Origin of the sequence: Cryobacterium sp. Y62 (genome assembly GCF_002929785.1) — a bacterium.
Lineage (GTDB): Bacteria > Actinomycetota > Actinomycetes > Actinomycetales > Microbacteriaceae > Cryobacterium.
This window is the reverse complement of record NZ_PJJK01000094.1, coordinates 1-53,896: the sequence shown is the minus strand read 5'-3', so window position 1 is coordinate 53,896 and position 53,896 is coordinate 1. Positions and strand designations below refer to the sequence as shown.

The 53,896-nt window shown below is 62.5% G+C and carries 52 protein-coding genes and 3 pseudogenes; 26 read left to right on the top strand and 29 right to left on the bottom strand.

Going from position 1 to position 53,896, the window contains the following annotated elements; genetic code table 11:
- Nucleotides 1-133: 133 nt before the first annotated feature.
- Nucleotides 134-658, top strand: coding sequence for an AAA family ATPase (locus CXY71_RS06280; protein ID WP_104134806.1), 525 nt, complete (start codon nucleotides 134-136; stop codon nucleotides 656-658).
- 39 nt (nucleotides 659-697) lie between these two features.
- On the opposite strand, the gene CXY71_RS06275 is transcribed toward CXY71_RS06280, so the two are convergent.
- On the bottom strand, nucleotides 698-1,222 hold the full coding sequence (locus tag CXY71_RS06275) for a GNAT family N-acetyltransferase (protein WP_158252998.1): 525 nt from the start codon (nucleotides 1,220-1,222) through the stop codon (nucleotides 698-700).
- Between the two features lie 173 nt (nucleotides 1,223-1,395).
- Between CXY71_RS06275 and CXY71_RS06270 the strand changes: the two genes are divergently transcribed.
- Entirely contained in the window at nucleotides 1,396-1,866 is a 471-nt protein-coding gene (locus CXY71_RS06270; protein ID WP_104134804.1) for a GNAT family N-acetyltransferase, read from the top strand.
- 127 nt (nucleotides 1,867-1,993) lie between these two features.
- Complete coding sequence (locus tag CXY71_RS06265; RefSeq protein WP_104134803.1) at nucleotides 1,994-2,458, top strand: GNAT family N-acetyltransferase; 465 nt, start codon at nucleotides 1,994-1,996, stop codon at nucleotides 2,456-2,458.
- A gap of 90 nt (nucleotides 2,459-2,548) precedes the next feature.
- On the opposite strand, the gene CXY71_RS06260 is transcribed toward CXY71_RS06265, so the two are convergent.
- The 3 genes from CXY71_RS06260 to CXY71_RS20625 all read right to left on the bottom strand — a co-directional run bounded on the left by CXY71_RS06260 (nucleotide 2,549) and on the right by CXY71_RS20625 (nucleotide 4,876).
- Nucleotides 2,549-3,124, bottom strand: coding sequence for a recombinase family protein (locus tag CXY71_RS06260; RefSeq protein WP_104134802.1), 576 nt, complete (start codon nucleotides 3,122-3,124; stop codon nucleotides 2,549-2,551).
- A gap of 627 nt (nucleotides 3,125-3,751) precedes the next feature.
- Nucleotides 3,752-4,174: a hypothetical protein gene (locus CXY71_RS06255; protein ID WP_104134801.1), complete on the bottom strand. Its 423-nt coding sequence runs from the start codon at nucleotides 4,172-4,174 to the stop codon at nucleotides 3,752-3,754.
- A 288-nt stretch (nucleotides 4,175-4,462) separates the two neighbouring features.
- The gene (locus CXY71_RS20625; protein WP_146071538.1) at nucleotides 4,463-4,876 is read right to left on the bottom strand and encodes a hypothetical protein; all 414 of its coding nucleotides are present in this window, start codon (nucleotides 4,874-4,876) and stop codon (nucleotides 4,463-4,465) included.
- A gap of 375 nt (nucleotides 4,877-5,251) precedes the next feature.
- On the opposite strand from CXY71_RS20625, the gene CXY71_RS06245 reads away from it, so the two are divergent.
- Nucleotides 5,252-5,851 carry a hypothetical protein gene (locus CXY71_RS06245; protein WP_104134799.1) on the top strand — a complete coding sequence of 200 codons (600 nt, stop codon included), beginning with the start codon at nucleotides 5,252-5,254 and terminating at the stop codon, nucleotides 5,849-5,851.
- Nucleotides 5,852-5,987: 136 nt separating this feature from the next.
- On the opposite strand, the gene CXY71_RS06240 is transcribed toward CXY71_RS06245, so the two are convergent.
- Complete coding sequence (locus CXY71_RS06240; RefSeq protein WP_104134798.1) at nucleotides 5,988-7,184, bottom strand: Fic family protein; 1,197 nt, start codon at nucleotides 7,182-7,184, stop codon at nucleotides 5,988-5,990.
- Between the two features lie 897 nt (nucleotides 7,185-8,081).
- A complete protein-coding gene (locus CXY71_RS20620) occupies nucleotides 8,082-8,489 on the bottom strand; it encodes a hypothetical protein (protein WP_146071568.1) in 408 nt (135 codons plus the stop codon).
- Nucleotides 8,490-8,796: 307 nt separating this feature from the next.
- Between CXY71_RS20620 and CXY71_RS06225 the strand changes: the two genes are divergently transcribed.
- Nucleotides 8,797-9,450, top strand: coding sequence for an EamA family transporter (locus tag CXY71_RS06225; RefSeq protein ID WP_368665866.1), 654 nt, complete (start codon nucleotides 8,797-8,799; stop codon nucleotides 9,448-9,450).
- Nucleotides 9,451-9,453: 3 nt separating this feature from the next.
- Here the strand turns inward: CXY71_RS06225 and CXY71_RS06220 are convergent, their stop codons facing one another.
- From CXY71_RS06220 to CXY71_RS06200, 5 genes are all read right to left on the bottom strand, one after another.
- Entirely contained in the window at nucleotides 9,454-12,087 is a 2,634-nt protein-coding gene (locus tag CXY71_RS06220; RefSeq protein WP_233204498.1) for a multicopper oxidase domain-containing protein, read from the bottom strand.
- Between the two features lie 33 nt (nucleotides 12,088-12,120).
- Nucleotides 12,121-12,453 (bottom strand): DUF2249 domain-containing protein, encoded by a 333-nt coding sequence (locus CXY71_RS06215; protein WP_104134793.1) that lies wholly within the window; start codon nucleotides 12,451-12,453, stop codon nucleotides 12,121-12,123.
- A 127-nt stretch (nucleotides 12,454-12,580) separates the two neighbouring features.
- On the bottom strand, nucleotides 12,581-14,197 hold the full coding sequence (locus tag CXY71_RS06210; RefSeq protein WP_104134792.1) for an isocitrate lyase: 1,617 nt from the start codon (nucleotides 14,195-14,197) through the stop codon (nucleotides 12,581-12,583).
- 322 nt (nucleotides 14,198-14,519) lie between these two features.
- On the bottom strand, nucleotides 14,520-15,662 hold the full coding sequence (locus tag CXY71_RS06205; protein WP_104134791.1) for a threonine synthase: 1,143 nt from the start codon (nucleotides 15,660-15,662) through the stop codon (nucleotides 14,520-14,522).
- Between the two features lie 9 nt (nucleotides 15,663-15,671).
- Nucleotides 15,672-15,896, bottom strand: a complete 225-nt coding sequence (locus CXY71_RS06200; RefSeq protein ID WP_146072755.1) for a hypothetical protein — start codon at nucleotides 15,894-15,896, stop codon at nucleotides 15,672-15,674.
- Nucleotides 15,897-16,000: 104 nt separating this feature from the next.
- Here CXY71_RS06200 and CXY71_RS06195 point away from each other — a divergent pair, with 104 nt between their 5' ends.
- Genes CXY71_RS06195 through CXY71_RS06185 form a run of 3 tightly spaced genes read left to right on the top strand, consistent with a single transcriptional unit; the run spans nucleotide 16,001 to nucleotide 18,146 of the window.
- Nucleotides 16,001-17,098: a type I restriction endonuclease gene (locus tag CXY71_RS06195; RefSeq protein WP_368665865.1), complete on the top strand. Its 1,098-nt coding sequence runs from the start codon at nucleotides 16,001-16,003 to the stop codon at nucleotides 17,096-17,098.
- Nucleotides 17,099-17,143: 45 nt separating this feature from the next.
- On the top strand, nucleotides 17,144-17,671 hold the full coding sequence (locus CXY71_RS06190) for a hypothetical protein (RefSeq protein WP_104134788.1): 528 nt from the start codon (nucleotides 17,144-17,146) through the stop codon (nucleotides 17,669-17,671).
- A gap of 37 nt (nucleotides 17,672-17,708) precedes the next feature.
- Nucleotides 17,709-18,146, top strand: coding sequence for a hypothetical protein (locus CXY71_RS06185; protein WP_104134787.1), 438 nt, complete (start codon nucleotides 17,709-17,711; stop codon nucleotides 18,144-18,146).
- Here CXY71_RS06185 and CXY71_RS06180 read toward each other — a convergent pair.
- Both CXY71_RS06180 and CXY71_RS06175 read right to left on the bottom strand, forming a co-directional pair.
- A complete protein-coding gene (locus tag CXY71_RS06180; protein ID WP_104134786.1) occupies nucleotides 18,143-18,415 on the bottom strand; it encodes a DUF2277 domain-containing protein in 273 nt (90 codons plus the stop codon). The two genes, CXY71_RS06185 and CXY71_RS06180, sit on opposite strands and share 4 nt — an antisense overlap.
- A 457-nt stretch (nucleotides 18,416-18,872) precedes the next feature.
- Nucleotides 18,873-20,378, bottom strand: a complete 1,506-nt coding sequence (locus tag CXY71_RS06175; protein WP_199185271.1) for an aromatic amino acid ammonia-lyase — start codon at nucleotides 20,376-20,378, stop codon at nucleotides 18,873-18,875.
- Nucleotides 20,379-20,426: 48 nt separating this feature from the next.
- Between CXY71_RS06175 and CXY71_RS06170 the strand changes: the two genes are divergently transcribed.
- The 11 genes from CXY71_RS06170 to CXY71_RS06120 are packed head-to-tail and all read left to right on the top strand — an operon-like array spanning nucleotide 20,427 to nucleotide 34,765.
- A complete protein-coding gene (locus CXY71_RS06170) occupies nucleotides 20,427-21,107 on the top strand; it encodes an IclR family transcriptional regulator (RefSeq protein WP_104134785.1) in 681 nt (226 codons plus the stop codon).
- Complete coding sequence (locus CXY71_RS06165) at nucleotides 21,104-22,210, top strand: ABC transporter ATP-binding protein (RefSeq protein WP_104134784.1); 1,107 nt, start codon at nucleotides 21,104-21,106, stop codon at nucleotides 22,208-22,210. Before CXY71_RS06170 ends, CXY71_RS06165 begins: the two co-directional genes overlap by 4 nt.
- Nucleotides 22,207-22,857, top strand: coding sequence for an ABC transporter permease (locus CXY71_RS06160; RefSeq protein WP_104134783.1), 651 nt, complete (start codon nucleotides 22,207-22,209; stop codon nucleotides 22,855-22,857). The genes CXY71_RS06165 and CXY71_RS06160 overlap by 4 nt, the downstream gene beginning before the upstream one ends.
- Nucleotides 22,854-23,582: an ABC transporter permease gene (locus CXY71_RS06155; protein ID WP_104134782.1), complete on the top strand. Its 729-nt coding sequence runs from the start codon at nucleotides 22,854-22,856 to the stop codon at nucleotides 23,580-23,582. Before CXY71_RS06160 ends, CXY71_RS06155 begins: the two co-directional genes overlap by 4 nt.
- A 44-nt stretch (nucleotides 23,583-23,626) precedes the next feature.
- On the top strand, nucleotides 23,627-24,538 hold the full coding sequence (locus tag CXY71_RS06150) for an ABC transporter substrate-binding protein (protein ID WP_104134781.1): 912 nt from the start codon (nucleotides 23,627-23,629) through the stop codon (nucleotides 24,536-24,538).
- Nucleotides 24,539-24,576: 38 nt separating this feature from the next.
- The gene (hutU, locus tag CXY71_RS06145) at nucleotides 24,577-26,232 is read left to right on the top strand and encodes a urocanate hydratase (RefSeq protein WP_104134780.1); all 1,656 of its coding nucleotides are present in this window, start codon (nucleotides 24,577-24,579) and stop codon (nucleotides 26,230-26,232) included.
- Between the two features lie 2 nt (nucleotides 26,233-26,234).
- Complete coding sequence (locus tag CXY71_RS06140; RefSeq protein ID WP_104134779.1) at nucleotides 26,235-27,440, top strand: allantoate amidohydrolase; 1,206 nt, start codon at nucleotides 26,235-26,237, stop codon at nucleotides 27,438-27,440.
- A complete protein-coding gene (locus tag CXY71_RS06135) occupies nucleotides 27,437-28,756 on the top strand; it encodes a formimidoylglutamate deiminase (RefSeq protein ID WP_104134778.1) in 1,320 nt (439 codons plus the stop codon). Before CXY71_RS06140 ends, CXY71_RS06135 begins: the two co-directional genes overlap by 4 nt.
- A complete protein-coding gene (gene hutI / locus CXY71_RS06130) occupies nucleotides 28,753-29,919 on the top strand; it encodes an imidazolonepropionase (RefSeq protein ID WP_104134777.1) in 1,167 nt (388 codons plus the stop codon). Before CXY71_RS06135 ends, hutI begins: the two co-directional genes overlap by 4 nt.
- 39 nt (nucleotides 29,920-29,958) lie before the next feature.
- The gene (locus CXY71_RS06125) at nucleotides 29,959-32,079 is read left to right on the top strand and encodes a S9 family peptidase (protein ID WP_104134776.1); all 2,121 of its coding nucleotides are present in this window, start codon (nucleotides 29,959-29,961) and stop codon (nucleotides 32,077-32,079) included.
- 4 nt (nucleotides 32,080-32,083) lie between these two features.
- The gene (locus CXY71_RS06120; RefSeq protein WP_104134775.1) at nucleotides 32,084-34,765 is read left to right on the top strand and encodes a DEAD/DEAH box helicase; all 2,682 of its coding nucleotides are present in this window, start codon (nucleotides 32,084-32,086) and stop codon (nucleotides 34,763-34,765) included.
- 168 nt (nucleotides 34,766-34,933) lie between these two features.
- Here the strand turns inward: CXY71_RS06120 and mgrA are convergent, their stop codons facing one another.
- From mgrA to CXY71_RS06100, 4 genes are all read right to left on the bottom strand, one after another.
- The gene (gene mgrA, locus CXY71_RS06115; protein WP_104134774.1) at nucleotides 34,934-35,959 is read right to left on the bottom strand and encodes an L-glyceraldehyde 3-phosphate reductase; all 1,026 of its coding nucleotides are present in this window, start codon (nucleotides 35,957-35,959) and stop codon (nucleotides 34,934-34,936) included.
- A gap of 83 nt (nucleotides 35,960-36,042) precedes the next feature.
- Entirely contained in the window at nucleotides 36,043-36,273 is a 231-nt protein-coding gene (locus CXY71_RS06110; RefSeq protein WP_104134773.1) for a hypothetical protein, read from the bottom strand.
- 108 nt (nucleotides 36,274-36,381) lie between these two features.
- Nucleotides 36,382-36,876: a Dps family protein gene (locus tag CXY71_RS06105; RefSeq protein WP_104134772.1), complete on the bottom strand. Its 495-nt coding sequence runs from the start codon at nucleotides 36,874-36,876 to the stop codon at nucleotides 36,382-36,384.
- A gap of 141 nt (nucleotides 36,877-37,017) precedes the next feature.
- Nucleotides 37,018-37,302 (bottom strand): hypothetical protein, encoded by a 285-nt coding sequence (locus CXY71_RS06100; RefSeq protein WP_104134771.1) that lies wholly within the window; start codon nucleotides 37,300-37,302, stop codon nucleotides 37,018-37,020.
- A gap of 139 nt (nucleotides 37,303-37,441) precedes the next feature.
- Between CXY71_RS06100 and CXY71_RS06095 the strand changes: the two genes are divergently transcribed.
- The gene (locus tag CXY71_RS06095) at nucleotides 37,442-37,999 is read left to right on the top strand and encodes an MOSC domain-containing protein (protein ID WP_104134770.1); all 558 of its coding nucleotides are present in this window, start codon (nucleotides 37,442-37,444) and stop codon (nucleotides 37,997-37,999) included.
- A 125-nt stretch (nucleotides 38,000-38,124) separates the two neighbouring features.
- Here CXY71_RS06095 and CXY71_RS06090 read toward each other — a convergent pair whose 3' ends face one another.
- The gene (locus tag CXY71_RS06090) at nucleotides 38,125-38,964 is read right to left on the bottom strand and encodes a DarT ssDNA thymidine ADP-ribosyltransferase family protein (protein WP_146072754.1); all 840 of its coding nucleotides are present in this window, start codon (nucleotides 38,962-38,964) and stop codon (nucleotides 38,125-38,127) included.
- Between the two features lie 187 nt (nucleotides 38,965-39,151).
- On the bottom strand, nucleotides 39,152-39,832 hold the full coding sequence (locus CXY71_RS06085; RefSeq protein ID WP_104134768.1) for an HAD-IA family hydrolase: 681 nt from the start codon (nucleotides 39,830-39,832) through the stop codon (nucleotides 39,152-39,154).
- Between the two features lie 139 nt (nucleotides 39,833-39,971).
- On the opposite strand from CXY71_RS06085, the gene CXY71_RS06080 reads away from it, so the two are divergent.
- Entirely contained in the window at nucleotides 39,972-40,715 is a 744-nt protein-coding gene (locus CXY71_RS06080) for a sulfite exporter TauE/SafE family protein (protein ID WP_104134767.1), read from the top strand.
- A 20-nt stretch (nucleotides 40,716-40,735) separates the two neighbouring features.
- Here the strand turns inward: CXY71_RS06080 and CXY71_RS06075 are convergent, their stop codons facing one another.
- Together CXY71_RS06075 and CXY71_RS06070 are read right to left on the bottom strand one after the other, a co-directional pair.
- Nucleotides 40,736-41,497 (bottom strand): endonuclease/exonuclease/phosphatase family protein, encoded by a 762-nt coding sequence (locus tag CXY71_RS06075; RefSeq protein WP_233204486.1) that lies wholly within the window; start codon nucleotides 41,495-41,497, stop codon nucleotides 40,736-40,738.
- Nucleotides 41,498-41,613: 116 nt separating this feature from the next.
- Nucleotides 41,614-42,933, bottom strand: coding sequence for a short-chain fatty acid transporter (locus tag CXY71_RS06070; protein WP_104134766.1), 1,320 nt, complete (start codon nucleotides 42,931-42,933; stop codon nucleotides 41,614-41,616).
- A 207-nt stretch (nucleotides 42,934-43,140) separates the two neighbouring features.
- On the opposite strand from CXY71_RS06070, the gene CXY71_RS06065 reads away from it, so the two are divergent.
- Both CXY71_RS06065 and CXY71_RS21020 read left to right on the top strand, forming a co-directional pair.
- Nucleotides 43,141-43,740: a histidine phosphatase family protein gene (locus CXY71_RS06065; RefSeq protein ID WP_104134765.1), complete on the top strand. Its 600-nt coding sequence runs from the start codon at nucleotides 43,141-43,143 to the stop codon at nucleotides 43,738-43,740.
- A gap of 45 nt (nucleotides 43,741-43,785) precedes the next feature.
- Entirely contained in the window at nucleotides 43,786-43,929 is a 144-nt protein-coding gene (locus tag CXY71_RS21020) for a hypothetical protein (protein WP_158252997.1), read from the top strand.
- Between the two features lie 39 nt (nucleotides 43,930-43,968).
- Here the strand turns inward: CXY71_RS21020 and CXY71_RS06060 are convergent, their stop codons facing one another.
- Nucleotides 43,969-44,259, bottom strand: a complete 291-nt coding sequence (locus tag CXY71_RS06060) for a hypothetical protein (RefSeq protein ID WP_104134764.1) — start codon at nucleotides 44,257-44,259, stop codon at nucleotides 43,969-43,971.
- A 67-nt stretch (nucleotides 44,260-44,326) separates the two neighbouring features.
- On the opposite strand from CXY71_RS06060, the gene CXY71_RS06055 reads away from it, so the two are divergent.
- Together CXY71_RS06055 and CXY71_RS06050 are read left to right on the top strand one after the other, a co-directional pair.
- Nucleotides 44,327-44,599 carry a glutaredoxin domain-containing protein gene (locus CXY71_RS06055; RefSeq protein ID WP_104134763.1) on the top strand — a complete coding sequence of 91 codons (273 nt, stop codon included), beginning with the start codon at nucleotides 44,327-44,329 and terminating at the stop codon, nucleotides 44,597-44,599.
- A 150-nt stretch (nucleotides 44,600-44,749) separates the two neighbouring features.
- The gene (locus CXY71_RS06050; protein ID WP_104134762.1) at nucleotides 44,750-45,022 is read left to right on the top strand and encodes a hypothetical protein; all 273 of its coding nucleotides are present in this window, start codon (nucleotides 44,750-44,752) and stop codon (nucleotides 45,020-45,022) included.
- 107 nt (nucleotides 45,023-45,129) lie between these two features.
- Here CXY71_RS06050 and CXY71_RS21880 read toward each other — a convergent pair.
- The 7 genes and pseudogenes from CXY71_RS21880 to CXY71_RS06020 all read right to left on the bottom strand — a co-directional run.
- A pseudogene (locus CXY71_RS21880) lies at nucleotides 45,130-45,285 on the bottom strand (LLM class flavin-dependent oxidoreductase); the annotation flags it as partial.
- Nucleotides 45,286-45,299: 14 nt separating this feature from the next.
- Nucleotides 45,300-50,156: an NAD-glutamate dehydrogenase gene (locus CXY71_RS06040; RefSeq protein ID WP_104134761.1), complete on the bottom strand. Its 4,857-nt coding sequence runs from the start codon at nucleotides 50,154-50,156 to the stop codon at nucleotides 45,300-45,302.
- 209 nt (nucleotides 50,157-50,365) lie between these two features.
- Nucleotides 50,366-51,154, bottom strand: coding sequence for a hypothetical protein (locus tag CXY71_RS06035; protein ID WP_104134760.1), 789 nt, complete (start codon nucleotides 51,152-51,154; stop codon nucleotides 50,366-50,368).
- 284 nt (nucleotides 51,155-51,438) lie between these two features.
- Nucleotides 51,439-51,984, bottom strand: a complete 546-nt coding sequence (locus tag CXY71_RS06030) for a Wadjet anti-phage system protein JetD domain-containing protein (protein WP_368665867.1) — start codon at nucleotides 51,982-51,984, stop codon at nucleotides 51,439-51,441.
- Nucleotides 51,962-52,009 (bottom strand): annotated as a pseudogene (locus CXY71_RS22595) (hypothetical protein); the annotation flags it as partial. The pseudogene CXY71_RS22595 and the gene CXY71_RS06030, both read right to left, overlap by 23 nt.
- A gap of 70 nt (nucleotides 52,010-52,079) precedes the next feature.
- Nucleotides 52,080-52,502, bottom strand: a complete 423-nt coding sequence (locus CXY71_RS06025; RefSeq protein WP_104134758.1) for a type II toxin-antitoxin system VapC family toxin — start codon at nucleotides 52,500-52,502, stop codon at nucleotides 52,080-52,082.
- Nucleotides 52,499-52,726, bottom strand: a complete 228-nt coding sequence (locus tag CXY71_RS06020) for a plasmid stabilization protein (protein ID WP_104134757.1) — start codon at nucleotides 52,724-52,726, stop codon at nucleotides 52,499-52,501. Before CXY71_RS06020 ends, CXY71_RS06025 begins: the two co-directional genes overlap by 4 nt.
- Nucleotides 52,727-52,835: 109 nt before the next feature.
- Between CXY71_RS06020 and CXY71_RS06015 the strand changes: the two are divergent.
- Nucleotides 52,836-53,732, top strand: a pseudogene (locus tag CXY71_RS06015) (M20/M25/M40 family metallo-hydrolase).
- Nucleotides 53,733-53,896 lie beyond the last annotated feature (164 nt).

Below are 53,896 nucleotides of genomic sequence, written 5' to 3'. Positions count from 1 at the left end.
GCTGCGGTCATGCTGATCTCGACTTTCAGTGATCCCTCATTTTAAGAGGGCCCACTGTCCGAGATATCCGCGGCAGGTCAGGGCGTAGAGGCCTTTCATGATCGTCGGTTGGGTATTTCGTTAGCATGGGCGTGTGATCATATGGCTGAATGGCACTCACGGCGTTGGGAAAACGACCACGGCCAAGCTCGTGCAGCAGCTCATTCCAGAATCGCGCGTGTTCGATGCCGAGAAAGTCGGTGAGACGTTGATGGACGTCCACCCTGGGCTGCCCGAGACAGACAACTTTCAGCACTGGCCTCCGTGGCGCCCTCTTGTGGTCGAGACGGCCCGCCACATTCTCGATTACACGGGCGGCACTCTGATAATGCCGATGACGGTCTTGGTTGAGGCATACTGGCGCGAGATCAGCGACGGATTCGCCGCCTACGACATTCCAGTTCGACACTTCCTGCTCCACACCGACACGAAGATACTTCGTGAGCGCATCATGGGAGACACGGTCATGGGTCCGTCCGGGTTCCGTCTGGCCTACCTAGTCCCGTACGACAAGGCGTTCCGTGGATGGCTAGGCGCCGAAGCCGACGTGATCGATACCACCGCATTGACGCCTTCCGAGGCGGGAACGGCCATCGCCGATGCGATCGGAGTTCCATAATCGCGCTCGCGCACACACGCCCGGCCGCTGAAGGGGCCCCTAGCGGGCGGCCAAGTTGACGGACTGGCGCCAGTCAGCGGCCATTATTTCGAACTGAACGTATCGAGAAGTTTGCCCTAAGAAGTCTTCCTCGTGTCCGAATCCAATCTCTCGCATTCCGAGGCGGCGAAGCACTTTGACTGATGCGGCGTTCGCTTCAATAGCTTCGGCCCAAATCCGGGTGAGCCCAAGGCCCTCGAAACCAAAAGCAACTCCGGCGCGCGCAGCAGCTGTTCCCAGACCATGACCCCACGATGCGGACGGGCCAACTAAATATCCGAGCTCGCGTTCCACTCGACTACTCCCATGCAAATCGACGTAGCCGACTGGGCGCTGGGTATCCAACGCGAGCAATCGGATGAGGTGCGGGTCAGGATGAGAAATCTGGTTGCGCCACCATTCGACCGACTGCTGTTGGGACTCCCGCCTTTTCCAGCCCGCGTGCGCACAGAACAGCGCGTCAGTTTGCCATCTGGCAAGCGTCTCAGCATCTGCCGTGGTCAGTTCACGAAGAGTAAGGTCCACCTCGCAATTATGTGTCCTGCCCGTAAGGGACCCTTTCCGGGTGCGAAGGCGGATGCAGCGGCACTGTTCGGTGTGACGATGAATGCTATTTTGGACGGTTCGAGCGCCGGTTGCGCCGTGGTACACAAACGCCACTGAATGGCTCATCTGCGCTCTTCTGGAAGAATCATGAAATGACCGTCACCCTTCAGCGAATCCTCACCAGCGAATTTCCATCATGGCTGGACCGCAGCTGCACCGAGTACATCGACGACTTGGTTGTCCAGGGCGCATCGCCAGAACAAGCTCGGCTCATGGCGGTCGAGAGCACGCTTCGCTCATTTCCGGACGGTGCTCCGAGTCCTGGCAATGAGATCTTTCACGTCATGAGTGAGGCGGGTGAGCCTGTCGGGTATCTCTGGATCGGCCAGGATGTCAGCGCCGACCCGAGTGCGTGGTGGGTCTGGGACATTGTCATCAATGCCGACCAACGTGGCCAGGGTTTCGGGAGGGCCGCGATGCTCCTCGGCCAAGAGTATGCCCGCACACAAGGCGCGCATACCCTCGGCCTGAGCGTCTTCGCATTCAACACTGGCGCCCGCGGTCTCTACGAATCACTCGGCTACGAAACAACTTCGTTGAAGATGCTCAAGAACCTCGGCTGAGCCTTCCGAAAGCGCAACCTTCTACGGGCTTCCCGTACCACTGCACCCGCCGACGGTGCAAGCGTGGCCAGAAGAGCCCGAATGGGAACGAGGGCGGGAACGGAGTGCGCGCAGATACTCTGGGACGATGATTACAAACGATTCGGTCTCTATCCGCACGGTCCGAACCTCAGACTTGTCCCAGTGGGCTGAGCTCTATCGGGGCTATCGGGACTTCTACGAGCTGTCTCCCGATGACAGCATCGTTGAGCGTGTCTGGACCTGGATCAATGACGACTCAAATGAAGTCAATGCCTTCGTTGCCACCTCCGGGGATCGACTCGTGGGGCTCGCGCACTATCGACGATTTTCTCGTCCCTCAACGGGAAGCGTGGGTATCTACCTCGACGATCTGTTCACGGACTCGACCGCTCGGGGAGCCGGCGTCGGGCGGGCGCTACTGAGCGAACTCTCCGCGCTGGCCGAACGCGAAGGACGCTCAGTCGTTCGCTGGATCACGGCAGAGGACAATACTCGGGCCCGCCGTCTCTATGATTTGACCGCCACGTCTACCAAGTGGGTTACGTATGATTTGACGCCAGGGGCACTATGACCGCGCGATAGTGCCATCGCTGTCCACTGGCTTTTCCGTACTCCTCTGCACAAAACACCCGTTACCCGTACTCCTCTGCACGACGCACGTTCAGCCGGCGGTGTCCCCGGCTCGTTGGATTGCCCGGCAGACCGTGGACCTGGCGACGCTGAACAGTTCTGCGATCTGCGCGGTGGTGTGCTCGCCCCGCTGGTACACCTCGACCAGGTGCTTCTCCTGCGCCGGCAACAGTTTGGGCTGCTTGCCGCGCAGCCGGCCAGCCGCTTTGGCGACTTGCATCCCTCCGCGAGTTCTGGCGCGGATCAGGTCGGCCTCGAATTCAGCGACCATCGCGAGCACATTAAAAAGGAGCCTGCCAACTGGGTCGGTAGGGTCGTGAACGGAGCCGCCGAGGCTGAGCTTCACTTCACGAAGAGTGAGATCATCAACGATATCTTTGGCATCGCGAAGCGAGCGTGCTAGTCGGTCGAGCTTGGTCACGACGAGGGTGTCGCCGGCTCGGCATGCGGCTAACGCTTCGCGAAGACCTGGCCGGGCCCGGATTGTTCCGGTGAGGCCCTGATCGGTGAACGTCTTTTGGAGTGAGACACCGAGGGCGGCGAGGGCGTTCTTTTGGGCCGTGAGGTCTTGGCCGTTGGTGGATACGCGAACGGGGCAGATAGGCATCCTGGTCGTACTTTTTCAGTGTCCCGTTTATCCCTCGCGGGATTCTATTGATCGAAGCAACACCTATTTTTAGGTGGTTTGAAAGGCTTCATCGTTCTTCGTTAGCAGCAGGTGTCCGGCTTGCGGGAACTTCGCAGTTGCACCGGCTGAGCGGCTCCGCTTATGCCGGCTGGGCGAAGAAGCCTAAGAACATTGGCCACGCGTAGAGCAGCCCACCGAGGGCGAGCAGCCCCAAGCCTGTCGAGAGGACCCATCTCACCACAATTAGAGGCACCGACTCAAAGTAGTTGGATAGAACCCACCCAATGCACTCCCGACCGCTCCAACGACGAGCACAGCGATAGCGGCCGGCAGAAGGATGTGATTCATTCCCTCATACTGTCAGATCGGATCCGCTCGATCATCTGCCTTAAGGCATTGCTCCTTCCCCTTGCGAATCCACCCTTACGAATCCACGAACAAAGCGTAGGTAAGAAGGAACTGCAATAGAGTTCGCTGTGAATCGCAGCGGCAAATGGTGGCCTTTTGCAGCCATAGCGCGCAGCATCGTGAGTCTCGACAATTTCCTGCGGTCACACCTTGAGAAAGTGTTGGCTGGTTGCAGGCACGGCCGTGCGCGATCGATGCTTACCGCAGAACCGGCAGCTGAGAGCTGGACGCGTCGCCGGACGTGAAGTTTATCGTGATGAACGTCGGCAAATTCTCGGTTGATGGCACGTCGAACTCGAACGTCGTGGGGGCCAAATCGTCTGTGCACGGGCCTTCCGCATCGACCGAGAATCCGAACGTCATCGTCGCCAGATCCGCTGAGTCCGCGTGCGGCGGACAACTCGAGCTGCCGGACAGGACAATCGCCAGCCGCCCGTCGACGACTGTTGCGTAGCCCGCAAAAGGGTCGACCAGACCACTCGGCAGAGGTGTCGGCGCGCCAGGATATGCGGTTGTTGCAGCGCCTGCCGGAGTTGCTTTCGACGGCTCAGTCGTGCACCCACACATGCCGACTGCTACGGCAATCGCGATCGCGATCAGCGCCGGTCGATTCGGACTCATGGTCACATTCTATGGGCGAAGACTAGCCCCACATGGAGTCGGTAGGCGATCGTTACGGGGGCTCGCCCCGCAGATGGTTCCCCGACGGGCGCTCTTTCGACTCTCGCTCCGTTGGGGCTGCAAGCTATTCGGCGAAGCATGGTCCGAGCTGTTCGACGTCGGAGTTCGGCACCAATCCGCCATCACGGATGGCGCGCCGCGTGGCGCGGGGAATCGGCAGGGCACCTGCACTATGCCGTTGCGGATAGAGGGCTCACCAGCCTAGTCCCGGCTTGGAAGCGTAGCTGCTCAAGTCTCGCGTCGAAGAGCAATGATTCCCACATATGCGAGCAGTGCCGTCCCGATCGTTCCGAGGAGACCCGCGAGGAATGCAGCATCAACGCTGAACCCGCCGCTGAAGCTGATGACGACGTACCCGACAACCGCTAGCAGCACGAGGGCGACATAGGACAGTCGAACGAGCCAGCCCACCGGTGAGCGAACGACGGACATGAGAATCACAGCCGCCAACGGTGCAAGCATCATCCCGCCGAAAAGCAGAGCGGGCGCCACCCTGACCTCACGTCCCGAACACGGGGCGACGAGGTTACACGCCGTGGGGAATCCTTGCGCCATCCAGAATACGGGCCAAGTAACGACCACAATGCCCACCGCGGGAAACACAAATCCGAGGCGACTCTTCAACCGGATATTGGAAGTCATGTCACGAGTGTGGCATTACGGCGCGCAGAATGAAGCACTACAGAGCCGTATGGTGACAACTCGTTACCACTCAGGCCGGGTCGCCCACTCCAAGGGTCCAAGGGCGCTTTTAACCAAGGTGGACGAGCGCCAAGCTCCGGGACCTCCAGTGCCACGAGCGTAGCGGTCGTGGCGCGGCGGCTCAACATCGCTAGAAAAATCGGCGGCCGGTAGAAGGTTCCCGCTACGGGAATCCGGTCGTCCTTCACCGGAGTGAGCCGATGCCCTGACCGTGACCCTTCTACGGCGGGGCCCAGAACATCTTGAGGTTGAGCGCTATACATGTCGGCCTCGTATGGGTTGCTTCTGACTGACCCAGGGGGAGGCAACCGTTCGATGGATGATTTCACTGCACGAGTTGGACCGATCGTCCGGGGCATCGCCTCGGGACTCATTCCGATGGCTGTTTTCACCCCTGTGTACGCCATTTGGCCAGTGCTTGCTTGGCCAATTCTTGGAACGATCTTTTTCGTAGCGGCACTTGCCTGGTCGGTCTTCCTGGCTATTCGTGCTGCAAAACTGATCAAGCTTGCTGGTGGAGTACCGAACGAGACGAATGCGGACGACGCCCGCATTTCCCAGGGCATGACACTCGTGAGCAGCATCCAGGGTGCGCTCATCGTCACCTCGGTTGATGTACTCGCGGTTCTCGGTCAATACGTATGGATCCTCCCTGTGGTCGTCCTGATCGTGGGACTTCACTTCTTCCCTATGCCCGCAATCTTCGGACGAACAGTCGACTATTACCTCGGTGGGTTCATTCTCATCGTCGCGGGAACCGGACTCTACCTGGCAAGCCAGACCGGAATGGACTGGCACGTGACCTGGGGCGTTACCGGATTCGGGGTGGCGCTGGTCACCAGCGCGTATGGTTTGTACATCGTGCGCGCAGGGAACACCGCCCTCACTTCCTACCGTCAATTACAAGCTGCATAGCTGCCCAGAGCAGCTATGCATGGTGAGCCCCGGTGTGCCAGCGTCAACTATCCCGGTAGACGTTCCCCTATGAGACATTGCGCGCCCCGACCCCCGGCTCTGCATGTTGTCCCCAACCGGCGACGCGGAACACCGACTATCGGCGCCTCTTCGCCCGGGCGCCAAATTCGTCAAGGACCCGAACGACGTCTTTGGCGAGCCAGATTCGATTTCGCCGTCCGTCGGTAATTTGAGTCAGAATGTCAGCGTCAACGAGTCGGTCGATAGCGACCTGAGCGTTGACTGTCGAGACGCCAAGCTCAGCCGCGGCTGCGACCGCTCCGATCACGGGTTGACGAAGCAAAACGCCTACTAGTCGATGGGCCGCCGAGTCTCGTCTTGCGTTGATGCGCCCGCGCCAGTCGACCTGCACAGTTTCTAGATCCGCTACGAGGATGCGTCCGTTGTGCACCGCGGCGAACGATGCCTCCGCGATGGAGCGGATTATCGGGACAATATCCCCGGACCGGTATGCGCTGAGGGACTCGAAATATCGACTGGTGTCGTGGAGGAGCCCCGCGGATACCGGAACGGCCACATTGTGAGTGAGCTTCCCAGCACGCAGCATCGCCTGAATAAGCGCGCGACCGACTCTTCCGTTGCCGTCAGGGAACGGGTGGATTGTTTCGAATTGAGCGTGAGCGATCGCGGTCTGAGCGAGCAAAGGAAGGTCGTCGCGGCTGGCGAAGGCGACGAGATCGTCCATGAGTTCGAGAACTCGATCGTGATGCGGCGGCACAAACTGTGCGGTGTGGGGCCCGAGGTTCCCACCTCCGATCCAGACCTGTTGGTCACGCCAGTGACCGACGATGTCCGGATTGCTGTGCTCGAGGAGTGCGCGATGCATTTCCAGGATGGCGCGTCCGTCGATGGACTCGGAGAGTGCCAGGGCCGCTTGCATCGCTCGGACGTTGCCGACGATAAGCTGTGCGTTCTTCGAGGCGTGCCCACCGATCTCCGCCAGGGCGATCTGGCGTGCTCCGCTCGTGAGATTCTCAATCTCTGAGCTGGAGGCGCTCTCCGTGCGCAGGAGAATGGATGCGAATGGTGCCGCGATCTGTCCCACTTCGGCATCGAAGCGGGCAAGCTCGCTGGCGGCCTCTTCGGTCAGCGCGTGGAGTTCGCTGTTCAGCGGGATATCGAGATCGGCAATGAATGCGGGCACCGACGCCAAGTACGGCCCGGATGCCAGACGCTTCTGCGTTCGTGAGCCATAGTCGTCTTGGACGCTGCGCCAGGGCCGTTCCTCGTAACCGATCGGCGCCCAGGGTAACTTTTCGTCAAACGTGGCCATGGAATGACTATACCAATGCTTAGCGGTAGATCCATAGTTATGTGCGCGTTCTATTCTGACTTATCCCGCACGCCGGATCTAAAGACTGAAGCGCAATTGTTCGTCCCGTAGAGGGTTCGGCTTACGGGCGCTCCGCGGGCTCAACCCACCAAAGGTAGTTCGAGAGTTGCAGGCTACGGCGCCAGGACTGATCTCTTTTACGTTTGTCGCGGCGAAGTAACGTGCGCGCTGTCAGAATGAGCGTGTGGAACAGCCTGTAGTGAACTCACCGAACGATGCACTAGCGGCAGCGGCCGCCCTCGTTGAGATTGAGCGTCTCGTCCACGCTACGCAGGAGATTATCCAAGGACCTGATCGAAAGGAGATGTCTCACCGCGCTTATGCGTACGTGAGTGAGGCAACATGGTGGATCGCGAGTCTCGACGAGCAATTTCGCGAAGCGAACAATCTTGGTGTATAGAAAGCCGCTCGCGATGCAGACGATTTCGGAAGGCTAATTCCCGGCCTTCTGTGGATTCGGGACCGGATCTCTCACCAGCTGCCTTTTACCGTCATTGAGGATGATCGATCGTTCTTCGACCCCAAACCAGGCGGTGTTCTCCACATCTCTTCTGGCTACGAGTGGCTGCCAATCGACCAGATCCAACCGGGTCTTGAACGACGGTTGTGGGAGTCGACTTACCGGGATAATTTTGCCGGCCATGGACTAGTCCAAGGCCCGGCTCGCATTGTGATTTTCCTAAGAGCGCTCCTCGAAAACGATCCGCCTTGCAGGGCGGAACTTGAGAGGATCAATTCCGTCGACTCTTCCTCCGAGCCGGGCTAAGCGTACCGAGGCATCAGATCAGTGATTTAGCCGATGACCCAAGGGCCAGGGGCGTGGGTGCGCGTTAATTCTCACTGCCTCGCATGAAAAAAACCAAAGGAACCTAGCGTCCACAACGGCCCAATGAGGGTGGCAATGATGATGGCCACCATAACGATCTGAAGAAATTTGCTGCGGTGACTTTCCCTCACAACGACACCGACCAGCAGCAGTGCCGTGAATAGCCCGAAGAGAATGACGCTCATCACGAGCGTGATGTGCATTCCTACGCCGATTGTGCAGCCCTCCAGCGTGGGAAAGACCGCTGGACACTCGAGCGTTACCGGCTGAAGTGCCGAGGTTATCCAAATCGAAGCAGCGACGACTATTACGGCCGGAACCGTCCAATGCCATAGGGGGCGCGCAATATCTGGTGCCTTCGGTGAACGCGTCATCCACTCAAGATAGCGGGCGACGATGGCTTTGGTCGCTGACTCCATTTTCGGCCGGCGTTAGCAATCGGTCCGTTCGCAGAACGACGATTGTTATGGATAGCGAGACGGCGGTGCGCTATATCGCGGATTCGTCGCGCGACCAATCTCTCTGCAGATTACGGGCGCGAAGATGCAATCCATAAAGGTCTACAAGTTCGAGTGTCCAGTAAGGGGTTCCCTGTTAACGCCAACTGAAAACAGGGCCAGAAACCGCCGCACAAATGGCCCATTTTCGATTGGCGTTAACAGACCTCTATGTCAGGACCCCTGGGGATAAGAACCGTTGCACTTTGCGGGCGTCGCTATCGGGTCAGTGATATCGCTCGCCTCCGCGCCTCTCGCGTCTGGTCTACTCGAACTCCTGCTCGAACGCAGACGACTCAGCCTATGGTGGGCACTGGCCGCAGGCCTGGGAATCATTGGCAGCACGCTGCTGTGCCTGTCCAAGATGACGGATGCCGCCGAATCGACAGGTCAGACCGTGGCCGGCATCGCACTCGGCCTCATCGCCGGGGCAACCTATGCCACCTATTCCTGGGCAGCACACCACCTCATGAACCACAGCATCAGCCGCGCCGCAGCCATGGGGTCCGTGTTCGGACTCGGTGGCATGCTCCTGTTGCCCGTGCTCATTGTCAACGGTGCCCCGCTGCTCGCATCCGCCCAGGCATTCAGCGTTGCCGTGTACATGGCCATCATTCCGATGTTTCTCGGCTACCTCCTCTTCCGCTTTGGCCTGACTCGCGTCTCGGCCAGTACCGCCACCACAATCACACTCACGGAACCGGCGATCCCTGCGATCCTCGCCCTTCTCATCGTCGGCGAGCGACTGACAACGGTCGGATGGATCGGATTCGCGGTCATCGCATGCGTCCTCGTTGTACTCGCCATCGCACCGACCAACGAAAGCGAGAGCAAATCCACCCCTTCGTCCGAGAAGGCACCCAAGGCCGGAAGCCGGGCCTGAGCGTCAGTCGGTGACCAGGAACCGGCCCTGGGCCCCCTTTTCGGCGTCGGACATGACGTGGGTCACGAACGGGTAGCTGCCGGCTTCTGGGAAGGTAATCTCGACGAATCCGCCCTGCGCCGGCAGCAGTGAGAGGGCCTGCGATCCCCCCGTTCCGGTGCTGCCGCCGTCCTTTAACCGATAGTCGCCCTCGGCAAAGACGGTGTCGAACTGGCCGCCAACGACGTGGAACGAGCTATTCGTGTTCGGTCCGGCATCGAGCACCCAGATGCGCACCTTTTCGCCGACGGTCGCCGACAGCGGAGCGTGGACGTACTGGTTGGCGTACCCGTTGAAGGTCACCAGGTCGGGAAGCTGCGTCTGCACCTTCACCGCGTCGCCCTCAGCGCCCTGCTGTCCGAGATAGAACTCCGATTGGATCAGCAGGTATTCCCGGTCCACCTCGGCCAGCCCAGCCGGATCGATGATGACCGCGCCGAACATGCCGTTGGCGATATGAGCCGACATGGGCATCGTGGAGCAGTGGTACAGCCAGATACCCGACCGGGTTGCAGTGAACCGGTAGATCAGGCTCTCCCCGGGGTCGATGGTCTGCATGGCCCGGTCGGGCGCGAGCGATCCGGCGTGAAAGTCCAGTGAATGGCCAATCGTTCCCTCGTTGACGAAGGTGATCTCAAACACGTCGCCGACCGTGCCACGCAGCACGGGCCCGGGCGCGGTGCCGTTGTAGGTCCACAGCATCTGCGTAACGCCCGGCGCGATCTCGGTCTTCGTATTACTGACGGTCATCGTGCTCTCATGCACGACAGTGGATGTCGCGGCCCCAAGTTTCGCATCGCGTGCGACAAAGTCGCTTCCCGGCTCAGCCCTCAGATCAATGTCGTCCGCAGCGGAACTACCATTTTGCTCATCGTCCATCGCGCCATGGTCCACGGCGTCGGCAGTGCCGGAGTCGGCCGCGGCCGCACCGACCGCATTCACGGTCAGCACCATTCCCAGCAGACGGTGACCGCCTAGGGAACACCAGCCGTTCAGATCGGCCCCGATCACACCGACGTCGACGGTGGTCGTCACGTCGGGCTCGACCGGTCCGGAGTCGACTCCGCTGTCGAACACGAGGTTGTGCAGCATGCCGTCGTCATTGCGCAGGGTAATAACGAGAACATCACCGACCGGAACATCGATACTGTCTGGACTGAATCGGGTGTCGCCCATCGTCACGTCAACGGTGGTGGTGTGGCCTGTGGCGACTCTACTGCTTCCCGTACCTGAGGCGACACCCGCCGCCGGATCAAGGACCACGCCGAGGGCGAGCGTCAGGGCGAGCGTGGTCGCGGCCGCCACGAATATTCCGATTAGAGAATATGACGGTGGTGCGGGCTCCGCGTCGGTGTCGCGGGTCAGCGGGGGGAGCCCGGCACCCGGCGGCGTGCGGGTCTTGCGATTGATGCGCAGCGCCCGGACCATGAGCACGATAAAGCAGGCGAGTGTGGCAAGAACCAGCGCGGCGAGTGTGTCAGTGACGAACGCTGCCAGGGGAAGCAGTGTCAGAATCAGGGCACCGTTGACCACGGTCACCCGGAACAGGCCGGCCCGGTCGAGCTCATGTGCGGTGGCCTTGGCCGCCTTCGGGCCGCCGCCGAGCACCACCGGAATCAGGAAGCTCAACGCGCCGATCATGATCTGGGCGCCGAAGCCGACCGCTAAATAAGGAACGAGTGCTTCGAGTCCAGCCGCGGCATCCGCCCAACTGGCAGCGGTCGCCACGACAATACCGAATCCGATCGCGCACAGGGCAAACCAGATCAGGGCGGCGGTGATGCTCCATCCGGCATAACTGACTGCGGGCGAGCGTCGCAGGTGGCCAGCGAGTTCGAGCAAAACCGGAACGAACCCGACCAGGTAGATCAGGATGCCGGCCGCTGTGATGAGTCGCGAGTCCGCGTAGGTGCCAGCGCCCAGAACCGTCAAACCGGCGAGAAGGAGGGGCAGGGTGCGGGGTGCGGCAGCCGTCGGGGTATGAAGAACTCGATCATGCAGCACGGTCGGCAGCAGCAGAGTGACGGTGCCGATCACCGTCAGCCCCACCCAGCCGAGCAGGTTCAGCCCGATGTGGGCGATATAGAGCCGTTCGTAGGGAGCCAGGTCGCTGCTCGGGTGTGCCATCAGGATGCCGAGGGTGACGCCCACGACCAGGCATCCCGCAGCGGCAATGTAGTAGCGTACGAGCGGCGCGAACCGGGCCGGGAGCGCGCCGCGCATCTGCCCCAAGAGAATGACGGCGTGCAGCACGGCGTTGATCCCGACGAGGCTCCCGCCGACCAGCACAACGAACCACCAGGCCTGCGTGATTCCGATCATCACGGCGGCTGCGCTGACCGTGTGAACGGTCAACCGAACACCGAGCCAGTATCGGCCGCCCGGTGGGGCGTTCTTCAGCAGACTGTCGGCGAAGTGCTGACTCCAGACCAAAATCGCAGTCGAGAGCGCCCCGAGCAGAAGCAGATGTACCATCAGCCACGGCCCGAATGATGAATCTCGGTAAAGTATTACGCTGACAATTCCGAGGATCAGCCAGGTGGGAACGAGCATGCCCGTGGTCTGGTGCCAGAGCCGAAGTTTGAGACTGGGTTTCACGGAGCTTATCTTGCGGTTACCGAGCCTGAAGGACTACGCGGTCCGAGTCAGACGCACGGTCCACACCTCAGGCCCCTCCTGCAGGTAGCTGATCGTGAAAACGTCGGGCTTCGTGCGCTGCAGCGTCGCGAGCAGGGGCAGCGGGTTGTGCGAGGCGATCAGGTCGAGGGAGATTCCGGGCTGGATCGCGTCGAGGGCACCGAAAATTGCGGCGTGGCGCACCGCGTGCGGAATGGTGCGGCTATCGAGAACGATCGCTTCGCTCGCGTCGTGGCCGCAGGAACAGGTTTCTGCAGCGCTCTTGGTGGCTGGAGTGTGCTCGTGCGCGAGCGGACCTGCAGAAATGGTAATCGGTTCGGCGGTCATGGTGTCTCCTGTTCGGCGTGGCGGTTTTTCTTTTAGCGTACGCCTATCACTTTTCTTCTCTGACCGTTTGAGCACGCGACGAAGCCCCAGTCAGTCGACTGGGGCTTCGTCGATGCTGCAGTTGTTGTCAGTGGCTACTCAAAGCCGGTTCGTCAAACTGGTTGCTCGTGTTGTTCACGCCGCCAGCCTTCAGCGCGGCTTCGCCGGCGAAGTACTCCTTGTGGTTGTCACCCAAGTCGGAGCCCGACATGTTCTGGTGCTTGACCGTGGCGATTCCCTCACGGATTTCGCGGCGTTGCACGCCCTTGACGTAGGCGAGCATGCCCTGGTCGGCGAAGTATCCCTTGGCCAGGTCATCGGTCGAGAGCGCGGCCGTGTGGTACGTCGGCAGGGTTATGAGATGGTGGAAGATACCAGCGTCTTTCGAGCTGTCGCGCTGGAAAGTACGGATCTTCTCGTCGGCGTTCAAGGCCAGTTCGGTCTCGTCGTAGTCCACGCTCATGAGCTTGGCGCGGTCGTAAGCAGAGACGTCCTTGCCCTCGGCGAGAAGTGCGTCGTAAGCCTGCTGACGAAAGTTTAAGGTCCAGTTGAACGACGGGCTGTTGTTGTAGACCAGCTTGGCGTTCGGAATGGCCTTGCGAACTTTGTTCATCATGCCCGCGATCTGACCGATGTGCGGCTTCTCGGTTTCGATCCAGAGCAGGTCGGCACCGTTCTGCAGCGACGTGATGCTGTCGAGCACGCAGCGGGCCTCGCCGGTTCCAGCGCGGAACTGGAACAGGTTGCTGGCCAGACGCTTCGGGCGCAGTAGCTTACCGTCGCGCTTGATGACGACATCGCCGTTGCCGAGGTCGGCTTCGGTGATCTCGTCAACGTCGAGGAAGGAGTTGTACTGATCGCCCAGGTCACCGGGCTGGTAGGTCACGGCGAGCTTCTGCGTGAGGCCGGCACCGAGCGAGTCGGTGCGGGACACGATGATGCCGTTTTCAATGCCGAGCTCGAGGAACGCGTAGCGAACTGCGTTGATCTTGGCGATGAAGTCCTCGTGAGGAACGGTGACCTTGCCGTCCTGGTGACCGCACTGCTTCTCATCCGAGACCTGGTTCTCGATCTGGATGGCGCAGGCGCCGGCCTCGATCATTTTCTTGGCCAGGAGGTAGGTGGCTTCGGGGTTTCCGAAACCGGCGTCGATGTCGGCGATGATCGGCACGACGTGGGTCTCGTAGTTGTCGATCTGACCGGTGAGCGTGGCGATCTTGGCGTCGTCGCCAACGATGCGGGCGTTGTCGAGGGCCGTGAACAGCAGGTCGAGTTCGCGGGCGTCTGCCTGGCGGAGGAAGGTGTACAGCTCCTCGACCAGCGCGGGAACGGCCGTCTTCTCGTGCATGGACTGGTCGGGGACCGGACCGAACTCGCTGCGCAGCGCAGCAACCATCCAACCCGACAGGTACAGGTAGCGCTTGTTGGTGGTTTTGAGGTGCTTCTTGATCGAGATCATCTTCTGCTGGCCGATGAAGCCGTGCCACACACCGAGCGACTGGGTGTAAATAGAGGAGTCAGCGTCGTACTCCTTCATGTCCTTCTGCATGATGTCCGCCGTGTACTGCGCGATTTCCAGGCCAGTCTTGAAGCGGTTCTGGGCGCGCATGCGGGCGACGGACTCGGGGTTGATGGCGTCCCAGCTGCTTCCAACCTGCTGCTTGAGGGCTTCGATGGCCGCGATGTCTTTCTGGTAGACAGTCATGTTAATTCCTTCGACGTGTGAGTTGGGCTGAGCCGGGACTTCTGACTCAACGAGCCGATACCGGCTGATAAACCCAGATTGGCGCAAGAACAGTGGGTCTTTTCCAAGAAGGTCGAGAGAATAAATGCGATTCTTCTGCAATTGAAAAGTTATTCGTCGCGTTGGGCGCTTTCGGGGGCCTCTCCCGGCACGACGATGACCAGACGGCATCGTGGGCACCGATGGCACTCTTCCAGACCGTCAGCGGTATCGACGCCGTCCGGGATCATCTCGGTGCCACAGGCCGGGCAGGTGGGACCGGCGTCGTTGTCAAAGTCCGACATCACACGGATGATTTCAGGCCGGCACCGCACAGTGGCACGACCACGGACTCGGCCGTGAGCAAGCTCGCTGCCAGTGCCCAGGTAGGGCTGGCTTTGTTAAACATCGAGTCGACTGCCGCGCGCACAGCAGCGAAGCAGACAGCCGAGGTCGGTTCGACGAAGAGTCCCTCGTCGGCCAGTTCCTGGCGCGCGGCCGCGGTCTGCCGGTCGCTGACGGAGACGATCGTGCCACCGGTGGCCCGCACGGCGGCCAGAATCTGTCGGCCACGAGGCGGCGCGGCGATGGCGATACCCTCCGCGATGGTGGCACCGCCGTCGACCGCAGTGGGTGCCGCGAGTCCCTGCGCCATCGCCTGTTCCAGCGGTGAACAAGCGGATGCCTGCACCGCGACGATCCGCGGCATCCTCTCGGCGAGACCAGCGGCGACCAGTTCGCTGAAGGCGAGGTAGCAGCCCAGCACCAGTGTGCCATTGCCGACCGGAACCACCACCGTCTCGGGCAGGGATCGCCCGCGCTGTTCCCAGATCTCATAGCCGTACGTTTTCACGCCGTGCACAAAGTACGGGTGATATACGTGGCTCGCGTACATAACACCGGGTCGGCCCGCCGCCCGCAGGGCCGCCGCGGAGGTATCCGCGCGCGAGCCGGGTACCAGTTCGACCGTGGCACCGTGCGCACGCATCTGCGCGAGTTTGCCAGGCGAAGTGGACTCGGGAACGTACACCGTGCAGCCGATGCCCGCCCGCCCGAAATACGCCGCGATTGCCGTGCCGGCGTTACCGCTGCTGTCGACCATGGCGTTGGTGACATCGAGCCGATGAGCGAGGGTTGCGAGCAAGACCGCGCCGCGGTCTTTGAACGAGAGCGTCGGCAGCAAAAAGTCGAGTTTCAGCTGCACGTGGGCGAAAGCGCGGGACGGCACGAGGGGCGAAAAGCCCTCTCCCAGGGTGATCGCCGGGTCGACGTCGATCGGTAGCGCCTCGGCATAGCGCCAGAGCGACGGGACGCGGCTGGGCAGCGCCGCGGCATCCACTTCAATGTCGAATTCGGCGACGTCGAGAAGGCCGCCGCAGGTGCAGCGCCAGACCAGACTCTCGACCGGGTAGCTTGCGGCGCACTCGGAGCAGATGAGGTCAGGCATCCCTTGATGCTAGCTGCCCGTCATCAACCTTCCGTGGTGAATCTTCCGTGGTGAATCTTCCGTGGTGAACATCCAGATGCTCGTCGAGACGGGATTGCCGGCGAGATCACGCACGTCAGTGCTACTGCGGGTGACGGCGACGGCGGCAGGATCGGGTTCAGAAAGCCGCTCTTGGCGGTGTTCCAGTGGGTCACCTTTGAGCACGTTGCGGCGGTTATGCCCTAGTTCAGACACGACTGGACCGTATCCCGCGGCACGCCCTGAAGCGCCTGGTTTCGTTCACGAGATTACGTGCTGCCGATAAGGTCGAAGTTGCAGAACGACAAACGGGGGGAAACATGGAATTTGCAGAACTAATTGAGGCATTGGCTCTCAAGGTGCGTAACCAACGCGACGCAATTCAGACTGAAGAAGCTACAAAGAACGCATTTATCATGCCGTTTATCTCGACAATCTTGGGCTATGACGTATTCAATCCGCTGGAGGTCGTTCCGGAATTTACTGCTGACGTCGGTGTAAAAAAAGGCGAAAAAGTCGATTATGCGATCATGCGCGACGGCGAAGTTCAGATTCTCATCGAATGCAAGAAGTCCACGGAAGCGCTAAAAATTGAGCATGCTTCGCAGCTCTTTCGTTATTTCGCGGTAACCAATGCGCGTATTGCCGTGCTCACAAATGGCGAGATTTACCAGTTCTACACGGATTTGGACGTGCCCAACCGCATGGACTCAAAGCCGTTTCTGGTACTCGATTTGATGGACATAGACGAAACGCTTATTCCTGAACTGAGGAAGCTGACCAAGGAGGTCTTCGACCTCGACTCCATCATCAACTCTGCTGAAGAGCTCAAGTACATTGGCCAGATCAAGCGGACCATCGCCGCTCAGTTCACGGACCCTGAAGACGACTGGATCCGTTTCTTCACCACGCGCGTCTACGAAGGAGCCTTTACCCAGAGGGTTCGTGAACAATTCACCACTTTGGTGGCTAAGTCGACGAAACAGTTCTTGAACGATCAAGTCAACGACCGGTTGAAGACGGCGCTGGGCGGTTCAAATTATTCGGGGGCAGATGCACGAGCCCGAGATGGAGCCATCAACAGCCACGACATTGTTGAGGTCGATCTGGCCCGTGACACAGAGATCGAGACGACCCTGGAAGAACTCGAGGGGTATCAAATTATCAAAGCCATTGCCTGTAGCGAAGTAAAGCCCCCAAGAGTGACACACCGAGATTCAAAATCGTATTTTGCCGTGCTTCTCGACGATAACAATCGCAAGCCCGTCGCCCGGCTTCATTTCAATGGAAAGAAGCAGAAATATCTCGGTGTCTTCGATGCCGCCAAAGTTGAGACACGCCACCCTATCGAAAGCCTTGACGAAATTTATCTTTTTGCCAGCGACATCCGCGAAACCATCAAGAATTACCAGGAGTAAAACGAAAATAGCCGTGCGATTCGAATCGACTCTCCGGAGACAGGCATGAACACTATTCCCCATGGTGTGGGAGCCACGATGGTTCATCGGTACTGGCGCATCGCGCTGATAGCGCCAGTACTCGGGTTTCTCCTCGGGGTCACCCTATTCGGGCTTATCGCCATGACGGGAAACCCCGAGGCGCGATCGGGTCAGATGGTCGCCTATCTGGCGCGGTCAGGTCTGGCCTACGGCTTTTTTGGCTTTATGGTCGCCATTGCCGCGCTGACCGGCGGCGTCCTTCTCATCGCCAGCTCCGATCGACACCTCGCAAAATCAGCGGGCTCGCGCACCGCTCTCGCGGCCCTCGGCGCGACCGGCGGCGTGCTGGTTTTGGGGATCGTTTTTGCCACGGTGCAGTGGGCGATCGGAGCCAACGGCTGGGCGTATCTCCTGGTCATGTTCACCGTAGCGCTCGCCATCGCGGTAGGAATCGTGGCAGCGTTTCTGGTGTACCGGGCCGAGCGACGAAGCGAGCGTACCCAGCCAGAGCGGGCGCGGCATCCGCTGCCCAGCGCCTGGGTCGACTTCTAGCCGGCCGGTGCGACCCGTCGCAACGTAGGGTGGGCACATGATAGTTCGGCGCTACTGGCGCATCGCGGTGTTCGCACCGATCGTGGGGTTTTTAATTGCGGCCTGCGTCGCCATCGTGATGACCGATGCCGGCAGCGGTGAAACCCAGTTTCGGTTCTGGTTTGTCATACGTTCCATGTCGAATTACGGCGTGATCGGCCTGATCATTGGGGCGGTCGCACTTCTTGGCGGTCTCTCGACCGTTGCGATAGTAGATCGACAGCTCACCAAATCGCGGCGCGTGCGCACAACTGCCGCCGCATTCGGTGCGATGGGCGGTGTCCTGCTGTTGGCGATCGTGTTGGCGATCGTCTTGACGATGCTGGACGACGGGCTATATGCGGGCATCACCATCGCCTTCGGTCTGGCCTTTGGCGCTGCAGCCAGTGTGGTGGCGGCCGTCATGGTGCTCTACGCGGATCGTCACAACCGCTAAGCGGCAGCAAACCGCTTCTGCGAGCGCGCTTTGGTCTTCTCGGCCTCGATCTCCCGGTTTTTCGGTGGCGCGCAGCTCACCAGATCTTCGAGCAGGTGCCGGGAGATGTGCGCGATCTCGTGCACGGCGAGCTCAAAGGCTTCTTCGTTGGCCTTAGACGGATGCGTCGACCCGCTGATCTTGCGCACGTACTGAAGCGCGGCCGCATACACCTCATCGTCCGTCGCGGCGGGTTCAAAGTTATGCAGGACGTGAATGTTTCGGCACATGTTTTCAGGGTAACCACAGTTCGCACACCCTTCAAGACCCGGGCGTAGGATGCCTCCACCCAGCTTCGACGGGAGGTGTCCCCTGCCCGCGCCCACCCCCGATTTGGTTGGCATAGCCGGACTGTTGCGCGCTGCCGGCTGCCTCTTCGCCGCGGAGGAGACCGGCGTGCTGATGTCCGTGCAGCAGTCGCCCGACCAGCTCAGTGCGATGATCGAGCGCCGTCTCAACGAGCCGCACGCTTCGGCCGATGGCGGTGACGATGGCCTCGACCTTCAGCGGCGCATCATTGCCACCGCGTCACACTGGCTCTCTCCGAGCGGATGCTTGCTGGTTGAAACCGGGCAGCGAAAGGCCCACAGACGACCGAGATCTTCGCCCGGCACGGTCTGCTCTCCCGCATCCTGCGGAGCGAGGAGTTGGATGCGATGGTGGTCGTGGGCGCGCTTCAGCGGAAATCTACCCGCTAAGGACCGCAATTTCCGGGAGTAGCCCCTGCGCCTGCTGCAGGTCATCGCGCAATGACCGGTCGTGAACGGCATCCGGCAATCGGAATGCCACTGTCGCCACGTGTGCCAGCAGATCGGTCGGCATTTCGGCAGAGCTGAGGCCACGTTGGCGCAGCAAGCGTGTTGTCTCCACGAGTTCGCACGCGAGCATCACTTGGAACGCCGCAACCGACTGCTCCAGTTGCAGTACCGCCCGAGGCGCGAATGTGGCGTCTTCCTCGGTACCGCGGGACAGGCTGACCGTATTGAGGGATGCTGGCTGAGCAGCCTGACGCATGTCGACGAGCGCTGAAGCGGCAATGTATTCCAGCATGAGCAGTCCCGACGCCCCGGCTGGGCCTTCGGCAAGAAACGCTCGTTTCCCCGTAACATCCGGCTCATTCATCATTCGGATCCGGGAGAGCGCGATCGGCCCCGTCTGCGCAAGAGCCAGGCTCAGCCCGTCCGTCGCGAGGGCAAGCGCAGACTGGTAGAAGCCCGCATGATGCACGACTCCGCCGTCTCCGTCGAAGACGAAGAGTGGATTTTCCTGCGCAACGTTCAGGAGTGACGCAACTTGTTCGCGCATCCGCGTGGCTGCGGACCAGACGCCCGAGAAATTAATCGGGAAGGCACGCAGCCCAAATGGATCCTGAATACGCCCAGGAGAACGAGGTACGCCAATCAAGTCGCGCAGCCGTGCCGCGACCTCCGACATCCCCGGTGTTACCGACGCGACCACGGCCGCATGGCTAAACGGAGAAGGGTTTGCATCGAGTGCCACAAAACTCAATGAATAGATCGCAAGCATCGAGTGCATGAGATCCTTGAGCTCATCCAAGATAAGACAGGCACGGCCAATTGTGAGGGCACTGCTGCTCATGAAGGGCAGAGCATTCTCACTTCCCCAAGGCGACATCGCTTCGAGGGAACGCGAGGCGGGCCGCTCTCCCATGAGAGTAAGAGCAGTTCCGGCCAATGCCGCAAGGTCTCCCGTGCCGATCGTTCCGGATTCAAGAACAGACGGTAAAGCATCGTCATTGAGCATGCGCGAGAGCCCATCGAGAACCTCGACGCGAATACCACTGCCCGGTACGCATAATTGTGCCAACCGTACCGCCAGCATGGCCCGCACGACTTTCGGTGGGATCGGTGCTCCTGCGTCGGTTGAATGACTTCGAAGTAGGCGCAACCCGTGTTCGCTGTCACCTGCAGAAACGACCACAAGTCGATTCGCTCCAACTCCAGTTGAACGCCCGTACGTCGGGACGCGGCGGCCGAGTAGTGCTGCGCGCTCTGCAGCGATTCGTATCGATTCGTAAACGTCCGGATCAACCTGCACAGAGGCCTTTGCCACAGCGATTGCCGTGATGTCGCGAATTGTCGTATGCCCCGCCATATGAATCAAATTGACCTCCACTGCTAGGTATTTCTGACTTTCCGCGCAAGTTCCAGAGATAAAATACTTGCTATTCAATGAAAAGTATATTTTACTGGTCGAAATTGTTCAATGAAATGAGACGAAATGCCTGAGCAATCGACGCGCACGGTGGAACGAGCGCTAAGCCTTCTCGCCACTATTTGCGATGATCGCGGCCTCAATCTGTCGGAGGCTTCCCGAGCTGTCGATTTGTCGCCGAGTACCGCACTTCGCCTACTGCGCACTCTCGAAGCAAGCGGTTTTGTACGCAAAGAACACGATGGAACATACTGGCCCGGCAGCAGGCTTATGCAATTGGGTGCTCAGTCGCTCAACAACGACTCTCTCGTGGAACTATGCCGTCCGATCATGGAGCACCTGGTCGCGCTGACCGGCGAGTCGGTTTACCTGGGCGTGAAAGGCCATCGCGCGACGGCGTTGTACATTGCCATCGTCGAGGGCACTCATTCAGTGCGTCACACCAGTTGGGTTGGCCGAGTGATTCCAATCGAATCTTCGGCATCGGGGCACGTCCTTCTGGGGCGCACCCCCTCCGACGGGTACGTTGTCGTCGACCAAGGAATCGAACCGGATGTCACGGCAATTGCCGCCCCGATCTACTCCGACGATCGAATCGTTGCTTCACTGAGCCTAGTTATTCCCAGTTATCGCATCACGCCTCGTGATCGAGCGCAATATGGTCGCGCCCTTGTCGCTGCGACGGCCGACGCTTCGGCTGGCCTCAGCAAACGAATTCTTCCCATGACAGAAGGCGAGCAACCATGATTTTCTTCGACGCCGTTTCTAAGGTGTACCCCGACGGCACCGTTGCCGTCGACAATCTCAGCCTCAACGCACCGAACGGAAAACTGACGGTATTAGTGGGTCCGTCTGGCTGCGGCAAGACGACCTCGATGCGAATGATTAACCGACTCATCGCGCCGTCTTCGGGAACGATCAGCCTTGACGGCGTCGACACGCAATCGATGAATGCAGTCCAACTCCGGCGGAAAATCGGATATGTCATCCAAAACGCGGGCCTCTTTCCGCACCGCACCATTGTGGACAATGTTGCAGCCCTCCCCCGACTTCTGGGTGGCAGCCGCAAACAAACGCGCATGCATGCCATGGAATTGCTCGAACATGTCGGACTCGATTCGTCCTTCGCGAGCCGCTATCCCTGGCAGCTGTCGGGCGGTCAACAACAGCGCGTCGGTGTGGCACGGGCACTCGCCACCGATCCGCCCTACCTCCTCATGGATGAGCCCTTTAGCGCGGTGGATCCGATCGTTCGCGCTCAACTTCAGGACGAATTCTTACGTTTACAGGCCGACATCTCTAAGACAATCGTGCTGGTTACCCACGATGTCGATGAGGCCCTCAAATTGGGCGATCAGGTGGCTGTGCTGAGAACCGGTGGAACTCTTGCGCAGGTCGCCTCCCCCGCTGATCTGCTTGCCCATCCGACGGATGCATTCGTCGCCGACTTTGTCGGATCGGCTCGCGGTTATCGAGCGCTCGGCTTCGTGAACACGGATGACTCAATCCCCGTTACTCCGGAACAGACCGTCACTCTCGGGCAACACACATCCACTATCGGGCGCACCCCCAGCCGGTGGATCTTGGCCGTCAACGCCGTGAATCAGCCAGTTGGGTGGGTCGACGTTGAATTGATCGCCGGCGATATCATTTCCGCGAGCGACCTAAACCTCAGCGGTACAGTAACCTCCGCAGCTGGCAGTGTTCGTGACCTCTTGAACTCAGCGTTGGCAAGCCCGAGCAGCCGCGCCGTCATGATCGACTCTGCTGGCGCACTCCGCGGTACGGTCACCCTTCACGACATAGTCAGCGCCATCGGCCAGGCGAAGGAAGCGAGACCCAACTCATGACGGTCGATTGGATCTGGTCTAACCTACCCCGCATCACCGAGCTGACGCTCAACCACATTGGACTCACCGTAATCCCGACAATTCTCGGTCTGATTGTCGCCCTGCCATTGGGCTGGTGGGCGCACCGGTCTCGTCGCAGCTATCCCGCAATCGTGGGCGCCGCCAGCCTCCTGTACACCGTGCCATCACTGGCTCTTTTCGTGATCCTCCCCCAGATTTTGGGCACGCGGATTCTCGATCCGATCAACGTTGTCGTAGCTCTTACCGTCTACACGATCTCTCTACTCGTCCGAGTCGTCGCCGATGGCCTCAACTCCGTTCCACACGAAACAGTCCAAGCAGCGGATGCGATGGGCTACCGCGCTTGGCAGCGTTTGGTGCTCGTAGAACTTCCCAATGCGATTCCTGTTATTGCGGCGGGCCTGCGCATTGCCGTTGTATCCAACGTCAGTATCCTCACAATGGCGGCGCTCCTCGGCATCCCCCAACTTGGAACTCTCTTCACACAGGGTTTTCAGCTGCGGCTCTATGTTCCACTCGTCACCGGCATCCTCTTGTGTGTCGCGTTGGCGATTGCTTTCGATTCTCTAATTGTCTGGCTTGGTCGGCTGTTGACGCCCTGGCGGCAGAAGACCGTGACCGCATGAGCCTGCTCGAGTGGTTTCTCGACCCAGCGCACTGGTCGGGAGCTGATGGCATCCCGATGCAGATCGGTGTTCATCTTTTCTACTCTGCTGTCGCGCTGGCACTGTCTCTCCTCTTTGCCGTGCCGCTCGGAATCTATATCGGGTTCACGGGTAAAGGTGAGGGTATTGTTGCCGGCATCGCCAATGCGCTGCGTGCTCTTCCTACCCTCGGCCTCTTGGTCCTGCTCTTCCTCCTCCTCTCACCCGTGGTGCCGGGCCAATTGGTTTACGGAATCCCCACGGTTATCGTCCTGGTGCTCCTGGCGGTGCCACCAATTCTGACGGGTACCTATGCCGGCATCCAGGCGGCAGATACTGAAGCCGTGAATGCAGCCCGGGGCATGGGGTATAGCCAGGTACAGATCCTGTGGTTCGTGCAACTCCCGTGCGCTTTGCCGCTTCTCCTCTCGGGCGTTCGAAGTTCAACCCTACAGATCGTCTCGACGGCCACTGTCGCCGCGTATCTCGGCCTTCAAGGGCTCGGTCGATTCATTCTTGACGGGCGCGCGCAGGGTGACTTTAGCCAGATGGCGGCTGGCGCCATCTTGCTCGCAGCTCTGGCGCTCATTCTCGAACTCGCGTTCATTGCAGTTGGACGCCTCATCGTTTCCCCAGGACTTCAACGGACCACTCGCGCACCCCGCAAGATCGTCCCGACAACCGCGATCCGGCTCACCGCTTCGTGAAACCGCACCACCTCACCGTGTCAACTCAAATCAGGAGCACCACCATGAAGAAACTCATTGCGATTTCGGCATTAGCCGCGGCCAGCCTTTTAGCCCTGTCCGGCTGCTCTGGCGGAGACCCTCTGGCCAGCGCTGGTGCAGGGACCGGGTCGTCCGGTGACCAGGTAATCATTGGATCAGCCGACTTCACAGAAAGCCAGCTCATCGCAAGTATCTATTCCGAAGCCCTGCAGGCTGCGGGAGTTGACGTAAAGGAACAATTCAACATTGGTAGCCGTGAGGTGTACATGGCAGCGCTGCAGGATGGCTCAATCGACCTCATTCCTGAATACTCAGGCGCCCTCCTGAAATATCTTGATACCAGTTCAACAGCGAGCACAACCGACGACGTGTTGGCTGAATTGGCAACCCAGCTGCCCACCGGAACGTCCCTTCTCGACCACTCGTTGGCTGAAGATAAGGATGTACTCGCCGTGACCAGCGATACAGCAGCGAAATACGATCTCGAGAAGATTTCCGATCTCGCACCCGTTGCTGCCGAGCTATCTCTCGGCGGCCCTCCAGAATGGAAGACGCGTGTGAACGGCGTGATCGGTCTGGTCGACGTCTATGGGATCAATTTTCGAGAATTCGTGAGTCTCGATGCGGGCGGTCCTTTGACCATGACCGCACTCACGAGTGGACAGATTCAGGTCGGCGATATCTTCAGCACGGATCCGGGCGTAACCGACAACGATCTCGTCGTACTGGAAGATGACAAGTCCCTATTTGCCGCCGAGAATGTGGTCCCGGTAATTACGACTGCAAAGTTGGACAGCACCATCGCCGAGACATTAAATGCCGTTTCAGCCCAGCTCACCACGAAAGACCTCATCCGGATGAACAGCGAGGCCTCATCCGGCACCAATCTCGCCGAGATCGCCATAGCCTGGCTGACCGACGCTGATTTGATCTAGCCCAGCAGTATTTCATTCCCGAACAGAAGGACAAGAATATGCACGGATCACGCCCCGTTCGCGCCGCCCGCGGCACCGAGCTGACCGCAAAGAGCTGGCAGACCGAAGGGCCGCTGCGCATGCTCATGAACAACCTTGACCCCGAGGTTGCCGAGCGCCCCGATGACCTCGTCGTGTACGGCGGCACGGGCAAGGCCGCGCGCAACTGGGAGTGCTTCGACGCAATCGTGCGCACCCTCGAGACGCTGGAAAAGGACGAAACTCTGCTGGTGCAGTCGGGCAAGCCGGTCGGCGTGTTTCGCACCCACGAGTGGGCGCCTCGCGTGCTCATCGCCAACTCCAACCTCGTCGGCGACTGGGCCACCTGGCCCGAATTTCGCCGCCTCGAGCACCTCGGGCTGACCATGTACGGGCAGATGACTGCCGGATCGTGGATCTACATCGGCGCCCAGGGCATTCTGCAGGGCACCTATGAGACGTTTGGTGCCGTTGCCACTAAAAGATTCAACGGCACCCTGGCCGGCACGCTGACTCTCACCGGCGGGGCTGGCGGCATGGGCGGTGCGCAGCCACTTGCCGTCACCATGAACGACGGCGTTGTGCTGATCGTCGACGTCGACCCGGCAAGGCTGCAGCGCCGCGTCGACCACGGCTACCTCGACGAAATGACCGCCGACATCGACGATGCCATCGCTCGGGTACTCGCGGCCAAGTCCGACCGCCGGGCCCTGTCGGTCGGCCTGGTCGGGAATGCCGCAACCGTGTTTGCCGAGTTACTCTCCCGCAAGGTGCCGATCGACATCGTCACCGACCAGACCAGCGCGCACGATCCGTTGTCCTACCTGCCCGAGGGTGTCACCGTTGAGGAATGGCACAGCTACGCGGCCGAGAACCCCGAAGAGTTCACCGTGCGCGCCCGCGCCGCCATGGCCAAGCAAGTCAAAGCGATGGTCGAATTTCAGGATGCCGGCGCCGAGGTCTTTGACTACGGTAACTCCATTCGGGCCGAGGCTGAACTCGGCGGCTACGAACGAGCCTTCGCGTTTCCGGGCTTCGTGCCCGCCTACATTCGCCCGCTGTTCGCCGAGGGCAAGGGCCCGTTTCGCTGGGTAGCGCTCTCCGGGGATCCGGCGGACATTGCCGCCACCGACGAAGCCATTCTCGAGCTGTTTCCAAACGACGCCGGGCTGCATCGCTGGATCACCAAGGCCGAAGAGAAGGTGCAGTTCGAGGGCCTGCCGGCCCGCATCTGCTGGCTCGGGTATAAGGAACGCCACCTGGCCGGGCTCAAGTTCAACGACATGGTCGCCTCGGGCGAGCTGCGTGCACCGATCGTGATCGGCCGCGACCACCTCGACTCCGGGTCGGTTGCCTCGCCCTACCGTGAGACCGAAGGCATGTTGGACGGCTCCGACGCGATCGCCGACTGGCCGCTGCTGAACGCGCTGCTCAACACCGCTTCCGGCGCAACCTGGGTTTCCATTCACCACGGCGGCGGCGTCGGAATCGGCCGTAGCATCCACGCCGGGCAGGTCATCGTCGCCGACGGCACCGCCCTGGCCGCGGAGAAGATCGAGCGTGTGCTGACCAACGACCCGGGCACCGGAGTCATGCGGCACGTCGATGCCGGCTACGAACGTGCCGAAGACGTGGCCCGCGTGCGCGGCCTGCGCGTACCTATGTGGGAGGACTAAGCGTGCCAGCACTTCAACTGCTCAGCGGCCTCACCGAAATCGCCGATGTCGGCCGCGACCGCCGGCGTGGCGGCTATTCGCGCCACCTCTGGCAGGCGGCCGACCTCGAACTGCGTTCCTGGTTCGTCGAGCGCGCCGAACGGCTCGGCCTGCAGGTCGAAACCGACCGCAACGGCAACCTCTGGGCCTGGTGGGGCCATCCGGGAACGGATGCGGTCGTTACCGGCAGCCACCTCGACTCCGTTCCCGGCGGCGGCGCCTATGACGGTCCGCTCGGCGTGATCTCCTCGCTCGAGGCCATCGGCCGGCTGCAGGCAAGCGGGTTTGTGCCGACCAGGCCATGCGCGGTGCTGATGTTCGCCGAAGAAGAGGGCTCACGTTTCGGCCTCGCCTGCCTCGGCTCGAGACTGCTCACCGGAGCGCTCGACGCCGACCAGGCCCGCGCCCTCACCGACCACGATGGTGTGACGCTGGCCGAGGCCGCGCGCAAGTTCGGTCTCAACCCGGCCCAACTCGGCGCCGACCCCGACGCTCTGGCCCGCATCGGACTGTTCATCGAGCTGCACGTCGAGCAGGGTCGCGGCCTCATCGACCTCGGCCAGCCGGTGGCCGTAGCATCATCGATTCTCGCCCACGGCCGCTGGCGCCTGACCGTCACCGGTCAGGGCAATCACGCCGGCGCGACCGCTATGGCGCAGCGCCGCGACCCGATGGTCGCCACCGCACAGGCGATCGTGGGCGTGCAGGCCGCTGCCCGTTCATTCCCGGGGACCCGGGCGACGATCGGCCGCATCGAGGCGATCCCCGGCGGTACCAACGTCATCGCCAGTTCGGTGCACGCCTGGCTAGACGCCCGCGCCGAGACCGACGAAGAAACCCGCCTGCTCGTGGCTGACATTGAAGCTCGTGCCCAGCAGGCCGCCGATCAGAACGGATGCTCCGCCACCCTCGCCGAGGAATCCTGGGCCGGCGCCGTGCAGTTCACCCCGGGGCTGCGCGAGCGGTTCGCGCAGACACTCGGCCAGGTACCGCAGCTGTCGACCGGTGCCGGCCACGACGCTGGCGTGCTCGCCGCCCACGTTCCGAGCGCGATGCTGTTCGTGCGCAACCCGACCGGAATCTCCCACGCGCCGGAGGAATTTGCCGAGGCCGCGGACTGCGTGGCCGGCATCGACGCGCTCGAGTTAGTACTGAGGGATCTGCTGTGACCGCGTTCTGGTGCGAAACCCTGCTGATCGACGGGATTGCCGTGGCGGGGGTGCGGCTGGAGGCCGACAACGACGGGCGCATCTCGCGGGTTCAGGTTCAAGCGGCGGAGGCTGCGGACATCCGTTTGGGAACGGTGTTGCCGGGTTTTGGTAATGCGCACTCGCACGCGTTTCACCGGGCCCTGCGCGGCCAGACCCACGCCGAGGGCGGCGATTTCTGGCTCTGGCGCGAGCGGATGTATCGGGTCGCAGCGCAGCTCGACCCCTCGAAGTATCAGGCGCTGGCGACGGCGGTGTTCGCCGAGATGCTCGTGAGCGGCTACACCGCGGTCGGTGAGTTTCACTACGTGCATCACCGCGCGAATGGCGAGCCGTATGAGACGGAGCACGCCATGGAACTGGCGCTCGCGGCGGCGGCGCGGGCCGTCGGCATCCGTTTGGTGCTGCTCGACACGATGTATCTGCAGGGCGGCATCGGGCGGGAGCTGGCACCCGAACAGCTGGCATTCGGCGACTCTGACGCCGCGGGCTGGCTGGCTCGGTGGGGGTCGTTGCGAGCCAAGCTCGAAGGCGACGACCTCGTGACCCTCGGCGCCGCCCTGCACTCGGTGCGCGCCGTCACACCCGACGCGATGCGCGAAGTGCAGGGCGGGTTGCCGGCCGACGTTCCGCTGCACGTGCACCTGTCAGAGCAGCCGCAAGAGAACGCGGATTGCCTCGCGGCGTATGGCCTGACGCCGACCGGTGTGCTCGATTCGCTCGGTGCCCTGGCACCGCGGCTGAGCGTGGTGCACGCGACGCATCTGAGCGACGCGGACCGCGCGCTGCTCGGCAACGCCGGAGTGACCGTCGTGATGTGCCCGACCACCGAGGCCGATCTCGGCGACGGAATCGGTCCGGCGTTCGCACTGGCCAAGGAGGGCTGCCCGATTGCCCTCGGCTCCGATCAGAACGCCGTGATCGACCCGTTTTTGGAGATGCGCGGTCTGGAAATGGGCGAGCGGCTGGCCTCGCAGCAACGCGGACGCTTCGCCCCGACCGCTTTGCTCACCGCGGCCACGAGCACCGGCTATGCCTCGCTCGGGCTCGGCCGCCACAGGATGCGCGAGGGCGACCACTGCGATCTGGTTGAGATCAGCAGCACCGGCATGCGTACAGTCGGGACGTTTGTCGAACAGCTGCCACTGACCGCGACCGCTTCCGATGTGCTGCGCGTCATCGTCGGCGGTCGCGTCGTGGCCGAGGGCGGTCGACTGGTTGGCGGCTCGGAGCCGGCCGCGCTGATGGCCGACGCGCTCGGAAGGCTGGGCGAATGACCGGCACCGAGCTCATCACCGGCATCGGCGAGCTGAGCACGCATGATGAGTCCGGCGAGCGCCGGCACGACGCGGCTCTCGTCATCGGCGACGGCCGCATTCTCTGGATCGGTGCGGCCGCTCAGGCCCCCGCTGCCGATCTTCGAACGGATGTCGGCGGCCGCGCCGTTCTGCCCGGCTGGGTCGACACGCACACCCATCTCGTATTCGGCGGCGACCGTTCGGCGGAATTCGAAGCCCGGATGGATGGCCAGGCCTATGCCGCCGGCGGCATTAACACGACCGTAGCCGCGACCCGCGCGGCGACCGAGGAGCAGCTCGTGGCCACAGCGCTGGGCCTGCGCCACGAAGCCGAAACGCAGGGCACCACCTTTCTTGAGACCAAAACCGGGTATGGGCTCGATGTGGAAAGCGAAGCGCGTTCGGCGCGAGCTGCCGCCCGTGTCGCCGATGTCGTGACCTATCTCGGCGCCCACATTGTGCCCGCCGGGCTGGACCGTCGCGACTACCTCGACCTCGTCACCGGGCCGATGCTCGCCGCGGTGCTTCCCTACGTGCAGTTCATCGACGCATTCTGCGAGCAGGGTGCGTTCGACGTGGAAGAAACGCGGGAGGTGTTGCTGGCCGGCCGTGCCGCCGGTCTTGGGTTGCGCGTGCACGGCAACCAGCTCGGCTTCAGTGGCGGCGTACGCCTGGCCGCCGAGCTCGGCGCACACAGCGTCGATCATTGTAATTATCTGGAGCCGGCCGACATCGACGCCCTGGCCGCCTCGACCACGGTGGCCACCCTGCTGCCCGCCTGCGATCTGTCGACCCGGCAGCCCTTTGCGCCGGCCCGTCAGCTGCTCGACGCCGGTGTGACCATCGCTCTGGCGACCAATTGCAATCCGGGCACCTCGTACACCACGTCGATGCCGTTCTGCGTGGCGACCGCCGTGCTACAAATGGGCCTGACCGTGCGGGAGGCCGTCTGGGCGGCTACTCGCGGTGCGGCCCGATCGCTCGGCCGCGATCAGGGAACGGATGCCGTCGGCTCGCTGCACATAGGTGGCCTGGCCGACCTGCAGGTTCTAAACGCCCCATCGATTGCGCACCTGGCCTACCGCCCCGGGGTCCCGCTCACCGCTACCGTCTGGAGACGAGGCGTACGCACGGGATCCTGATTGAGACGCGAAGCAGGGAGTGCGAACTACGCTGGGGGGATGACCTCTGGCCCGATCACCCCTCCCCTGGCAACCAAGAAGCCGCAGCGCCGCGAGCACCACAACGATGTCTACATCGACGACTACGAGTGGTTACGCGACAAGGCCAGCCCCGAGGTCATCGCCCACCTCGAGGCTGAGAACAGCTACACCGAGGCCCGCACAGCCACCCAGGAACCACTCCGGCAGCAGATTTTCACCGAAATCAAGAATCGCACCCAGGAGACCGACCTGAGCGTTCCGGTGCGTCGCGGCGCCTTCTGGTACTACACCCGCACGGTCGAGGGCCAGGAATATGGCATCCACTGTCGCGCGCCGATCAGCGGCCCGAACGACTGGGCGCCGCCCGTGCTCGGCACCAACCAGAGCGTGCCCGGCGAGCAGATTCTGCTTGACGACAACGTTGAAGCCGCCGGCCACGAATTCTTCTCGCTCGGCAGCTTCGACCTGAGCGAAGACGGCACCCAGCTGCTCTACGCCGTTGACGTCGAGGGCGACGAACGCTACACGATTCGAATGCGCACCATCGCGACCGGCGAAAACCTGCCAGACACGATCGCGAACACGAGCGCCGGCGCTCTGTTCGACCCGAGCGGACGCTTCGTCTTTTACACCACAGTCGACGACGCCTGGCGTCCAGACACCGTTTGGCGACACGAAATCGGCGCAGCTCGAGACGACGACGAGAGCATCTTTCACGAGCCCGACGAACGATTCTGGGTGGGCGTCGGCATCACCCGCAGCCGCAAATTCCTCATGATCGAGGCCGGCTCGAGCGTCACGACCGAATCCTGGGTGCTTGACGCGAGCAACCCCACCGGCGACTTCACCGTGGTCTGGCCGCGGCAGGACAACACGGAGTACGACGTCGAGCACGCCGTTATCGACGGTGAAGACCGCTTGCTGATCGTGCACAACGGCGGCACGGCCGTTAACTTCGAGCTGGTCAGTGTCGCAGCCGAGGACCCGCAAGGCGAGAAGCGGATGCTGCTGCCGCACGACCCACAGATCCGCTTGGAAAGCGTCGACGCCTTCGCCGATTTTCTCGTCGTGGAGTACCGCCGTGACAGCCTCACCCGGCTAGCCATCGACCGGCACGATGCCAGCGGACTGACCGAGTTAGACTTCAACGAGCCGCTGTTCGCCGTCGGCTCGGCCGGCAACCCGGAGTGGATCCAGCCGACCATTCGGTTCGGCTTTACAAGCTTCGTCACCCCGTCAACGGTCTACGACCTCGTCGTCGCGACCGGTGAACGACGCCTGCTCAAGCAGCAGCCGGTGCTCGGCGGCTACGACCCGTCACTCTACGAGCAGCGCCGCGAATGGGCGACCGCCGAGGACGGCACGCGGGTACCGATCTCGCTGGTCTACCGCCGCGACCTCGTCACGCCCGGCAGCGCGGCGCCGACCCTGCTCTACGGTTACGGCTCCTACGAGCACAGCGTCGACCCCGGCTTCGGAATCGCCCGCCTCAGCCTGCTCGACCGCGGCATGATCTTCGCCATCGCGCACGTGCGCGGCGGCGGCGAACTCGGCCGCACCTGGTACGAAACCGGCAAGACGACAACCAAGCGCAACACCTTCACCGATTTCGTCAGCTGCGCCCGGCACCTCATCGACGTGGGCTTATCCACCCCCGACCAATTGGTCGCCGAGGGCGGCAGCGCCGGCGGACTGCTCATGGGCGCCGTCGCGAACCTCGCGCCCGAGCTGTTCGCCGGCATCCTCGCCGAAGTTCCCTTCGTCGACGCCCTCACCTCGATTCTCGATCCCTCGCTGCCACTCACCGTCATCGAATGGGACGAATGGGGCGACCCCCTGCACAACGCCGAGGTCTACGCCTACATGAAGTCGTACTCCCCCGTAGAGAACGTGCGAGCCGTTGCCTACCCAGCGATTTTAGCCGTGACCAGCCTGAACGATACCCGGGTGCTCTACGTTGAGCCGGCCAAATGGGTGGCCAAGTTACGCGAAGTGGGAGCGGATGCCCTGCTCAAGACCGAAATGTCGGCCGGCCACGGCGGGGTCTCCGGTCGGTACAGCGCCTGGCACGAACGCGCGTTCAACTACGCCTGGGTGCTCGACACCGCCGGCCTGAACCTGTCAGAGAGCGACAGCTAGGAAAATGCCGAACGGGCCAGATCTGACCCCGGCCTGGAAACGGCTGGTGCTGCCGCCGGAGCAGCCGGCATCCGCTCTGCCGCGCATCGGTAATTTTGGGCAGCCGAGACCGCTGGCCACGGGACCGAAAGTACCGATGGGGCTGCAGTTCGAGCTGCGCGAGCAGACTCCACGCACCAACGACCGTTGGCGGGGGCCGACCGCTAAACCGGTGAAGGCGCTCGTGGCCGGACACGGCGACTATCGGCTCGGCGTTCGGCCGGTCATCCATAATGCACAGGGCAACTGGGTGCGCAGCAACGTCACCTGGAGCCACCTCACCTTTCAGCTCAACCGGTTCAACCTCGACCCCGAACACCATCGCTGGATCTCCCAGTTCGCCGCTTTGTACAAGGCCGTGCGTGAGGTCTACACGAGCCAGGAAACCGACTGGATCTACCTCGACAACTTCACCAGTCCGCTGCTCTGGCCACTGCTGCGCGAGGCCGAACAGCTCGGCATCGGCTTCGTCGGCAGTAAGAAGGACGTCATCGTGCGCATCGGTTCGCTCGCCGAGATCAGCCTCGACGCCTCCCAAACGGATGCAGCCGGCCCACTGCTGCTGCAGGCCCGCCTGCACATTGACGGCGTGAACCACCCCCTTGAGGCCGCCGGAATCGTCGCGGGTCACGGCATCTATAGCGCGCGCTTCGGCAACCCGACCGTGTTCACGCTCGCGCCGATGGCTGGCCCGCTGAGCGACGAGCAGCGCCACCTGATCACACAGCTCGATTCGGTAACCGTTCCCCTGGCCGACACGGCCGAGTTTCTCGGCACCGCCTACCCGGTTCTGCAGCGCACGGTCGCCGTCACCAGCACGGATTTGTCGGTGCGGTTTCCCGAGGTGCTCCCCGACAACTTTGAGCGCACCGAAGCGCCCCACCTCGTCGTCACCACCGTGGAAACCGACCAGCGCGACTGGTTCGACCTCGGTGTCATCGTCACAGTCGGCGCGATCACGGTGCCGTTCGGGCCGCTGTTCAAGGCCCTCGCGAAGGGCCAGACCCGCCTGAAACTGGTCGACAACAGCTATCTTTCGCTGCAACGCCCAGAGTTCGAGCAACTGCACGAACTCATCAACGAGGCCCGTGCGCTGCAGGAATGGGAGACCGGACTGCGCATCAGCCGCTATCAGGCCAGCCTGTGGAGCGATTTCGAAGACCTCGCCGACGAGACCGTGCCCGCCGTGTCGTGGAGAGCCGCCGCTGCCGGCCTCAAGGACCTGGCCGGGATCGACCCGGTCGCGCTGCCGGACGGCGTGCACGCGACCCTCCGACGGTATCAACGAGAGGGGTTCACCTGGCTCGCGTTTCTGTGGAAGCACCAACTCGGCGGGGTGCTCGCCGATGACATGGGGCTCGGCAAGACGCTGCAGACCCTCGCGCTGCTGGTGCACGCGCGCACCAAGGTACCGTTTCTGGTGGTTGCACCAACATCCGTTGTGACGAACTGGCTGAACGAAGCCACCCACTTCACGCCCGGGTTGCGGATCCGCACGCTGACGGCGACCGAGGCCAAAAGCCGCACCCTGATAGCGGATGCCGCCGCCGATGTAGACGTGCTCGTCACCTCCTACGCGCTGTTTCGCCTGGACTTCGACGCGTATCAGGCGGTCTCTTGGGCCGGCCTCATCCTCGACGAAGCCCAGTTCGTGAAGAACCGCACCAGCCGCGCCTACGCCTGTGCGAAGGAGCTGAACACGCCGTTCAAACTGGCGATCACGGGCACTCCGCTGGAAAACAACCTGATGGACCTGTGGTCACTGTTCAGCATCGTCTCTCCGGGTCTGTTCGCGTCCGCGCGCAAATTCACCGAGGACTACGTGCGGCCGGTGACGATTAGATCTGACCCGGAGCGACTCGCGAAACTGCGCCGACGCATCCGCCCACTGATTTTGCGCCGCACCAAGGAAGTCGTGGCTCGCGATTTGCCGCCGAAACAGGAGCAGGAGCAACAGATTGCACTGAACCCGGCGCACCAGAAGCTTTACGACACGTTTCTGCAGCGGGAACGGCAGAAGCTCTACGGTTTGATCGAGGAGCTCGACAAGAACCGGTTCATCATTTTTCGCTCGCTCACCCTGTTGCGGCTGCTGAGCCTCGACGCCTCCCTCGTCGACAAGAAGTATGCCGGTGTGCGCTCGAGCAAGCTCGATGCCCTGTTCGAACGGCTCGACGATGTCATTGCCGAGGGACACAAGGCCCTGATTTTCAGCCAGTTCACGTCGTTTCTGAAGCTCGCCGCTGCCCGTCTCGATGCGCAGGGTGTTCCGTATTGCTATCTTGACGGGTCGACCCTGCGGCGCAGCGAGGTGATCGACCGGTTCAAGAGCGGTGCGGTTCCGGTTTTTCTCATCAGTCTCAAGGCGGGCGGATTCGGCCTCAACCTCACCGAAGCCGACTATGTTTTTCTGCTCGACCCGTGGTGGAATCCGGCTACGGAGGCGCAGGCCGTCGACCGCACCCACCGCATCGGCCAGACCCGCAACGTGATGGTCTACCGGCTGGTCGCCACCGGCACCATCGAGGAGAAGGTCATGGCGCTCAAAGCGCAGAAGGCCCAATTATTCACTGCGGTGCTCGACGATGATGCCATGTTCAGCACGACACTCACCGCCGACGACATTCGCGGCTTGCTGGAGCCCTGACAGCTGCCCTTATTGAGCGCGTCACCGACGTTTCCGGTGGCTAATTCAGGAAATCGGCCGCAGAGCCAGCCAGCCCAACCCGCAATTGCGGGCCCGGGCTGGCGTGATCGCCCGGCTTTCCTGAATTGGCCACGTGGCCAGCCTAGAACAGAGCCGAGACAGGCTGGGCTAGACGTTGCTGGAAGGCGCCCACAGGTTGATGCCGTTGTCGACGGCGTGCACGTCGATGGCGGTGAGTTCCTCGGCGCTGAACTCGAGGTTTTGCAAGGCTCCTACGTTCGCCTCGAGCTGAGCTACCGACGATGCCCCAATAAGAGCGCTGGTCACTTCGGAGTTGCGCAGGATCCAGGCCAGGGCCATCTGGGCGAGCGACTGACCGCGTTCGGAGGCGATCTCGGTCAATGCTCGGATGTGGACGAGTGCCTCGGTGCTCACCATAGACTTTTTCGCCGAGCCGTCGCGCGCGACGCGCGAGTCCGCCGGGATACCCCCGAGATAACGGTCGGTGAGCAGACCCTGGGCCAGCGGCGAGAACGCAATGCAGCCAGCTCCGATGTCCTCGAGGGTGTCGAGCAGGTCGCCCTCGACCCACCGGTTGAACATCGAGTACGAGGGCTGGTGAATCAACAGCGGTGTGCCAAGATCGGCCAGAATCGCCGCGGCCTCACGGGTGCGCTGCGGCGAGTACGAGGAGATGCCGGCATACAGGGCGCGGCCACTGGTGACGGCCGTGTGCAGCGCTCCCATCGTCTCTTCGAGCGGGGTGTCGGGGTCGGCGCGGTGAGAGTAGAAGATGTCGACGTAGTCGACTCCCATGCGGCCGAGCGATTGGTCGAGGCTCGACAGCAGGTACTTGCGGGAGCCGAAATTGCCGTAGGGGCCCGGCCACATGTCGTAACCTGCCTTGGTAGAGAGCACGACCTCGTCGCGGTGCGCGGCGAAATCCTCGCGGAACAGCTGGCCGAAGTTCGTTTCGGCCGAGCCGTACGGGGGGCCGTAGTTGTTGGCGAGGTCGAAATGGGTGATGCCCAGGTCGAAAGCCCGGCGCAGAATAGCCCGCTGCGTTGCGAGCGGCTTGTCATCGCCGAAGTTCTGCCACAACCCCAAGGAGATCGCGGGAAGTTTGAGGCCGCTGCGTCCGACGCGGCGGTAAGGCATGGACTCATATCGAGAGTCATTAGGAATGTAAGTCATTCGATTATTCTTCCACTCCGAGGCCACGCTAAACGCGTGTACGAACCATAGTCGGGGCATCCGCTCGCGTGCAGCCGGCGAAGTCACTGCGCCGCTTGGGCAGCGGTCCCCGCGGCGAATACGCCCCAGGTGTGGCCGGACTGGGCGCCCTGGCCGGCTTGGGTGAGAATCGCCCGCGCGTCGAGGTGCGCCTCGGCTACCCGCGCCGCAGTGAGGTCGGCCGCCGCGAGAGTGGCGTAGCGAACAGGGCAGCCGTTTCGCCCTTCCCCGGTCGGGGAATGGATGCGAGACTGCTCGCGAATGCAATCGCCCACTGCGCGTCACCGTTGATCTCCAGGGCAGCAGCACTGAGCTCAACCAGACGGATATGCGATTCATGCCTCATGACTGCCCCTCGATCCACGCGGAACTAACCGAGTGCGCTATGTTTTGGACGCCCGCGAGGCGGATTTCAGTGCTGCACGCTTGCGCGGTTTACGGTTCTCCGCACTGACCATCCAGGAATACTGCTCGAGCTTTCCAATGAAGGCGTGCAGAATATCGGCGCTCGTGGGGTCTTCCTCATCGACTTCATCGTGCACTTTGCGCATGTTTTCGACGGTGGCGTCAAGCCGTTCGGTGATGAGCGTCACCGTCTCGGCCGTGTCGACTTCGCCATCGGGAAACTTGGGCAGATGGGTGTTTTTGGTGACCGTCTCGCTGCGGCCATCGGGCATGGCGTCGAGGGCACGCATCCGCTCGGCTACTTCGTCGGAGAATTCGCGGGCATCGAGAATGATCTCGTCGAGTTGCAGGTGCAGGTCGCGAAAGTTCTTGCCGACGACGCTCCAGTGCGCTTGTTTGCCCTGAACGTGCAACTCAATCAGGTCGACCAGTACGGACTGCAGGTTGTTACTGAGTGTTTCTGAGGCTTTCATGGTGTCCTTTCAATTGGAGGAATTTGCCTCGAGACCATATCACCGGAGGTGATTCCGGTTCAGAATGCCACCACCTCTGTCGGGGCCGCAGGCCCGAATTGTGGCCCCCGGTTTTCGGGCGTTCCGTCGGCCGCCTGTCCGTCAGTCTCGCGGTGGGCGCGGTTTGCTGTACTTTTTATGTGCGGTCTGCGGAGCGGTACCGAGAATGCGCGCGATGTCGGCCCAGGAGCATCCGCCATCGCGCATCGCGTTGACCGCCGCGGTTACTCGGAGGTTGACCTCTACCCGATCTCGTACCGCGCGTTCCAGTTCGTGTTCGAGGGCTCGATACGGACGTGCAATATGCGGGGCGATATCTTCTGCGCCCGGAAAAACGGGTGCGGATTCGTCGGGCTGATCGTTCTTATCGGGTGCAACGCTGGTCATTGAGAAACCTTTCCATTGATGCAATGTAGGCCTCGAGCGGTGCCGCGTCAACGGGGTTACACAGACACGGTGACGCATCCGGTTAAAGGGCTGCTGGCACGCCTTCGAACGTGCGTGCGCCTGTGACAGAATCGTCTGCATGACAGACGACAGGCGCCCCGGCACGATCATTTCGGTCAGCCGCGACGACAAGCACCGTTTCAGCAAACCGGCAGTGGGCAGCATCCGTTTGCTGGCCGGAATCGGAGTCGAGGGCGACTCCCACGCCGGAGCCACCGTGCAGCACCGCTACGCAAAGAAGCGCAACCCCTCGGCACCGAACCTGTGTCAGGTGCACTTCTTAGCCGCCGAACTGTTCGACGAGCTCGTGCCGACCGGGTATACCGTGGCGCCGGGCGAGCTCGGCGAGAACGTGACCACCGCCGGAATCGACCTGATGACGCTGCCACTTGGCACCCGACTTTACCTCGGTGCCCAGGCCGTAGTCTCGATCACCGGCATGCGTAGCCCGTGCTCGCTCATCAACGGCTACCAACGAGGCTTGATGAAACAGCTCATTAAAACGGATGCCGCCGGCACAGTGCATCGCCGCGGCGGCATCATGGGCGTTGTTGTCACCGGCGGGGTCGTCAACCCGGGCGACGGCATTCGGGTGGAACTGCCCGCCGGCGAATACCTCCCCCTTGGGGTCGTCTAGTGGTTACCGCATCATTATCGCGGCCGGTTTCACGCCCGCATCTGGTTCGGCCAACCTTCGGGAACGGGGCCCATGCCAGATCATGCGCCCCGTTTCCGGCCCCGAGCCCAGGCAGGTAGGGAGGGCTACTGGGGGTCGGCGGAGCTGTGGAACCACGGCGGGTAGACCGCGACCTTGGGCTTGAACGCGCTCGACTTCAAGATACCCCGAACCGTCTCGCGCACGTTGTCGTTACAGACTCCGATGAGTGTTACCAGCTCCATCGGGACAGCGTCGGGCACGAGCAGCTCGGCTTCGAGAATCATCGCGCCATCGGCTTCGGCGCGAAGCGTTTGCAGCATGCGCTCGGCCGTGGCCGCTGTGGCACCGAACCGGGTGAGCGTTCCGGCCGCATCACCGTCGGTTACGGCGACCAGGCTGGGAACGAGGGGGGTCTCGTCGTCGGTGGTGGAAGCATCCGTCATAGTCGTCGCGACGAGCCCGTCGTTGATCTTCTTCACGGTGCTCACGAGCATGACGAAGTCGAAGGCCTCGGAGCCGTGGGCGTCGAGGGCGAGGCGCGAGTCGGCAGCGTCGGCAGCGTCGGCACGAATGCTCTCCCACACGGTCGCATTCGGCGACAGGAAGAACGGCACATACTCGGCAACACTACGTTCGGTGCCAGCGACGAGGGCGTCGCGACGCGATTCGCGCGTGGCCGGCGCCGAGATGTCCACGGCGGGTCGGGTGGTAAGAGCAGCGCTGGCGAACAGGCATCCGTCGCGCAGAATGGCGGCGAGGTTGCTGATGTGGGTGAGGTGGTACACGCGCTGTTCGTCGACGTTGTCGGTCGAGTTCTTCTCGGCGCGCACCGGGCGGGGCGCGCCAGCCACGCGAACCGGGCGAGCCACGCGGGCGGGCGGCATGGCTGCAGTGGGCAGTGGGTCGCGCAGGGACGACAGCTTGGGGGCTCGGGTCTTCTTCACCGGCACCAGGGGCTCAGTAATGACTTTGGGATAACACAGAGCGCACAATTTGCCCTCAAGTCCGTGGATGCATTCGTCGTCCAAGTGCCAAAACCTTTCTCGTCGCGGCTCGCGCCACCCGGAAAAGCCGAACGTGCATACCGACTATTAACGTTACGTTCATTTGGGTCCGGGCGGTGACCGTTCTTCAGCTTTTCGGTGACTCCACGTGAACGATCAGACCGTCAGGTGTGACCTCAATGCGCAACGAGTCGAGCCCGAGCACGACCAGATCGGCGTCGAGCTCTGCGGCTGGGTAGGTTCCCGCGACGGCGATCGTGGTGCAGCCGGCGGCGCGACCGGCCTGCAAGCCGGCGGGTGCGTCCTCGATCACCAGGCAGCGGCTCGGGTCGACGCCAAGCCGCGCGGCCCCCTTCAAAAACGGGTCGGGCTGGGGCTTGCCGTTCGGAGTGTCATCGATGGTCACGATCACTGCAGGCGCCGGAAAAGCGGATGCTGCCAGCCTTGCTGTGGCCAGCGGCCGGGCGCAGGACGTGACGATCGCACGCCGCGCTTCGGGCAGGCTCGACATGAGCGCGGCAGCGCCGGGCAGCACGGTGATATCGTTCGTGTCGGCCGTTTCGAGCGCAAGGACGCGGGCCAAGGCTTCGTCAACCCGGTCGGCCGGTACGAGTTCTTCGATGATGTCGCGCGCCGGGCGGCCGTGGGCTGTGTCGTCCTTCGCCACGCCCCACTCCTGCGCCCAGGTCGCCCAGGAGCGGTCGACTGCCGGCGTGGAGTCGATGAGGGTGCCGTCCATATCGAACAGCACGGCATCGAAGGTGCGCCCCTGCAGAACGTTCTCGGTGGGCAAACTCGGGTGGGGCATCCACTGTCCTTTTCTCGATCCGATCGGGTGCCTGCCGTGCGGCGGCCCCGCATTAACGGTAGCCCACGCGTTCGCGACGTCGCTCGGTGCTGTCGGGCCGGTATCGTTGGATGCAACAACCGAGCTGGGAGACCGTACCGTGTGGACGACCGTTCTGGTGATTGCGGCCGTGCTGATCGGCTCCAGCATGCAGCGCATCACCGGCATGGGGTTTGCTCTGGTAGCTGCGCCCTTTCTGGTACTGCTGCTGGGGCCAATTGACGGTGTCATCGTGGTCAACGTTTGCGGGGCACTCACCGCCGGCGTGATCCTGACGCGCGTGTTTCGACACGTGGACTGGCGCCGCTACGGCATTCTGGCGGTTTGCGCCGTGATCGGCATCGTGCCGGGCTCGTACGTTTTGCAGTTCGTTCCGCTGGCCTGGCTTGAGATCTCGATCGGTGTACTGGTCGCCGCCGGGCTGACCGTATCGGTGAATCTCGGCCGGGTTGTCGTGCGGGATCGGCTGAGTTTTCGCGTGATAGCCGGCATGACGAGCGGGGTCATGAACACGACGGCCGGCGTCGGGGGCCCGGCGGTGAGCATCTACGCGATCGCCACCGGCTGGCCGCAGGGGTCCTTCGCCGCCACGATGCAGCCGTATTTTCTCACCATCGGGCTGGCATCGCTGTCGTCTAAATTTGCCCTCGGATCCGCTGGCGTGCCGCAGTTGCCCGTACTGGTCTGGATTCTGATCGGGTGCGCCTGCCTCGTCGGGCTCACCGTCGGCGACCTGCTGTCACGGATGATCGAGCCGCACGTTGCGCGGCGCCTGCTCGTGATCGTGGCGTACCTCGGGTCGTTTGCGACGATCGTTCGCGGCGTGCTCGAGCTGCTCGCCTGACCGCGCGAAATGCTGCGGGGTTAGATCGTGAAGTCGGCGCCCTCGACCATCACAGACTCACCGGTAGCGGGATCGGCCAGGTGATGCGCGGCATCAGTTTGTATCGGTTGTTCGTCGGGATAAGTGGCCGTCACCAGAATGGGCATGTGATCTGAGGTGCCCTGCGGAAGGGTCTCCACGTTGGTGATCGCCAGACCCATTGAGGTCGCGAGGTCGAAGTGTCCGCGAAAGAACTTGTACCGGGTGTAGGTGCGGGTGTCGCTGAGGGTCAGGTCGTAACCAGACTGGTTGACCTTGTTGCCGAGCTTGCCCTGAAAGATCGGGTAGTTGTAGTCGCCGACCATGAGGCTCGGCAGACCGGGACCGAGCAGGCTGAGCTCTTCGTGAGCGCTGCGAATCTGGTTGCGGCGCAGGGAGTTGAGCGCGGTCAGGGGAGCTGCGTGAAAGGATGCGACGACCAGCTCACGCTGGGCGACGTTGTCGATCAGGCGGGTGGCGATCAAACGCTCGTGTGCGGGCGCTGCCAGGTGATCGTGCAGGGATTTCTTGAGCGCGAAGGCCTGGGTCTTGATCGCCGTATAGCGGTCCCGGTTGTAGTAGATGGCCAGGCCCAGCCGGTTGCGTCGGGTCGCGTCGGCCAGGTGCAGAGTACCGACCTCGGTCGGCAGGTCGATGGTGTTGCATTCCTGCAGGCAAAGAATATTAGGACTGTAACGCTCGGACAGCGCGACGAGTTCGCCGCTGGCACGATTCTTGCGGAGGTTGTAACTAATGACCCTCATGGCACCCGTCTCAGACTTGATGGCTTTGAGACCAGCCTACGACTCTCGTCGGGGTTGAAAATGAACTTCCATCGTGAATTGAAAGACGCGCAGGCGGCGTCCAGTCTGCGCCCGCGTTAGCCGGCACCGACGATGAACATCGTCGCGATGAAGACCAGGCCGGCCGCCAGAAAGGTGATCGTGGTATAGCCGAGAATGTCGCGCATCTTCAGCCCGGCGATTGCCAGCAGCGGCAGCGCCCAGAACGGCTGGATCATGTTGGTCCACTGGTCGCCGTAGGAGACGGCCATGATGGCGACCGAGGGGTCAACGCCGAGCCGTTCAGCCGCATCGAGCATGATCGGGCCCTGCACGGCGAACTGGCCCCCGCCGGAGGGCACGAAGAAGTTCACCAGTCCGGCCGCGAGCAGCGCCATAGCGCCGAAGGTTGCCGGGGTCGACACGTTCACGAAGAAGTCGGAGAAGACGCCGATCAGCCCGGAACCGACCATCATGCCCAAAATACCGGCGTAGAGCGGAAACTGCAGCAGGATATCGCCGACGTTGGAGGCGGCGTCTTTGGTGAGCCGAATCAGCTCGAACGGGTTGCGCACCAGCAGGAAGATGAGCGCGAGGAATGTCCAGTTGACGATGTCGAGCGTGAGGGTTCCGCCCTCGACGAAGTGAACGACCAGGTAGGCGACGAGTGCGAGCCCCACGATCAGGGTCAGGATGCGGCTGGCATCGAGGCGGTCAGCGGGCGTCACAACCGGTTCCTCGGCGACCTGCTTGTCGCGGGCATCGACCTCAAGCACGAAGATCGGAGCGTTGCGTCGCGGGGCGACGAGCGCCAGCGCCAGCGCCACCACCACGATGGTGGCGACGGCCGCCAAAATATTCCAAACAGAGAATGTGGTGTCGCTGAGCGAAATGGTGCGACCCAGTTGCTCGGCCAGGAAGGAGCCCTCGGTGGCGGCGGTGAGCGGTCCCGACCCGGAATATCCCATGTGCCAGATCACAAAGCCGGAGTAGCCGGCGGCAACCAGGAGCGGAAAGTGCACCGGAACGCCCTTGGCGCGCAGCTGAAAAGCCACCTCCTTGGCCAGCAGCCCACCGACCACGAGGCCGAGGCCCCAGGTGATCAGGCACGCCACCGCGGCGACGGTGAACACGAAAATGTAGGCCTGAAGTGCTGTGCGTGGCACCGCACCCAGACGAACCAGCAGCCGGTGTACCAGGGTCGTGTTGGCCAGAATGTGACCGAGCAGCAGCACGAGGGCCATCTGTGTCATGAAGGCGAGCAGCCCAGCGAGACCATCACCCCAACTCCGCACGACATCGATCGGGCCGGAATCGGTGAGCACCAGGGCCAGAATGGCCACGATCACGGTCAGCACGATCACGAACACGAGCGCGCTCGGAATGAATCGTTCGACGAGCGTGTTTATCGGGCGCATGAAAGCGGCGGCTGGGCCACTGGCGCGCTTTTCGGTGGCAGTTGACACGATGGTCCCCCCTGAATTGCTACAGCATTGCGGCTCAGGGCGTCTGCACTGACGTACTAAACATAGCAGGCGGGTCGTCCGCTCCCCCGGCGGGGCAGCAGCGGCTGGGCCGAAACGTAGACTTGAAGGGCAGCACAATGGCCAATGCGAGGAGCCCGAATGACCCAGAACGACATCGTTCTTATTCGCCACGGCCAGACCGAGTGGAGCATCTCCGGCCAGCACACCGGACGCACCGACGTTCCCTTGACCGACTTCGGCCGCCAGCAAGCGGATGCCCTCGGTGAGATGCTGGACGGCCAGCATTTCGATCGGGTCTACTCCAGCCCGCTCGTGCGCGCCTGGGAGACCATGGAGCGGGCCGGTTACTCCAGCCAGGGTGTGGCGAACGACGACGTTCTGGAGTGGGACTACGGGGTCTATGAGGGGCGCCGCACCGTCGACATCCGCTCAGAGATACCCGGCTGGACCGTGTGGGGTAACCCAATTGTGGGCGGTGAAAGGGTCGATGAGGTGGGGGCGCGCGCCGACCTCGCGATCGAGGAATGCCTCGCCGCCGAGGGTCGCGTCGCGGTCTTCGCCCACGGACATTTTCTGCGTATCATGACCGCGCGCTGGATGGGCCTGCCAGCAGTCGCTGGCAAAAATCTCAGCCTCGGCACTGCAACCGTCTCCACCCTCGGCTGGGAACGCGAGAACCGAGTGCTGCAGATGTGGAACGACGCCTGCCACCTGAGCTCGATGGACCCGGTGGTCTGACGCTGCACGGACCAATACCCCTAGTTCGGGGTAGGAAGATTCTCTGTGTTGAAACCGTTGTCGTCGAGGCGTGCGAACGGAACTTCGACCGACGTGTTCATCTTTCAGGTCTCTCAGGACCGGCAGCAGGCCTCAGCCCAGAACCTGATTTGGCAGGTGGCCGCGCCCGTCGAGCAAGCCACCGGGTGAGGACGTGGGTAACGTATCGTCCCGTACGCCCTCACCAGTTCAGCGCACCGGCACCCAGGCACCCTTGACGCGCTCGGTGACCAGGGACGCCCGCAACTCGGCGACAACGCGCAGGTCGGCCACCACGTGGGCGCCGATCTGCAGGGCTGACGCCGCGTCATCCGCTGTAAAACGTACGATGACCCGAGCCGCGCCGGCGACGATGGTGAGGTCGGAGGCCTCTACCGTGGTGAATTCCGCCGCCGCCGCCGCGGCCCGCGGCACGACCGAGGCCGGCTCCGTTCCCGGGTGCAGGGAGTCGATACTCATGGTGACGCGATAAGAAGGCATGGTTTCAGGGTACGGGCAGCGGCTGCCTTTCAAGGGCACACCCAGCCGCCCGGCTTAGGATGCTGGTATGACTGATACCACTGTCCCAGCTGCTCGCATCACGATGTATGGAGCCGAGTGGTGCGGTGACTGCCGCCGTTCCAAGTCGCTGCTCGACCGCCTTGAGGTCGACTACGACTATGTCGACCTGCTGCTCGTCGAGGATGGCGCCGATCGTGCCCGCGCCATCAGCGGTCGCACCAACATTCCCGTCATCGTATTTCCCGACGACACGCACATGGTGGAGCCAAGCGACGCCGAGGTGCGCACGAAGCTCGTGGTGCTCGGCCGCATCAGCTGACCAGCCGCCGACCGCGCACGCTGGCCGGCTCGCTTAAACGCGCCCGGTCGGTGAACCGCTTCGTGCTACTGTCAGCCCAGGTACCAACGGGGGTCGCACATGCACGCAACGGTCACACAGAGATCGCGCCGCGTTCCTATTTCGCTGTGGGTGAGCATCGTACTGTTTCTGCTGTACAGCGCGCTGGGCATTGCCGTTGGCGTCTCAATCGCCACGGACCCGGCGGCCGTGCTGGCGTTATTGACGGTGTCACCGCTCATGTTCGTCGGCATGGTCGTCTCGGTGGTGGATATCGTGCGCACCCGCAAACGCGGCGGCGCCGACCAATCGTATACCCGGCTCCAGTGGGTCGGTCTCGTGCTCATGGCCGTAGCCATGCCGATCTGGGTGACCGTCGCCATTCTGATCGCCACGCTGGTATAAACCGGGCCAGCGCCAGCCGAGGTCGGGCGCGATCTGTTCACCCTGCAAATCACCAAATAGAACGCTGGTGTCTTCGGTGAGCAGGGTCGAACTCATGCGGTTCATGTCGCCATATACAGCGGATTTTCGTAACGCATATCGATGACGCCGGTGCCGAGTTCGATTCGGCTGGTGCGGGCGGCCATCGCGGCGAGCAGCGGAAACGGCGACGCGAACTGCGGGGCAAAATGGTGCACTCGCAGGTAAGCGCCGTCGATTCCGAGGCTCTCTGTCGTGGTTAGCGGCGCACGATGGAACGCAGCAGCCGCACGGCAACCGACAGCGACGCCATGTCGTCTTGCGCGAGGGAGTTGACCTCCTCGAATACGCTGCGTGCCCGGCCCAACTGTTCGGCGTTGAGTGCTTCCCAGGCGAGAAGGCGTTCGTCAGGGACGCCGGCATCCGTTTCATCGAGCACGGACCTGGCCATGTCGGCGACCGTGGAGTACAGGTCGTCGCGCAGGGCAGCGCGAGCGAGGGCCTGCCAGCGGTCCTTGCGCGGCAGCTTGGTGATGCGCTCCAGCAGGTTGTCGACACCGAACCGGTTATACACCGCGTAGTAGATAGGTGCGACCTCGGTGACCGGCACGTTGGACCGGGCGGCGACCTTGGCCACGTCCAGCAACGCGTATGCCTCGAACAGCTCCGACCAACGGCGACCGAGGTCGTCGGGCAGGCCCCACTCCCTGGCCTGCTCCTGCTGGGTTTCGAGGCGTTTGAGGTCAGCACCCTGCAGGTACTCCCCGAGGTGCGCGCGCATCAGCGCGACCTGCGGCTGGTACTTCGCGATCACCGCAGCGACCGGCATGGCGCCACCGTGGTTGACTTGCCAGCGCACCGCACGGTCGAGCAGCCGACGAATGTCGAGATGAATCGCGGTCCACTTCTCGGTCGGGAACGATGACGGGAGGGCGTTGAGCTCGTCGACCATTTCGTCGAGTTCGAAGATTTCCCGCAGTGCCACGAAGGCCCGGGCGATCGTCGCCTGGTTCGCCGACGTCTCTTCCATCGTGCGGAAGGCGAAGGTGATGCCGCCCAGGTTGATCATGTCGTTCGCGACGACCGTCGCGATGATCTCCCGGCGAAGCGGATGCGTATCCAGCTCGGCATCAAAACGTTCAGACAGGTGCGTCGGGAAATAACGCCGCAGCGTGCTGCCGAACCAGGGGTCCTCGGCCAGATCGCTATCACGCAGCGCGTTGGCCAGTTCGATTTTGGCGTAGGCCGCTAGCACGCTCAGCTCTGGGCTGGTCAGCCCCTGGCCCTGGTCGAGGCGCTCGCGCAACGTGGCCGTCGTCGGCAGTGCCTCGAGTTCACGCTGCAGATCGCCGGATGCTTCGAGCCAGTTCATCAGGCGCTCGTAGCTCGGGCTCCAGTTGTTCACGAGCACCCGGTCGTTGAGCAGCAGAATGTTCTGATCGACGTTGTCGACCAGAACGAGGCGGCCGACCTCGTCGGTCATCTCAGCGAGAAACTCGGCCCGTTCGGCGGGGTCGAGCTTACCAGCAGCGACCATGCGGTCCACGAAGATCTTGATGTTGACTTCGTGGTCGGAGCAGTCCACTCCGGCGGAGTTGTCGATCGCGTCCGTGTTGAGAATGACGCCGCCCAGGGCAGCTTCGATGCGTCCGAGTTGGGTGAAGCCGAGGTTTCCGCCCTCGCCAACGACTTTGACCCGTAGGTCCTTACCGTCGACGCGAATGGAATCGTTGGCCTTGTCGCCGACCTGCGCTGCGGTTTCGGTACTGGCCTTCACATAGGTGCCGATTCCGCCGTTGTAGAGCAGATCGCTCGGGGCCAGCAGAATCGCCCGCAGCAGCTCCGGCGGGCTCAGGTGCGTGGTGCCCTCGGGCAAACCGAGTACCACCTGAACCTCGGCCGAGATCGGAACAACCTTGGACTGGCGCGGAAAGACGCCACCGCCGGCGCTGATCAGGTCTGTCGAGTAGTCCGCCCAGGACGAACGCGGCAGTTCGAACAACCGCTTACGCTCGGCAAAGGAGAGCGCCGGGTTGGGGGTCGGGTCCAGGAAGATGTGGCGGTGATCGAAGGCCGCGACGAGCTTGGTGTGCTTCGAGAGCAGCATGCCGTTGCCGAACACGTCTCCCGACATATCGCCGACGCCGACCACGGTGAATTCCTCGGACTGGGCGTCAACGCCGAGTTCACTGAAGTGGCGTTTGACCGACTCCCAGGCGCCTTTAGCCGTGATGCCCATCTCTTTGTGGTCGTAGCCGACCGAACCGCCAGAGGCAAAAGCGTCACCGAGCCAGAAACCGTACTCTGCGGCGAGTTCGTTGGCGATGTCCGAGAACGAGGCCGTTCCCTTATCGGCCGCGACGACGAGGTAGGTATCCGCGTCGTCGTGGCTGACCACGCGGTTGGGCGGAACAACCCGCTCACCCTCGGGCGTTGCCACGAGGTTGTCGGTCAAATCGAGCAGCCCGCGCACGAAGGTTTGGTAACTCGCGATGCCCTCGGCCATCCACGCCGCCCGGTCCAGGGCCGGGTCTGGCAGCTTCTTGGCGAAGAATCCGCCCTTGGCGCCGGTCGGCACGATGACTGCGTTCTTGACCGTCTGCGCCTTGACCAGCCCGAGCACCTCGGTGCGAAAATCCTCACGGCGGTCCGACCAGCGCAGACCACCGCGGGCAACCTTGCCGAACCGCAGGTGCACGCCCTCAACACGGGGCGAATACACCCAGATCTCGTACATCGGTCGCGGTGAGGGCATCTGCTCGATCTGCGACGGATCGAGTTTGATGCTCAGATACGGCTTGTACTGGAAGAAATTGGTGCGCAGCGAGGCTTCGATCAGGGTGATCAGCGTGCGCAGCACGCGATCGGCGTCGAGGGTGACGACCTGCTCCATGGCCAGGGTGAGCTGGGTGCGCACGTCGGCGACGCGCAGCATCCGCTCATCGTCGGTCAAATCGGGATCGAATCGAGCCTCGAACAGTGCCACCAGGCCACGCGTGACGGCCGGGTTAGCGAGCAGAGCGTTGGCGACGAAACCGTAGGAGTTGATGTTGCCGATCTGGCGCAGATATTTGGCATAGCTGCGCAGAATGACGACGCGGTGCCACGGCAGACCGTCTTGCAGTACCAGGCGATCGAGGCTGTCGGACTCGATGGCTCCGCTGATCGCGGCACCGAACGAGTCGGCGAGCAGGTTCCCGGTCGCGATCGGGTCGACTCCAGCCGGGTAGTGCAGGCCCAGGTCGTACAGGTAGAACCGGCGCCCGTCGGCGGTTTCGATGTCGAACGGCACCTCGTCGAGCACCTCGATACCGAGGTTCTGCAGAAACGGCAAAATCTGGCTCAGGCTCTTCGGTTCGGTCATGTACAGCTTGATACGGGCGTCTTCGGCGGGGTCACCGACATTTTGAGCCCGGTAGACGTGCAGTCCGGGGCGGGTGTGCGGGTCAGCAGGTGCTCCCACCTGCGCAGCGCAGGCCTCGAACCGACCGATGTCTTCGAGGGCATCGGTGATTTCATAGTCGACCCGGTAGCTGTCAGGAAAAGCCTCCGCCCACACGCTCGACAAGCGCTCGGCTTCTTCGACCGAGTGTGTTTCGCGCAACTCATCACTGATGCCCTCGGGCCACGACCGCACGGCCATGGCCAGGCGGTGTTCCAGGGCGGCGGCATCGACCGTGTCGGCGGCGACATCCTTAGGCAAGCGGATGCGATAGAACAGTCGCGCGAGCGCCGATTCGGTCATGCGCGCTTCGAAGTCGAGGGACTCCGAGTGGAACGTCTCCCGCAATGCCTTCTCGATGCGCAGCCGCACTGCGGTGTTGTAGCGGTCACGCGGCAGGTAGACCAGCGCCGACATGAACCGTCCGTAGATGTCGGGACGGAGGAACAGCCGGGTGCGCCGGCGCTCCTGCAGGCGTTGGATGGCTAGCGACGCAGTGACCAGGTCGGGGACTTCGATCTGGAACAGCTCGTCACGCGGGTAGGTTTCCATGATGCCCAGCAGGTCTTTTCCGCTGTGCGACTCGAGCGGAAAACCAACCTCGGTCATGACAGCCTTGACCTTTTCGCGCAGCACGGGCACGGCCGTCACCGAGCTCGTGTATGCGCTCGCGGCAAACAGACCGATGAAGCGCTGTTCTCCCTTGACCTGACCGGCGGCATCGAAACTCTTGATGCCGATGTAGTCGAAGTAGGCGGGGCGATGCACGGTGGAGCGCGAGTTGGCCTTGGTGATCACCAGGGCGGTGCGCTCGCGGGCTTTCTGCCGGCCGGCATCCGTTAGGTGCTGAATCTGGTGCCGGTCGTCGGCGGAACGCAGCAGGCCCAGGCCGCTGCCGTCGATGAGGGTGAGGACGTCTTCGCCGTCCTGGGTCTCAAGGTCGTATTCGCGGTAGCCGAGAAAGGTGAAGTTGCCTTCGTCGAGCCAGTGCAGCAGCTGCTGGGTCTGGGTGAGGTCCTTGACCTGCTCGGCACCGACGATCTGGTCGAGGGCGTTGGCGATCTGCATCGCCTTCGTGCGCATAAGCGGCCAGTCGGCGACAGCGGCGCGAACATCGCCGAGTACGGCGGTCACGCCGTCCACCAGCAGGGCCTGTTCCTCGTCGGTCGCACTATCGATCTCAATGGCGATCCACGACTCGAGGTGCGAGGCGTCATTGCCGGTGGCGATCAGGTGGGCAATATTGGGCATCGCCGAGGTGTCACCGCTGGAGACGCCGACCCCAGCCGGAATGCGGTTGATATCGACGAGTTCATTGCTGGCCTTGCTGCGGGCAACGATGAGCAAGGGGTGCACGACGAGGTGGATGGCGGAGTGCTGGCGCACCAGCTCGGCCGTGACCGAGTCGACCAGAAAGGGCATGTCGTCGGTGACGATATAGATGACGCTGCGACCGGGCTCATTCTGAATCTCGACCGTAGCCGTTTTCGGTACCCGGTGCTGCGCGACCAGCCAATGCGCTCGCGCTCGGGCTTGCAGTACTGGCGGGGAATAGTTCGCCGCGTCTTCGTCTGTCAGATGCTCATAATAATCAGTAATGAACGACTCGAGTGTGGAGTCAAGTGGGAATGAATCCGTCGGGGACAGACCCGTTGGGGTGAAACCAGACGACATCGAAAAAACGCCTCCATCAAATATCTGCGCAGGACTCCTGCGACGGGCACTTCGGTGTGCCCAGTCAAGCTAAATCATGGAGTTCCCTTACTTTCTCATCGTAGTGCTGGCCCCTACATCACAGCCGTGCCGCCGCAGAACCTGCGGCGGCACGAAAGAACTGATGAGCAGCCTGATATTAGCTTCGGCTTGGTCTCGGGCACGCTCGGTCAGTACCAGCCGACGGACTGCGAGTGCGACCAGGCCGCACACGGCGTTCCATAGGAGGAAGCCTTGATATAGCCCAGGCCCCAGCTGATCTGTGTCGTGGCGTTGGTCGCCCAGTCATTACCGGCCGAAGCCATCTTGCTGCCCGGCAGCGCCTGCGGAATGCCGGTCGCACCGCTATTGGAATTCAGCGCCGAGTAGGACCAGCCCGATTCCTTCTGCCACAGCCGGTCGAGGCAGCTGAACTGATCCTCGCCCCAGCCGTACTGGGACGCGGCCATTGAACGCGCTGTGGCGCGGGCGCCGGCGACGGTGTTGCTGCCCGTGAGGGACTCCATTCGAGTGGCTTCAGCGGCGGCCGCCGCCGCAGCCTCGGCTGCAGCAACTTCGGCTGCGAACCGGTCGACTTCGGCGGTGGCCGCAGCAACTGCGGCGGTCTGCGTCTTCGCCTCGATCGTGAGATCTTCGAGCTGGTCGATCGGCATGATCTCGTAACTGGCGAGCGAGCTGGCTACCGAGGTGAGGGTGGAGGCATCCACTTTGCTCACGCTGGCGGCAATGACCAGGTTGGCCTGCGAGAGGGCAACGGAGGCGCTGTCGCGACTGAGTGTCTCGCCGCGCTCCACGTAATAGTCAAGTTGTTGGAGCTGGCGGCCGGTGCTCTCGGCGAGTACGGTCGTGGCGGCGATGCTGTCATGCTTGGCATCTGCCGACTGGGCGGCGAATTCATTGCCGGCGACGAGGCCAGCGATGACGAGCACTGCGCTAGCGGCGAAGACGATCTGGTGCACGCGTTTGCGTTTGGGGTTTTCTCGGGCGGTACGAGCATGGGAAGTTTTAGAGATTTTTTGGCGCATATCCTTCATCGGGAGCGAGGACGCGGCGCTAGGTACGCCGGCCCGCCGGGTTTCGGGCTCGCGCACTTCGGGACGGCGCGGGCAAGGTCGCTAGCTTGCACCGCCTTTTTGAACAAAACCTCACGATTTTCTTCGAATGCCCTGACTTTCGGTCACGATCGCTCTGCCGTGGCATAATTTGCGACCCGTTCCGCGATCGATGGCTCCACTTCGGGCGGTTAGCCGGCCAGGCGATCGGGGTTCGCGGCGACGGCAAGCAGCCGAAGCAGGGCGTAGGACCACTCGATGCGTTCCTGCTCGAGGCGCACGTTTCCCTCCGAACGGATGCGTCCCAGCGCGGCCTGTTCCCCCGCCGTCAGCGTCGAATACGTTCCGCCGGCCGGCTTCGGCTCCGGCACCCAGAGATCACGAAATTGCAGCAGGGTCGCCTCGTCCATGAGGGTGCTCGTGACACTTCGGCAGCCCGCGCGGAGCGCGTGCAAAATAGCGAATCCGTCGGAGTCAAGGTCGCCCCAATAGATGACGCGGCCCGCGTTTATCCACGGGATGGCGCCGAGGCGCGGCGCAGCGTAGCCGCCGCCGTGCACGACGACCGCGCCCGGCAGATCAGGCATCGCAAACATGGTCTCGAGGTTTTCGAAGACGAACACCGTCGTCGGCGTGACGGCGAGTTCGGCCAGTTCCTCGACCGGCGCGATGTCCCTCGAGCCATTTGGTGTCGATTCCGCGAATGGGCAGCTGACGAATACGCCAACCGGATGCAGGGTGCTCGACCAGCCACGCGACCACCTGCAGCAGGACGCAGCAGGCATCCGTTCGCGGCACTTCACGAATTGTAGGAGTTATGCACTGCCGGCGGTCAGCGAGGCACCTCTGTCCACGGGTTTATCAGATCGATGCCGAGACCTTGAAAATCCTTGATATTTCTTGTGGCGAGCGCTACTCCCTTGGACCGACAGATCGCCGCGATCATGCCGTCCTCCACGCTGAGAAGATGCCCGCTCGCGCGTCGGGACTCCTGCATGAGCGCATAGACCCGCGCCGCGGTCTCGTCGTAGGGAAGCACTTGATCGGCGTAGCTCGTGAGCGTGCGCTCGATTGCCGTCATCAGTCCGTCCCGACGATGGCCGACCGGCAGGAGCCGAACCCCCGTGAGAATCTCACCGACACTGACCGACGTGAACGCCACGTCATCAGAGACTCGATTTAACCAGGCCAGCACCACACGGTCCGGGCTCGATCGAAGCGGCTCAGATACAACGTTGGTATCCAGCACGATCATGAGAGATCGAGTTTGCGACCGGTCGAACGATCCGGAAACTTCAGATCGTCACCTCGGAATTCCGCAGTCGCAGCGACCCACGCCCGGGCAAAGTCGCCGCCAAACACCGCAGCGCTCAGAATGGCTCGAGCCTCCGCCTCCATGGACTGATTGTGTGCGGCCGCGCGAACTTTCAGTCGGCGCTGTACCTCGTCATCAAGATTGCGAACCGTAATTGCGGCCATGTTGTCCCCCTTCGGCAGAGTGCTATCAATGCTAGCAAAAAGGTCGTCGTCGTACAGGATGGTCGGTGAAATGCTCCCGACGGTAAGACACTTTCTTTCGCTCCAGCGCCTGAGGCGGTGCTGCCAAAATTGCTGTCGCACTCAACCCGACCTGCGTTACCGTCTGCATCAGGAACCCGAAATCGGGCTGCAACTGACGCGCACCCAGGAGAAAGTGCTCGAGGCCCCCGCGGCCTTCCCGACGAGATCACGCTCGGGACCGCCATCACCTCGGTGACGGCGGTGCTGCGCGGAACCGGCGCGGCGGCATCCGCTTAACGGCCAGTCGTCTTGCTGCGCGGCGATATGGATGCGCTGCCCCTTCGAGAACGCACCAGGGTTGAGTTCAGCTCGCGCATCGACGGCGCCATGCACGCCTGCGGTCACGACCTGCACGTTTTCATAGCCGGCGCCCCCAACGGGCAATTCGCGAGCCGTGCCGGCACCCTAATGTCGGCCAGCGATGGCCTGACGGTGACGGTATATGGGGCCGAAGGGCACGGTTTCGCGCCGCACAATGCGCAGGATCCGGTGACCGTCATCGCCGAAATGGTCACCGGATTACAGGTGATGGTCACGCGCCAGTTCGACATGGCCAACCCTGTGGTGCTCTCGGTCGGGTTGCTGCAGGCCGGAACCAAGCGCAATATCATTCCCGAATCAGCGCGGCTGGAAGCGACCCTACGTTCTTACATTCCCCAGTCGCGGGAGAAACTGGCACGCGTCGTGCCCTGGCTGCTCGAGGGCATGGCGAACCCGCTCAGCGGCTCCGAAGACTTCTCGCGGGTATTGCAACAGGTTTCCGGGACCTTCGTCTTTCTCTCGGCCGCGCCAAGAAAAGCGGATGTGGCCGCCGCCTTCAACCACTCCCCCGCCGACCCTCGACGACGATGTCCTGGCCGACGGAACCGCCCTGTACACCCAGCTGGCGCTGTCACGGGTGGCCGAGTTGGCGGGCTTGGAGTGACTACGATCTTCCAGCCGTGACTACTGCCGAGTTTCGCAGGAAGAGGAACGGAAAAACTGGGCAACCATTGGGCAAGCACCTACTAGGTGCGCCAGGGTGGTTCTGGGCTGGGGGTGTTGGCTGGGTGGGTGTGGGCGGGGCGCCAGGTTTGCGTTGGGTCCCAG

What these genes read in the sequence shown, in the direction of transcription:
- CXY71_RS06270 (WP_104134804.1), top strand. Translation starts at nt 1,396, where the DNA reads ATGACCGTCACCCTTCAGCGAATCCTCACCAGCGAATTTCCATCATGG.
- CXY71_RS06265 (WP_104134803.1), top strand. Translation starts at nt 1,994, where the DNA reads ATGATTACAAACGATTCGGTCTCTATCCGCACGGTCCGAACCTCAGAC.
- CXY71_RS06260 (WP_104134802.1), bottom strand. Translation starts at nt 3,124, where the DNA reads ATGCCTATCTGCCCCGTTCGCGTATCCACCAACGGCCAAGACCTCACG.
- CXY71_RS06255 (WP_104134801.1), bottom strand. Translation starts at nt 4,174, where the DNA reads ATGAGTCCGAATCGACCGGCGCTGATCGCGATCGCGATTGCCGTAGCA.
- CXY71_RS20625 (WP_146071538.1), bottom strand. Translation starts at nt 4,876, where the DNA reads ATGACTTCCAATATCCGGTTGAAGAGTCGCCTCGGATTTGTGTTTCCC.
- CXY71_RS06245 (WP_104134799.1), top strand. Translation starts at nt 5,252, where the DNA reads ATGGATGATTTCACTGCACGAGTTGGACCGATCGTCCGGGGCATCGCC.
- CXY71_RS06240 (WP_104134798.1), bottom strand. Translation starts at nt 7,184, where the DNA reads ATGGCCACGTTTGACGAAAAGTTACCCTGGGCGCCGATCGGTTACGAG.
- CXY71_RS20620 (WP_146071568.1), bottom strand. Translation starts at nt 8,489, where the DNA reads ATGGAGTCAGCGACCAAAGCCATCGTCGCCCGCTATCTTGAGTGGATG.
- CXY71_RS06215 (WP_104134793.1), bottom strand. Translation starts at nt 12,453, where the DNA reads ATGACCGCCGAACCGATTACCATTTCTGCAGGTCCGCTCGCGCACGAG.
- CXY71_RS06210 (WP_104134792.1), bottom strand. Translation starts at nt 14,197, where the DNA reads ATGACTGTCTACCAGAAAGACATCGCGGCCATCGAAGCCCTCAAGCAG.
- CXY71_RS06205 (WP_104134791.1), bottom strand. Translation starts at nt 15,662, where the DNA reads ATGCCTGACCTCATCTGCTCCGAGTGCGCCGCAAGCTACCCGGTCGAG.
- CXY71_RS06195 (WP_368665865.1), top strand. Translation starts at nt 16,001, where the DNA reads ATGGAATTTGCAGAACTAATTGAGGCATTGGCTCTCAAGGTGCGTAAC.
- CXY71_RS06190 (WP_104134788.1), top strand. Translation starts at nt 17,144, where the DNA reads ATGAACACTATTCCCCATGGTGTGGGAGCCACGATGGTTCATCGGTAC.
- CXY71_RS06185 (WP_104134787.1), top strand. Translation starts at nt 17,709, where the DNA reads ATGATAGTTCGGCGCTACTGGCGCATCGCGGTGTTCGCACCGATCGTG.
- CXY71_RS06180 (WP_104134786.1), bottom strand. Translation starts at nt 18,415, where the DNA reads ATGTGCCGAAACATTCACGTCCTGCATAACTTTGAACCCGCCGCGACG.
- CXY71_RS06170 (WP_104134785.1), top strand. Translation starts at nt 20,427, where the DNA reads ATGCCTGAGCAATCGACGCGCACGGTGGAACGAGCGCTAAGCCTTCTC.
- CXY71_RS06165 (WP_104134784.1), top strand. Translation starts at nt 21,104, where the DNA reads ATGATTTTCTTCGACGCCGTTTCTAAGGTGTACCCCGACGGCACCGTT.
- CXY71_RS06160 (WP_104134783.1), top strand. Translation starts at nt 22,207, where the DNA reads ATGACGGTCGATTGGATCTGGTCTAACCTACCCCGCATCACCGAGCTG.
- CXY71_RS06155 (WP_104134782.1), top strand. Translation starts at nt 22,854, where the DNA reads ATGAGCCTGCTCGAGTGGTTTCTCGACCCAGCGCACTGGTCGGGAGCT.
- CXY71_RS06150 (WP_104134781.1), top strand. Translation starts at nt 23,627, where the DNA reads ATGAAGAAACTCATTGCGATTTCGGCATTAGCCGCGGCCAGCCTTTTA.
- hutU (WP_104134780.1), top strand. Translation starts at nt 24,577, where the DNA reads ATGCACGGATCACGCCCCGTTCGCGCCGCCCGCGGCACCGAGCTGACC.
- hutI (WP_104134777.1), top strand. Translation starts at nt 28,753, where the DNA reads ATGACCGGCACCGAGCTCATCACCGGCATCGGCGAGCTGAGCACGCAT.
- CXY71_RS06125 (WP_104134776.1), top strand. Translation starts at nt 29,959, where the DNA reads ATGACCTCTGGCCCGATCACCCCTCCCCTGGCAACCAAGAAGCCGCAG.
- CXY71_RS06120 (WP_104134775.1), top strand. Translation starts at nt 32,084, where the DNA reads ATGCCGAACGGGCCAGATCTGACCCCGGCCTGGAAACGGCTGGTGCTG.
- mgrA (WP_104134774.1), bottom strand. Translation starts at nt 35,959, where the DNA reads ATGACTTACATTCCTAATGACTCTCGATATGAGTCCATGCCTTACCGC.
- CXY71_RS06105 (WP_104134772.1), bottom strand. Translation starts at nt 36,876, where the DNA reads ATGAAAGCCTCAGAAACACTCAGTAACAACCTGCAGTCCGTACTGGTC.
- CXY71_RS06100 (WP_104134771.1), bottom strand. Translation starts at nt 37,302, where the DNA reads ATGACCAGCGTTGCACCCGATAAGAACGATCAGCCCGACGAATCCGCA.
- CXY71_RS06095 (WP_104134770.1), top strand. Translation starts at nt 37,442, where the DNA reads ATGACAGACGACAGGCGCCCCGGCACGATCATTTCGGTCAGCCGCGAC.
- CXY71_RS06085 (WP_104134768.1), bottom strand. Translation starts at nt 39,832, where the DNA reads ATGCCCCACCCGAGTTTGCCCACCGAGAACGTTCTGCAGGGGCGCACC.
- CXY71_RS06075 (WP_233204486.1), bottom strand. Translation starts at nt 41,497, where the DNA reads ATGAGGGTCATTAGTTACAACCTCCGCAAGAATCGTGCCAGCGGCGAA.
- CXY71_RS06070 (WP_104134766.1), bottom strand. Translation starts at nt 42,933, where the DNA reads ATGCGCCCGATAAACACGCTCGTCGAACGATTCATTCCGAGCGCGCTC.
- CXY71_RS06065 (WP_104134765.1), top strand. Translation starts at nt 43,141, where the DNA reads ATGACCCAGAACGACATCGTTCTTATTCGCCACGGCCAGACCGAGTGG.
- CXY71_RS06060 (WP_104134764.1), bottom strand. Translation starts at nt 44,259, where the DNA reads ATGCCTTCTTATCGCGTCACCATGAGTATCGACTCCCTGCACCCGGGA.
- CXY71_RS06055 (WP_104134763.1), top strand. Translation starts at nt 44,327, where the DNA reads ATGACTGATACCACTGTCCCAGCTGCTCGCATCACGATGTATGGAGCC.
- CXY71_RS06040 (WP_104134761.1), bottom strand. Translation starts at nt 50,156, where the DNA reads ATGTCGTCTGGTTTCACCCCAACGGGTCTGTCCCCGACGGATTCATTC.
- CXY71_RS06025 (WP_104134758.1), bottom strand. Translation starts at nt 52,502, where the DNA reads ATGATCGTGCTGGATACCAACGTTGTATCTGAGCCGCTTCGATCGAGC.
- CXY71_RS06020 (WP_104134757.1), bottom strand. Translation starts at nt 52,726, where the DNA reads ATGGCCGCAATTACGGTTCGCAATCTTGATGACGAGGTACAGCGCCGA.